Genomic DNA, 57,671 nt, shown 5'->3' with positions numbered 1-57,671 from the left:
GTGCGCGCGGTGGCGGTCAGCAACGAGGTCGGCAGCGGGGTGGTGCCGCCCACCCCGGCCGGGCGGCTGTTCCGCGACCTGCTCGGCGTGCTGAACGCGCGGATCGCCGCCGAGTCCGACGACGTGGTGCTGATGGTGGCCGGCCGGCCGCTCAGGCTTCCCGCTAGCTGACCTTCAGGTCGACACAGTCGCTGTAACAAGGGGTTTCGCCCGGTGACTCCGGGGTAGCGACCCGGATCAGCACCGCGCGGCTGGGGGAGATCGCTACGCGGGCCAGCTCCCCGGTGTCGGAGACGTCGGCGGTGCCGTCGACGATGACGGTGTAGCCGCCCGGGACCGGCGGCGGCCACATCAGCGTGACGTCGCTGCTGCGCGCCAGGTTCGCTCGGCTGCGCCGGCCGCCGAGCGCGCCGATGTGAACGGTGTCGCCCTTGAGGATCGGCATGACCGGCACTGGGTGCGGCCGGTTCTCGGCGTCGACGGTGATCAGGTAGGCGTAGTCGTAACCCACGAGCTTCTCGGCGAGTTGGTCGAAATCCACGTTGGAAGCCATGTGGGCCAGCTTAGTTGTCCGCCTTGAGCTGCACGCAGTCATGCATGGTGCCCAGCGCTCGCCCGTCTTCGAACATCGGCCGGTGCAGCAGGGCTTTGGTCGGGGTGATCAGGATGGGGGCGGCCGGGTTGTCGGCAAGTTCGGCGTGGCCGTCGACGAACAGTGAATACTCGCTGACCTCGCGCGCCGGCCAGACCAGGGTGACGCTCGGGTGGGCCGCCATGTTCTCCCGGCCGTGGCTGCCGACCGGACCGACATCGACCCGGGCGCCGTCGAATGTCGGGGTGATCGCGGTGGTGCGCACCCGATAGTCGTCGCCAACGGTCACCAGGAACGCGAAGCCGTAGCCAGGCAACAATTCGCCTAGACGGGCGAGGTCGACGGACTTGGCCATGGTGTCGAGGATAACGGCGGTCGGCAGACATCTGGCCCGCTCTCGGCCAAGATGGTCCTCATGGAATTTCGCTACCTGGGCAACTCCGGCCTGCAGATCTCCGAGATCACCTACGGCAACTGGCTCACCCACGGATCGCAGGTCGAGAACGATGTCGCCACCGCGTGCGTGCATGCCGCGCTCGATGCCGGCATCACCACCTTCGACACCGCCGATGTCTACGCCAACGGTGCCGCCGAGGAAGTGCTTGGCACCGCGCTGAAAGGCCACCGACGGGACTCGCTGGAGATCTTCACCAAGGTCTATTGGCCGGTTGGGCCGGCTCCGTTGGGCCGCAACGACACCGGACTGTCCCGCAAACACATGATGGCTGCCATCGACGGGTCGCTGCGCCGGCTGGGCATGGACTACGTCGACCTGTATCAGGCGCACCGCTATGACTCCTTTACCCCGCTGGAGGAGACCATGCAGGCGTTCGCCGACATCGTCCGGGCGGGCAAGGCGCTCTACATCGGCGTCAGCGAGTGGTCGGTCGAGCAGATCCGCCAAGCCCACGAACTGGCCCGCCAGCTGGGCATTTCGCTGATCTCCAGCCAGCCGCAGTACTCGATGCTGTGGCGGATCATCGAGCCCGAGGTGGTTCCCACCTGCCGGGAACTGGGCCTGGGCCAGATCGTCTGGTCGCCGATGGCCCAGGGTGTGCTGTCCGGCAAGTATCTGCCCGGTCAGCCGCCGCCGGCCGGCTCACGCGCCACCGACGAGAAGGGCGGAGCGAACTTCGTCAAACGGTTCATGACCGACGACGTGCTGACCCGGGTGCAGCAGCTGCGCCCGATCGCCGACGAGCTGGGGCTCACGACGGCGCAGCTGGCGATCGCCTGGGTGCTGCAGAACGACAACGTCGCCGCCGCTCTGGTCGGGGCGTCGCGCCCGGAGCAGGTGGCCGAGAACGTCAAGGCGTCCGGGGTGCGCATCCCTGACGAACTGATGACCCGCATCGATCAGGTCCTGGGCGATGCCGTCACCGCCGACCCGGCGCTGGTGGCCAAATCCACCCCGACGCAGCGACTGCTGTAGGAATCAGGCCGGCGCGGGCCGGCGGCCGCGCACCAGCTTTCCGGGGCGCGCCGCGGTGGGTTTGCCGTTCTCGGAGATGATCTCACCGGCGACGATCGTCGCCACGTAGCCGTCGGCGGTCTGGTCGAGCCGGCGCCCCCCGGCGGGCAGGTCATAGGTGACCACCGGCTTGTGCAGCTGCAGGCGCTGGTGATCGATGACGTTGAGGTCCGCCTTGTAGCCGACCGCGATCCGGCCCCGGTCGTCGAGTCCGGCGGTTCGGGCGGGCACGGACGTCAGCTCGCGGACCGCCTCGGCAACGCTGAGCCGACCGGCGGCGCGGTCACGCGCCCAGTGCGTCAGCACATAGGTGGGGAAGCTTGAGTCGCAGATCATTCCGTAGTGGGCACCGCCGTCGCCCAGGCCCAGCACCACGTCCTCGCGGCGCATCAGCGCACCGACGGTGTCCAGCGAGTTGTTCTCGAAGTTGGCCAGCGCGTCCAGCAGGATCGCGTGCCCGTCGTCGTCGAGTAGGCGGTCGTAGGCTTCCTCGACCGGGGAGACGCCACGCGCCCTGGCGCGGGCCGCAATGCTGTTCGACGGATCCGGTTCGTAGTCGGCGTCATCGCCCAGCGGGTACGTCCAGTCCCAGGACTGCGCCAGATACGCGATCGGATTGGCCGGAACGATAGCGGGCGCATCAGCCAGAATCCGTTGCCGCACTTCTGGTTTACGCATTTCTGCGACCCGTTCTGCGAGCGGCAGGCCGGCGATCTCCTGGTAGCGCGGGTACAGCACGAAGGGGTTGAAGCTCAGGTCCAAACCGATCATGAGCCCGACCGGGCGGGGGAAGACCTGGGCGGTGATCGCGGCGCCGGAGCCGTTCGCCTTCTCCACCATGGTGATCGCCTCGCGCCACAGCGGCTTGCCGGCGTTGCCGATCAGCAAGGTGAAGGTGACCGGAAGGCCCGCGTCGGTGGCCGCGTCGAAAACCTGCTGCAGGACCGGCTGATACGCCCCATTGGGCAGGTCGGGGACGAACTGGATCAGCCCCCCGCCGCCGTCGGCGATGCCGCGGCCGATCTCGCGGATCTCGGTGTAGGCGGCGTTGTAGCTGGGGATCTGGGCTCCGGCCCGAGTGCGGTGGGTGATCAGCCGTGACGACGAAAAGCCCAGTGCCCCAGCCTCGGTGGCTTCGCGGGCCAGCTCGCGCATCCTGGCCAGATCCGCCGGTGTGGCCGGCTCGCGGTCGACCCCGCGTTGTCCCATCACGTAGACCCGCAGCGGCGAATGCGGCAGGAACGCCGCCACGTCAATATCGCGTTGCCGCGCGTCGAGGGCATCCATGAACTCCGGGAAGGTCTCCCATGTCCACGGCAGGCCGTCTGTCATCACCACGCCGGGAATGTCCTCGACGCCGGCCATCAGGTCGACCAGCACGTCGTGATCGGCGATGCGGCACGGCGCGAACCCCACCCCGCAGTTGCCCATCAACGCGGTTGTCACCCCGTGTGCCGAAGAGGGATTGAGTCGATCCGACCAGATCGACTGCCCGTCGTAGTGGGTGTGCAGGTCGACGAAACCCGGTGTGATCAGCAGTCCGTGCGCATCGATAACCTGCCGCGCGTCGCCGGTCGCGGTACCAACCTCGACGATGATGCCCTCGCGCACGGCCACATCGCCGACGTACGGGTCGCCGCCCAGCCCATCGACGATCGTGCCGTTGCGGACCACGAGGTCGAAGCTCATCTAGTTAATCTACGACCGCGCGTTAACTCATGGAAGGATGTCTTGCGTGATCGACCACGTGGGCATCAACTGCACCGACTACGCCAGATCGCAGCAGTTCTACGACGCGGTGCTCGCCGTCCTGGGCTACACCCGCCAATTGGATGTCGGCGTCGCGATCGGATATGGCCGAGACGGGCATCCCACCTTCTGGATCGCCGATGCCGCCGCCGGGGACGCTTCCGGCCCGAACCGTGAGGTCCACGTCGCGTTCAGCGCCGCGGACCACGCGAAGGTGCAGGCGTTCTACGACACCGCCGTGCAACTCGGTGCGGAGTCGCTGCACGCGCCGCGGCTGTGGCCCGAGTACCACCCCGGCTACTTCGGCGCCTTCGTCCGTGATCCGGACGGCAACAATGTCGAGGCGGTCTGTCACCAGGCGTAGCGTCGGGCGGTATGACTGGTACCGACACGGCCGCCGCTCTGCGGGACCTGCTCCGCGACGCGTTCACCCGGTTGCTCGAACACGTCGACGAAGTCACCGACGGGCTCACCGACGGGGTGGCCACCTATCGGCCGACGCCGGAGGCCAACAGCATCGCCTGGCTGCTCTGGCACAGCGCCCGGGTGCAAGACATCCAAGTCGCCCAGGTCGCCGGGGTCGAGCAGGCCTGGACCCGCGACGGCTGGGTCGACCGGTTCGGCCTGGACCTGCCGCGCGACGACAGCGGGTACGGCCACAGCGCGGCCGACGTCGCCAAGGTCCGCGTCCCGGCTCAGCTGCTGGCCGGCTACTACCGCGGTGTGCACCAGCTGACCTTGGACTATGTCGACGGCATCACCGCCGAGGAACTGGCCCGGGTGGTCGACAAGCACTGGAATCCGCCGGTGACGGCCGGCGTCCGACTGGTCAGCGTCATCGATGACTGCGCCCAGCACCTGGGGCAGGCCGCGTACCTGCGGGGGATCGCGCCCAGCAAAACTTGACACCTGTCGAGGGGGGTGCGACCGGGGTCACAACCGGGACTAATATGGCGCCATGACCACCACCGCGCCCGCTCCCGCCCTGTCCGGCACCGACACCGTGCTCAGCCCCGCCACCGGGGCGGTCGCCGGTGAGGTGCACTGGACCGATCCGTCCGACGTCGAAGCGATCGCCGCCGGCCTGCGCACCGCCCAGCGGGAATGGGAGCGCCGCGGCGCCAAGGGGCGGGCCAAGGCGTTGGCCCGCTTCGCGGTGTGGCTCGGCGAGCACCGGGACGAGATCGAGCGGCTGCTGATCGCCGAGACCGGCAAGTCCAGCACCGACGCGGCCCAAGAGGTGCCGCTGCTGATCATGATCCTGTCGTACGTGATCAAGGTGATGGACAAGGCGGTGGCCCCCGAGACCCGGCCGGCGTCGCTACCGCTGATGGCGATCAAGAAGATCAGCGTGCACTATCGGCCGCGTCCGGTGGTCGGCGTGATCGCGCCCTGGAACTACCCGGTGGCCAACGCGTTGATGGACGCGATCGGCGCCTTGGCGGCCGGCTGCGCGGTGCTGCTCAAGCCCTCCGAGCAGACCCCGCTGACCGCGGAACTGCTGCGCGAGGGCTGGCAGGCCGCCGGTGGTCCGGACGTGTTCGCGGTGGTGCAGGGCGCCCGCGAGGTGGCCGAAGCGGTGATCGACAACTCTGATTACGTGCAGTTCACCGGGTCCACCGGCACCGGACGCAAGGTGGCCGAGCGGGCCGCGCGGCGGCTGGTGCCGGTCAGCCTCGAACTGGGCGGCAAGGACCCGATGATCGTGTGCGAGGACGCCGACATCGACCTGGCCGCGCACGCCGCGGTGTGGGGAGCGATGTTCAACGCTGGGCAGACCTGTGTCTCGGTCGAGCGGGTGTATGTGCTCGAACCGGTCTACGACAAGTTCGTGGCCGCGGTCGTCCGCGACGTGCAGGCGCTGCAGATGGGTACCGGCGAGGGCACGCATTTCGGGTCGCTGATCAGCGACCAGCAACTGGCCATCGCCGAACGCCACGTCAAAGAGGCGGTGGCCGCCGGAGCCCGCGCGCTGACCGGCGGCGAACGCACCACCGGCCCAGGCAGTTTCTACCCGCCCACTGTGCTCGTCGACGTCGACCACTCGATGGCCTGCATGACCGAGGAGACCTTTGGTCCGACCCTGCCGATCATGAAGGTCGCCAGCATGGACGAGGCGATCCGCCTTGCCAACGACAGCCCTTACGGGCTGAGTGCCTCGGTGTTCTCCCGCGACGTCGCACGCGCCAAAGACATTGCCGTCCAACTGGATTGCGGTGCGGTGAACATCAACGACGTGATCTCGAACCTGATGTGCACGACGGCCCCGATGGGCGGCTGGAAGACCTCGGGTATCGGCGCGCGGTTCGGCGGCGTCGACGGGATCCGCAAGTTCTGCCGGCAGGAAGTCGTCGTGGCGCCGCGCACCAACGTCGGTGCGGGCGGTAACTACTACCACAATTCGCTCAAAGCGCTGGCCCGGATGAACGGGCTGATGACCCGGATGGCGCTGGCGCGGCCGCGCCGCACGGCGAAGTAGTGCGCTTCCTCACCGCGGCGCTGTTCTGGTTGCTGACCACCGCCGCGCTTGCGGTGACCCTGCCGACGGCATGGGCGCAGTGCAACCTGATCGACGCCGACGGGTACGCGCGTCTGGCGCAGCGGGCAGCCGCCCAACCTGCGCTGCAGGACGCGGTTGCCGCCGAACTGACCTCCCAGACGGTGCGGCTGATCCGTGCGCAGGGGTTCCCCCTCGATCCCTCCCCGGTACGCGAGGCCGCCGCCGAATACACCGCCGGGCCGTCGTTTCCCCGGCAGTTCGTGCAGGTGAACTCCGACGGTCACGACTGGCTGCTCAGCGGCGCCGACACCGGGCCGTGGGAGATCGATGTGGTACCGATGTTGCGGGACAAGGCGTTTGCGCAGCTGCTGTCCGACTACCACATTGCCCTACCGGCGTCGATGTCCATTCCGCTGACGCCGACGTCCACCGAGGTGGCGCGTCCCGGCGGATTGCACCGCCTGGCGGTGTGGGGGCCGTGGCTGAGCCTGGTGCTTGTCGCACTGACCGGTTTGTGCGCGGTCTTGACGCTGGCCGCGGCACGTCATCGCGGCCGGGCCTTGGCGAGCCTCGGTGTGTCGGGGCTGTTGGTGGGTGCGGCGGGCTGGTCGGGGATCGAGGTGGCGCGGCGCTATCTGAACCAGGTGCTCAACCAGGCGACCGGCGACATCCGCCGGATCGCCGATGTCGTCGTGGATCTGGCCGAAGACAGCCTGCACCTCTGGCTCAATCTGACCCTGGCGGCCGGGGCGGTGCTGGTACTGCTCGGGGTGGCCGTCGCGCTGGTGGGCGGATTGCGCAAGGCCTGACCCGTTTTCAGGCCGATCCGCCCAGCATCCGCCACAGGAACGAGAAACTCAGCGCGGACTTGAACGCCGCCTGCGCGTTGTCGGCGGCCCCGCCGTGGCCGCCCTCGATGTTCTCGTAGTAGGCGACCCGGTGCCCGGCGTCCTGCAGCGCCGCGGCCATCTTGCGGGCATGGCCCGGGTGCACCCGGTCGTCGCGGGTCGAGGTGGTGATAAGTACCGGGGGATACGTCGCGTCGGCCGAAATATTCTGGTACGGCGAGTATTTGCTGATGAACTCCCAGTCGTCAGGGTTGTCCGGATCGCCGTACTCGGCGACCCAGGACGCGCCGGCCAACAGCAGGTGGTATCGGCGCATGTCCAGCAGCGGCACCTGGCAGACCAGCGCGCCGAATAGCTGCGGGTAGGCGGTGAGCATGATGCCCATCAGCAGCCCGCCGTTGCTGCCCCCGACCGCGCCGAGCTGCTCGACCGTGGTGATCTTACGGTCCACGAGATCGGTTGCCACCGCGGCGAAATCCTCGGCCACCAGGTGCCGGCCCGCCCGCATCGCCTGGGTGTGCCAGCCCGGACCGTATTCGCCGCCGCCGCGAATGTTGGCCAGCACGTACGTTCCGCCGCGCTCCAGCCACAGCCGGCCCAGAACGCCGTCGTAGCCGGGGGTGCGCGCCACCTCGAATCCGCCGTAGCCGCCCAGCAGGGTCGGGCCGGTGGCGCCGTCGGGGCGCACCACGAAGTACGGGATAGCGGTGCCGTCCTTGGACGTGGCGAAGTGCTGAGTGACGGTCAGGCCGTCGGCGTCGAAAAAGGAGGGGGCGGACTTGATCTCGGTGAGCTCACCGTCGACCGGGCCGTGCAGCAGCCGCGAGGGGTGAGCGAATCCGCTGGAATCAAGGAAGATCTCGTCGCCGGTGTCGTCGATGGCCGCGATCACGATGTTGGTGTTGGCCGGCACTGCGGTGACCGGGCGCCGCTGCCAGTCGTCGGGCGTGATCACCTCCACGTGGCTGGCCACATCGCGCAAAGTGACCAGTACCAGTCGATCGCGGGTCCAGGCGTAGTGATGCAGCGCGGTGTGTGCGTCGGGTTCGAAGATGACACTGCACTGCGCTGTGCCGGAAAGGAATTCGTCATAGTTGGCGGCCAACAGCGAACCCGCTCGATAGGACGCGGTGCCGGTGTCCCAGTCGGTGCGCAGCTCGATCAGGATCCACTGCCGGTGTACTGACACCGTCGCGTCGGTAGGCGCGTCGATGCGGATCAGCTCGTCTTCGCCGGGCTGGCCGCGCAGCTCGTAGATCTCGTCGTTGAAGAAGTCGACGGCCCGCGAGACCAAGGTGCGCTCGAAACCCGGGGTGCGGTCGCGGCCGGCGCCCACCACCACGTCGGTCGCCTCGCCGGCGAACAGCGTCTCGGCGTCGGCGAGCACCTGCCCGCGCCGCCACCGCTTGACGATCCGGGGATAGCCGGATTCGGTGAGCGAATCGGGCCCGAAGTCGGTGCCCACCAGCACCGTGTCCTCGTCCTCCCAGCCGATGCGGGTCTTGGCCTCGGCAAGCTGGAAACCCCCAGAAGCAGGGGGGACGAATTCGCGGGTGGTCATGTCGAATTCGCGCACCACCACAGCGTCCGAGCCGCCCCGGGACAGCGACACCAGTGCCCGGGTGAGCTCGGGTTCGATCACGTTGGCGCCGGCCCACACCCAGTTGGTGTTGTCGGCGCGGCCCAGCGCGTCGACGTCGAGGATCACGTCCCAGTCCGGGGCGTCGCTGCGGTAGCTGTCCAGCGTGGTGCGCCGCCACAGCCCGCGCGGGTTGGCGGCGTCGCGCCAGAAGTTGTAGAGGAACTCCCCGCGGCGCCGCACGTAGGGCACCCGGGCATCGGTGTCGAGCACCTCCAAGGCCGCGGTGCGCATCGCCTCGAAGTCATCCCCGCCGAATTCATCGACGGTCGGGGCGTTGCGGGCGCGCACCCAGTCCAGCGACCGATCGCCGGTGACGTCTTCCAGCCAGAGATAGGGGTCAGCAGCAGGTTCAGCAGGCATGGGAGCCATTGTGACGTCGGCGGTAGTGTGAGTTGTGCAACACCCGAAAGGAGCAGCACCGATGACCGTTTTCGCACGCCCGGGGTCCGCGGGGGCACTGATGAGTTACGAGTCCCGCTACGGGAACTTCATCGGCGGGCAGTGGGAGGCGCCGGCCTCCGGTGAGTACTTCGAGGACATCACCCCGGTCACCGGTGAGCCGTTCTGCGAGATCCCGCGTTCGACGGCCGCCGATATCGACAAGGCGCTGGACGCCGCGCAGGCGGCGGCGCCGGCCTGGGGCAAGACGTCGCCGGCCGATCGCGCGGCGATCCTCAATAAGATCGCCGACCGCATCGACGAGCACCGCGAAGAGTTGGCGGTGGCCGAGGTGTGGGACAACGGCAAGCCGATCCGGGAGTGCCTGGTCGCCGACATTCCGCTGGCCGCCGATCATTTCCGATACTTCGCGTCGGCGATCCGGGCCCAGGAGGGCGCGCTGAGCCAGATCGACGACGACACCGTCGCCTATCACTTCCAGGAGCCGCTGGGCGTCGTCGGCCAGATCATCCCGTGGAACTTTCCGCTGCTGATGGCGGCCTGGAAGCTGGCGCCGGCGCTGGCCGCCGGTAACGCGGTGGTGCTCAAGCCCGCCGAGCAGACCCCGGCGTCGATCCTGTTCTTGATGACTCTGATCGGTGACCTGCTACCCGACGGAGTCGTCAACGTGGTCAACGGATTCGGGGTGGAGGCCGGCAAGCCCCTGGCGTCCAGTAACCGGATCGCCAAGATCGGCTTCACCGGCGAGACCACCACCGGGCGGCTGATCATGCAGTACGCCAGTCACAACATCATCCCGGTCACCCTGGAGCTGGGCGGCAAGAGTCCCAACATCTTCTTCTCCGACGTGCTGGCGGCCGGCGACGACTTCTGCGACAAGGCTCTGGAAGGCTTCGCGGGCTTTGCCCTCAATCAGGGTGAGGTGTGCACCTGCCCGTCGCGGTCGCTGATCCAGGCCGACATCTACGACGAGTTTTTGGAGCTGGCCGCGATCCGCACCAAGGCGATCCGCCAAGGTGACCCGCTGGATGCGGCCACCATGATCGGCGCGCAGGCCTCCAACGACCAGCTGGAAAAGATCTTGTCCTACATCGAGATCGGCAAGGGGGAGGGCGCCAAGGTCATCACCGGCGGCGAGCGCGCCGAACTCGGCGGCGATCTGTCCGGCGGCTTCTACGTGCAGCCGACGATCTTTGGCGGGCACAACAAGATGCGGATCTTCCAGGAGGAGATCTTCGGCCCGGTGGTCTCGGTGACGTCGTTCAGCGACTACGACGACGCGATCGGCATCGCCAACGACACCCTCTACGGGCTGGCCGCCGGAGTGTGGAGCCGCGACGGCAACACCGCCTACCGGGCCGGCCGCGACATCCAGGCCGGCCGGGTGTGGATCAACTGCTACCACGCCTATCCGGCGCATGCTGCGTTCGGCGGCTACAAGCAGTCCGGCATCGGCCGGGAGAACCACAAGATGGCGCTCGCCCACTACCAGCAGACCAAGAACCTGCTGGTGTCCTACTCCCAGACGGCACAGGGTCTTTTTTGATGGGCATGTTCTGATGGCTGCGCCGGACCGGGTGCTGATCACCGATGCGGCGGCCGAGCTGGTGGCTCGCCTGGTGGCCCGGCACGGCCCGGTGATGTTTCACCAGTCCGGCGGCTGCTGCGACGGCTCGGCGCCGATGTGCTACCCCGACGGCGACTTCATCGTCGGGGATCACGACGTGCTGCTCGGGGTGCTCCGCCCGAACGACCGAGCCGGGGACATTCCGGTGTGGATCTCCGGCCCGCAGTTCGGGGCGTGGAAACACACCCAGCTGATCATCGACGTGGTACCTGGACGCGGCGCCGGGTTCAGCCTGGAGGCGCCGGAGGGCATGCGGTTCCTGTCCCGCAGTCGGGCCTTCACCGACGACGAGAACGCGCTGCTCGACGAAGTCCCGGTGATCACCGGGTCGCTCCCGCACTGAGCGGGGCCGCGGTCGTAAAATCTGCTGGTGTGATTCCGCTGCCGCGCCCCTGGCTGTTGAGCAGCACCATGCTGGTCGGCACCGCCGTCGGCATCCTCATCGGGATCGGGACGACGCTGCTGGTCACCGTCTCCGTGCGCCCGGATGTGGCGATCGCGCTGGTGCTCGGCGTGCCCAGCGTCGCGGGGCTGATGCTGGTGTTCGTCTCCTCGCGCCGCTGGGTAACCGCAGTGGGTGCGTTTCTGCTCGCGCTGGCGGTCGGCTGGTTCGGGGCGCTGGCGGCGATTCAGGCGGTCTCCGGTGTCTGAGACCACCGACACCGGGGCGCTGCCCCTGACCGAGCCGCACTGGCCGCCGAGCTTCGACACCGGCCCGCATCCGACCCCGCTGCCGGCACCGGCCGACGAGCCCGAACCGGAATCGCAGCCCGGGCCGGCCCTGATCTCACCTCCGACGCCGGTCAAGCCCCCCAAGCCCGTTGCCGTCGCCGGCCAATTCCGGTTCCTGAAGTGGTGGCACCTGGCGCTGGTGCTTCTCGCGGTGTGGATCCCCGCGGCCGGGATCGGGCTGGGCCTGTTCTCCTGGTGGTATTCGCTGGCCGACAAGACCCCGGCCGTCTTCGTGGTGGTGCTCTACGCGGCCGGGTGCATCGTCGCCGGGCTGATCGTGGCGATGGTGGGCGAGAAACCGCTGCTGGCCGCGGTGGCGATCGCGTTGATGTCGGCGGTCTTCGCCTCGGCCGTCGCCGCGGCGCCGCTGTACGGCCACTACTTCTGCCAGCACGTGGAGCGCTGCGTCGGGGGAGTCATCCCGTACTGAACGGATTGGCCAGCCGCACCCCCTCGATCACCTGCCCATCGCTGAGATCTTCGGTCCACAAAGTGTCACAACGCAATTCGGCGGCGCTGCGGACGATCATGGCGTCCCAGAAGGACAGTTGGTGCCGAACCGACCACGTGGCCGCGGCGATGACGTCGTCCGCCAGCGGAGAGTGGACTCGCCATCGAGACAGGCTTTTGAGCCGGTCAGCTGCCGACGCCGGGTCGATCGGTTTGATCGCCTTGCGCGTCACGTTGACGTAGAACTCCTGCAAAACCTGCACGCTCAAGGCGCCGCGGCGTTCACGCCAGAGCCGTTCAACCAATGCGCGGGCGGTCTCATGTCGATCACCAGCGGCCGTGTCGTAGGCATAGAGCAGGACATTGGTGTCGACGAACTCCATGGTCAGCGCTGGTGAAGTTCGTCCCGGGACCAGGTGATCGACCCGATCTGAAGGCCGGTACCCCCGCTCATCATTCGTCGCTCGAGATCGGCCACGTCGTCATAGTCCTGCACCTGACCGACAAGTTGCTCGAGTAGCCGCGCGACCAGGCTCGACACGGACATGTCGCGCTGCGCTGCAAACACTTTCGCGCGACGAACCAACTCCGCCGGCATGGTCAACGTGATGTTCTTCGAGGCCATGTGTTTCAGTGTAGCGCCGAAACACGGTCGACATCACTCCAGCGGCAGCGCCACGAACGGCTGGCTGGTCGGCTGCTCGGAGCCCCCGCTCGGTTCGACGGTGAAGGCCAGCGTTGCGGCGCGGCCGAGGTCGCGGATGACCTCCGTGGTCGACGGATGCACGGCCTGCGGACCGATGATGCCCGCGGACCGCGGCTGCTGGTCCTCGATCAGCCACATCTGGTAGACGGTGCCGGCCGCCGGCGGCCCCATGTTGTTCATCACCAGGACGGCGGCGTCCCTGTCGCGTGAGTAGACGACGGTGGCCGTTCCGCCGGTGGGGATCGCGCCGCTGGCCGTACGCACATCGGACGCGGTGAACACCTGCTCGGCCGCCGGCGGCGTCGCCGCGGGCCGCAGCGCCAATCCCGCGCCGAACGCGATCGCCACAACTGCGGCGGCGGCCGCGGCGAATCCGGCTGCCCGCCAGCCGAACCGCGGCCCTGGTCGCACCGCCGCCAGCACCCGATCGCGCAGGCCCGCCGGCGGGTCGAGTGCGGTGCCGGCCGAGATCACCGCCATCGTCTCGCGCACCGCGCCGACCTCATCACGAAACGCGCGGGCCTGATCGGCGGGGGCTGCGGCGAGGCGCCGTTCGATGTCCGCGCGCTCACTGGCCGAAACGGCGTCCAGGGCGTAGGGCGTGGCCAGCGTCGACAGCTCGTCATCGGTCGGAGTCGTCATCGCACCCCCAGGCAATTACGCAAGGCGCGCAATCCATCTCGCATTCGGGACTTGACGGTGGCTAGGTTGGCCGCCAGCCGGGTCGACACTTCGGCATAGGTCAGGCCCGCGTAGTACGCCAGCTCGATGCAGCGGCGCTGGATGTCGGTGAGGGAGTCGAGACACTCGGCCACGCGACGACTTTCTTCACGAAGAATCGCTGATTCGGAGACCACGTCGGCCGGGCGGTCCGTGGTGGCGGCCGCGTACCGCGCTTCGTGCCTGCCGGCCGCTTCCTCGGTACGCACCCGGTCCACGGCGCGCCGGTGCGCGATCGTCAACAGCCACGCCAGCGCCGACCCAGATGCCGGATCGAATTGCGTGGCCTTGCGCCATACGTGCAAGTAGACCTCCTGGGTGGTCTCCTCGCTGTAGCCGGGATCGCGGACCATCCGGGTCACCAGACCGAACACCCGCGGACTGGTGCGGTCGTAGAACTCAGCGAATGCGTCGACGTCGCGGCGGGCGACTTGCCCTAACAGGACGTTCAGGTCGTCGCGCTGCCGGGGCCCGCTCATGGGGTGGTCGGTTTGAGGTAAGTGAGCAGGCTGCAGTCCAGGCTCTCGTCGCCAAGGTAATACGCGCAGCCGCGCAGATACTTCATGTACCTTTCATACACGGCGACGGAGGTGATCTCCAGAGCTTCGTCCAGGTGTGCGGCCAGGGCATCACCCCAGGTCTTGAGGGTCCTGATGTAGTGCGGCCGCAGTGAGAGCACCTCGGGCAGCGCGAATCCCGCCTCCACGCCGCGGATCATGATCATCTCCGTGGTGGGCAGCCGTCCGCCCGGGAAGATCTCGGTGATCATGAACCGGATGAACTTGGCCGTATCGAAGGTCTGCTTCTTTCCGCGGGCGTGAAGGTCATACGGGTGGTAGCCGACGTTGCTCTGAATTGTCATCCGGCCGCCCGGCGGCAGGACCGCAAAGCAGTTCTCGAAGAATGTGCGGTAACGGTCGTAACGGAAGTACGGGATGGCCTCAATCGAGATGATCCGATCGACCGGTAGTCGGAAGTCCTCCCAACCGTGCAATAGCACCTGACGGCTGCGATCGCTGTCGATGTCGTCGAGCAACCGCTGGGCGTAGGCCCGCTGATTCCGCGACAGGGTCAGGCCGATGACGTTGACGTCGTAGCGCTCGACCGCCCGCTTGAGGGCCGACCCCCAGCCGCAGCCGATATCGAGCAGCGTCATGCCGGGGCGTAGATCCAGGGTGTCCAGGTGCAGGTCCAGCTTGGCGATCTGCGCCTGTTCCAAGGTGGTGTCAGGCGCAGCGAAGTAGGCGCTGCTGTAGGTCCGCGTCGGATCCAGGAAGAGGGCGAAAAAGTCGTCAGACAGGTCGTAATGAGCCTGGACCTCTGTGAAGGGAGGCGGCATGCCGGGTCCGGGAATCGGTGTCGGGATCATGCGCTCACCCCGTCTTCCAGCTTCTTCAGCGTGAACTGAACGACATCCGCCTGGCGCCGGCGGAACATCTGCGCGCAGCCGGTCAGGTACTTCATGTAGCGGTCGTAAACCTCCTGCGACTGCGTCGCGATGGCCTCATCGCGGTGTGCCTCCAGCCCCGCGGCCCAGCAGTCCAATGTTCTGGCGTAGTGCGGCTGCAACGATTGCTCTCGGGTCAGGGTGAAGCCGGCTGCGGCGGAACGTTCGCCGACCATCGGGATCGAGGGGAGTCGCCCGCCGGGGAAGATCTCGGTCAGGATGAACTTGATGAACCGGGCCGCCTCGAAAGTGAACGGAATACCCAGCTGTTGGGCCTCGCCGGGTCGCAGGCCGCAGATGGTGTGCAGCAGCATCACTCCGTCGGCGGGCAGCACGGCATGAGCCATCTCGAAGAACGCCCGGTAGCGCTCGTGGCCGAAGTGTTCGAACGCGCCGATGGACACGATCCGGTCGACCGGTTCGTCGAACCCTTCCCAGCCTTCCAGTAACACCCGTCTACTCCGCGAGCTGTCCATCGCATCGAACGTCCGCTGAACGTGGGCGGCCTGGTTATACGAGAGGGTCAAGCCGACCACATTGACGTCGAATCGTTCGATCGCGCGGCACATGGTGGCGCCCCAGCCGCAGCCGATGTCGAGCAGCGTCATGCCTGGCCGCAGGCCCAGCTTGCCCAGGGCCAGATCGATCTTGGCGATCTGCGCCTGCTCCAATGTCATGTCCTCGCGTTCGAAGTAGGCACAGCTGTAGGTCTCGGTTGGGTCCAGGAACAGGCGGAAGAAGTCGTCGGACAAGTCATAGTGAGCCTGGACATCGGCAAAGTGTGGTGCGAGACGCTCGGTCATCGTCATGGGCCTTTCGTATCCCCGTGTCGGTCGCGAAGTGCGGAGCGAATCAGGAACCCCCGAAGCACCCCCATGAGGTATTCGGAGCGTCCGGGCTCGTGGATTGGTCCACGGCGGATGTTTTTTGGCAGGCGTCGCATAACCGCCGGGTGGGGCGGTTGAACCGAGACCGGAGACCGCAGGCTGCACCGGATAGGGTGAATCCGTGACCCACTATGACGTCGTAGTCCTCGGAGCCGGCCCCGGTGGTTATGTCGCGGCCATTCGTGCCGCCCAGTTGGGCCTCAACACCGCCATCGTCGAGCCCAAATACTGGGGTGGCGTCTGTCTCAACGTCGGCTGCATCCCGTCCAAGGCGCTGCTGCGCAACGCGGAGCTGGCGCACATCTTCACCAAGGAAGCCAAAGTCTTCGGGATAACCGGTGAGGCCACCTTCGACTACGGGGCGGCCTTCGACCGCAGCCGCAAGGTCGCCGAGGGCCGGGTGGCCGGGGTGCACTTCTTGATGAAGAAGAACAAGATCACCGAGATCCACGGCTACGGCACCTTCACCGACGCCCACACCCTGTCGGTGGCCCTCAACGAGGGTGGCACCGAATCGGTGACCTTCGACCACGCCATCATCGCCACCGGCTCCAGCACCCGGCTGGTGCCCGGCACCTCGCTGTCGGACAACGTCGTCACCTATGAGCAGCTGATCCTCACCCGGGAACTACCCAAATCGATCGTCATCGCCGGCGCCGGCGCGATCGGCATGGAGTTCGGTTACGTGCTCGCCAACTACGGCGTCGAGGTCACCATCGTCGAGTTCCTGCCGCGGGCGCTGCCCAACGAGGACGCCGAGGTGTCCAAGGAGATCGAGAAGCAGTTCAAGAAACTCGGTGTCACCATCCGCACCGGAACCAAGGTGGAAAGCATCGAAGACGACGGGTCGACGGTCGCCGTCGTCGTCAGCAAGGACGGCAACAGCGAGACGCTGAAGGCCGAGAAAGTGCTGCAGGCCATCGGTTTTGCGCCCAACGTGCAGGGCTACGGGCTGGAGGCGGCCGGTGTTGCGCTCACCGACCGGGGCGCGATCGGCGTCGGTGAGTACATGCAGACCTCGGTGCCGCACATCTACGCGATCGGCGACGTCACCGGTCTGCTGCAGCTCGCCCACGTCGCCGAGGCTCAGGCCGTGGTGGCCGCCGAGACCATCGCCGGTGCGGAGACGATGCCGCTGGGCGACTACCGGATGATGCCGCGGGCCACGTTCTGCCAGCCGCAGGTGGCCAGTTTCGGGCTCACCGAGCAGCAGGCCCGCGACGAGGGCTACGACGTCAAGGTGGCCAAGTTTCCGTTCACCGCCAACGGCAAAGCCCACGGAGCCGGGGATCCCAGCGGGTTCGTCAAGCTGATCGCCGACGCCCGCTACGGCGAACTGCTCGGTGGACACCTGATCGGCCACGACGTCTCCGAGCTGCTGCCCGAGCTGACTCTGGCGCAGAAATGGGACCTGACCGCAGGCGAGTTGGCCCGCAATGTGCACACCCACCCGACCATGTCCGAGGCGCTGCAGGAGTGCTTCCACGGGCTGACCGGTCACATGATCAACTTCTGACGTTCGATCAGCCCTTGACCAGGGTGAACTGGGCGACATAGCTGACATTGCGTTGGAAGAAGTCGGCGCAGCCCAGTAGGTACTTCACATACCGGTCGTAGATCTCCTGGGAGGTCACGGCGATCGCCTGGTCCCGCGCGGCCTGCAGCCGGGTCGCCCAGGTGTCCAGGGTCCGCACGTAGTCCGGTGTCAGGTCGTGGCGCTCGGCCAGCGAAAACCCTGCCGCCGCAGAATATTCGAGGACGTCCTCGTCGCACGGCACCGAGCCGCCGGGGAAAATCTCCTTGGCGATGAAGCGCATGAACCGCAGGTCGGTCATCGTGATCGGGATGCCCATCTCCGGCCAGCGCTTCAGCGGGTGACCCATGATGGTCTGCAGCACCATCCGCCCGTCGTCGGGCATGAGCCGGTGGCACAGCTCGAAGAACGCGGCGTAGCGCTCCTTGGGGAAGGCTTCGAACGCCTCGATGGAAACGATGCGGTCGACGGGTTGGTCGAACTCCTCCCAGCCGCGCAGCAGAATCTGGCGGGAGCGGCCGGTGTCGACGTCGTCCAGCACCTGCTGGCCGAGGCTGCACTGGTTCCTGCTCAGCGTCAGACCCACCACGTTGACGTCGTAGGTTTCGATCGCCCGCCGCATCGCCGAACCCCATCCGCAGCCGACGTCGAGCAGCGTCATCCCGGGGACGAGGTCCAACTTGCCCAGCGCGAGATCGATTTTGGCGATCTGCGCCTCCTGCAGCGACATGTCCTCGCGCTCGAAATAGGCGCAGCTATAGGTCCGGGTAGGGTCCTGGAACAAGCCGAAGAAATCGTTCGAGATGTCGTAGTGGGCTTGCACATCCTCATACGCCACCGGCATCTTCGGTGCACCCGACGTGGTATCGGCCATCTGTCTGAGCTCCTGCCTGCCTGGTGAATCCGGACGCCGCCCAAGCCCGTCAGGCGGCCGCTTTCTCGCAGGTGAACTGGGCGACGTCGGTGTAGCCGACGCGGAACAGCTCGGCGCACCCGGTCAAGTACTTGTGGAACCGCTCGTAGATGGCCTCGGAGGTGATGGCGACGGCCTCGTCCTTGCGGGCTTCCAGATTGTCCGCCCAGGTGTCCAGGGTCCGAACGTAGTGCGGCTGCAGGTGCTGCTCGCGGGTGATGGTGTAGCCGGCGTTGCCGGCGTGGTCGGTGATCTGCGCGGCCAGCGGGAGCCGCCCGCCGGGGTAGATCTCGTCCATGATGAATTTGATGAACCGCACCCGCGACATCGTCAGCGGCAGCTGTTTGGCCTTGATCTCCTCATCGCTGGGAATGATGATGCTGTGCAGCAGCATCACCCCGTCGTCGGGCATCCAGCTGAACGTCTTTTTGAAGTAGTCGTCGTACTTGTTGAAGCCGAAGTGCTCGAACGCGCCGATCGACACGATCCGGTCGACCTGCCCGTCGAACTCCTCCCAGGGCTGTAGCCGCACTTCCATGCGGCGGGTGCTGGTGGAGGTCGCGAACACGTTGTCCTCGATGTGCTGCTTCTGGTTCTCCGAGAGCGTCAGGCCGATGACGTTGACGTCATAGCGCTCGGCGGCCCGCCGGATCGTCGAGCCCCACCCGCAGCCGATGTCGAGCAACGTCATCCCGGGCTGTAGGCCCAGTTTGCCCAGCGACAAATCGACTTTGGCCAGCTGCGCTTCCTGCAGCGTCATATCGTCGCGCTCGAAATAGGCGCAGCTGTAGGTCTGGGATGGGTCCTGCCACAGCTTGAAGAAGTCGTTGGAGATGTCGTAGTGGAACTGCACTTCGCCTTTGTCTGACCCGCGCGTCTGCGCAGCGGATTTAGAGAGCCACTGGGACTCGGCTTTGGATCGTGCGCTTGTTGATTTTGCCACGGCGGGTCCTGTCCGGAAGGAAGCGAAGTCGGGGGACGACGTGCTGGTGGCTCAACACTGCGGTTGACAGTACGCCCCGAAGGGCCGCGGTGCGCCGTGAGTTTTCGGCGCGGCGTGCCCCGGCCGCCCAGTCAGCCTGCTCAGCCTCCGACCAGTACGAAAACTGCGAATCCGGTGAGCATGCCGGTCGCGTTGGCGCAGGCGTTGACCACGTCATTGCCCACCCATCGCCACCCCGACGACGGCTGCGTCGGTGCCCCGCAGTGCAGCCGGTCCTCCACGGTGGCCTGACAGGCCGCGCAGACGAACCGGGCTTGCACACTGGCACCGATCGCGGTGTCCACCAGCGAGCCGACCACGCCGGCGGCCAGCCCGACCGGCAGCATCGTCCACCCGCCGAACACGGCACCGAATGCGCCCACCGCCAGCGCTCCCAGCACGGTGGCGGCCGAGCCCAGCGGTGACACCGCCCCGGAGCTGCCCTTGGGGACCCGGCGGAAGCTCCGCAGCGATAGCGGCTCCCGGTGGGAGAAGCGGCCGATCTCCGACGCCCACGAGTCGGCGATGCCGGCGGCGATCCCGCCGATGGAGACGGCGTACCAGGCCGGATCGCGGGTGAAGGCAAACCCGATCACCGGCACCAGCACCGGAAGGCCGGCGTTGACCGCGACCTGGCTCATGGTGCGCATACCTGCCGACCGGCCGGGCCGGCGATAGGCGGTGAGCAGGCTGGTCAGCGAGAAGAACACCGCGGCCGGGATGATCCACGCCCACCCGCCGAGACCGACGGCGACCCCGGCGATCAGACCGCCGCACAGCGCGCCGGGCAGATCCAGCCAGCGCATCCGGAGCATGAAGGGCACGATGGCGCAGCTGAACACGGCCGCCGCCAACCAGCGCAGGGCGTCGTCGGTCGACAGCTCACGCGCGACGTGCAACAGCAGCGCTACCCACGGCGTGATCAGCAGGTTGTCCGCCGCCGGCCATACCAGCAGCTCGACCGCCGCCGTCGTCACCGCGACGAATACCGAAACCGCTACTGCCAGGAACGAATTCAGTTCGAGACCGGCTAGGCAGAACACCAGCGACACCGCGAAGGCGATCGCCACGAAGGCCACCGAACCCTCCAGGGTGCGCACCCCGCCGCCGGCCTCCACCCGGTGCCGGCCGAAGCGGTCCCCGATCAGCGCCGCACCCGCGTCGGCCAGGCCCAGCACCACCACACCCGCGGCGATCGCCACCCGATCCGGCCAGAACGCCAGCACCGCGACCAGTGCCCCGGCGGCGAACCCGACCAGCCCGTAGTCGCGGGAGCGGGTCCCGTCGAAAACCCCCGGCACCGGAATCATGCCCCGCTCCACGATGACCGCCAACGCCACCGTCGCGACGGCCAGCACGCCCGCCACCACCGCCTGGTGCGAGAGCTGGAAGGCGGCCAGGGCGGCGAACAGCCCGCACAGGGCATGGGGAATCTTGCGGGTGACCAGCGGGCCGGCGCCTCGGCGCACCAGCGCTCGCCCGACGACGATCAGCACGGCTGCGATCAGCAGGATCCCGCCCCCGGCGACGGCCAGGTCGTGGCCAACGGTAGCTGTCACGCAGCGCTACTCGTCGAAGTCCAGCGGCACCCGCAGTGCGCTCAGCGTGGCGGCCAGCGCGTCGTATTGCGATGTCAGCATGACGAATTCGATCAGCCGAGGACGATCCAGGTGCTTCGACAACTCCGCCCAGGTGGCATCCGAAAGGGTGCGGGTCTCCACCAGTTCGTCGATCGCGGTCAGCATGGCGCGCTGACGATCGTCGAGTTCCCCGAAACGGGGACCGCCGGGGCCTTCGAAGATGCGGGCCTGGGTGGCGTCGTCCAGGCCGGCGGCCCGGCCCATCCGCTTGTGGTGCTGCAGTTCGTACTGGCTGTCGCGCAGGTGCCCCACCCGCAGGATCACCATCTCGGTGTCGCGGGTGGACAGCTTGCCGCCGCGCATCAGCACGCCGCCGAACGGCAACCAGGACCACATCAACCGCTTGTGCTGGCCGAGCGTGGTGAACAGATGCGCCCGGGGCACGCGCTGGCGGGCCGCGACGACTTTGCAGACCAGCCAGTTGGCGAGACCGAGGTCGCGCAGGCCGGGGGCTTGGGGGATACGAGCTGTCACCGCTGTTGCTTTACCAGATACGGCGACACCGTGCTGCGGTGTTCGTTGAGATCGAGGTCGCGGCCCAGCGCCGGGAACGCCCGCTGGGGACAGTTGTCGCGTTCGCAGACCCGGCAACCCGCACCGATCGGGGTGGCCGGCACGTCCTGGCCACCGTGCAGGTCGAGCCCCTCGGAGTAGACCAGCCGGTGGGCGTGCCGCAGTTCGCAGCCCAGCCCGATGGCGAACATCTTGTCCGGCTGGCCCCACCGCGCGGCGCGGCGTTCGACGGTGCGCGCCACCCACAGGTATTTGCGGCCATCGGGCATCTCGGCGATCTGCACGCCGATCTTGCCCGGGTTGCCGAACGTCTCGTAGACGTTCCACAGCGGGCAGGTGCCGCCGCTGGAGGAGAAGTGAAAGCCGGTGGCCGACTGACGTTTTGACATGTTTCCCGCGCGATCGACGCGGACGAAGGAGAACGGCACGCCGCGCATCGACGGCCGCTGCAGGGTGGAAAGGCGGTGGGCGATGGTCTCGTAGCTGACCCGGTAGAACGCCGACAGTCGCTCGATGTCGTAGCGGAACGTCTCGGCACTGTCGTGGAACTGCCCGTAGGGCAACACGATCGCCGCGGCGAAGTAATTGGCCAGCCCCAGCCTGGCCAGAGTCCGCGAGTCCTTCGAGGTGAACTTGCCCTCGTCGACCATCGCCGAGATCTGGTCGTCGAATTCCAGGTAGGCCAGCTCCGCGGCCATCTTGAAAACCCGCTGGCCCCAGGACAGGTGGGTGGAGATGTCCAGGGTCTTGGTCGTCGCGTCGTAGCGGTGCAGCACCGTGTCGCCCAGATCGATCCGGCGGTTGATGTGCACGCCGTGTACCTCGGTGAGCCGGTTGGCCAACTCGACGGCCAGCTCGCCCTGGTGCCGGCGCATCCGGGTGGCCAGCTGCTCGGCGGCGGTGTCGAGTTCGTGTAGGTAGTTCTGTCGCTGATAGAAGTAGTCGCGGACCTCTTCGTGCGGCATGGTGATTGCGCCGGTGCCGCTGCCGTCGGTGTAGCGCTCTTCGGTGGCCGCGGCGAGTTGGGCGGTGGTGATCCGGTAGCGGCGGTGCAGGTTGACCATCGCGCGGGCCAATTTGGGGTGGGCGCTGACCAATTCGGCCACCTCGGTCAGTGCGACGTCGATGTCCAGGTCGCGGTCCATCGTGACCTCGCGCAACTCGGCGACCAGCCGGGTGTCGTCCTGGGAGGCGAAGAAGGTGGCGTCGACCCCGAAGACCTCGGTGATGCGCAGCAGCACGGCCACCGTCAGCGGCCGGACGTCGTGCTCGATCTGGTTGAGGTAACTCGGTGAGATCTCCAACATCTGCGCCAGTGCGGCCTGACTGAACCCGCGCTCGCTGCGCAGCTGGCGCACCCGGGAACCGACGTAGGTCTTGGCCACTTCACCGACCCTACCTGTTGCGAAGGCGGCATTCGCATCATTGGCATGGCATGATCACTCAGGGAAAACGACGGGGAGCTTCGATGCAGCCGACAGATGAGCCGACCGGTCTGGCGAAGGTGTTGATGCCGGTGCCCGACCCCCACCCGGACGTTTTCGACCGGCAGTGGCCGCTGCGGGTCGCCGACGTCGACCGGCGCGGCCGGCTGCGGATGGACGCGGCTGCCCGCCACATCCAGGACATCGGCCAGGACCAGCTCCGGGAGATGGGGTACGAGGCCACTCACCCGCTCTGGATCGTTCGGCGCACCATGATGGACCTGATCGCACCCGTCGAGTTCCAGGACGTGCTGCGGGTGCGGCGCTGGTGCTCGGGCACCTCCAACCGCTGGTGCGAGATGCGGGTCCGCATCGACGGTAAGCGCAGCGGCGGCCTCATCGAATCCGAGGCGTTCTGGATCAACATCAACCGCGAGACCCAGGGCCCGGCGCGCATCTCCGAAGATTTCCTGGCTGGGCTCAAACGCACCACCGGTGTCGACCGGCTGCGCTGGAAGGCCTACTTGAAATCCGGTGGCCGCGAGGACGCGGCCGAGATCCACGAGTACCCGATCCGGTTCACCGACATCGACATCTTCGATCACATGAACAACTCGGTGTACTGGACTGTCGTCGAGGACTACCTGTCGAGCTACCCGGAGCTGCTCGCGGCGCCGCTGCGGGTCACCCTGGAGCATGAAGCCGCCGTCGCGCTCGGCGACAAACTAGAGATTGTCTCGCACATCCACCCGGCCGGATCGACCGATCGGTTCGGGCCCGAACTGGCCGATCGCGCTGTTAGAACGCTCACATACCTGGTGGGCGAAGAGGTCAAAGCGCTCGCCGCGATCTTCCCGCTGTAACACGTTCTAGTCAGTACGGGCGTACTGCTAAAACCCGCGTTGAGCTGTGTAGATAAGTTACCGACCGGTAGCTTTTGCGGCACGGACCACAAGAGGGCCTCCGCATGATTCTTCGCAAACTTCGCATAACGGTCGTACTGTTTTGCCAAACTTGGCAACAAAAACCAGTGGACCTGGGCTGATGTGGTGTGTCAAGGTCGCATTAACACACCAGTGAATCCGTCGGGGTGTTGGCAAGTCCGAGAAGCGCCCGGCGGTCGCGACCATGAAGGAGCAGCCATGTCGACCGTCGGCACGCCGAAGAGCCCCGAGCAGATCCAGCACGACTGGGACCACAACCCGCGCTGGAAGGGCGTCACCCGCACCTACTCGGCCGAGGACGTCGTCGCGCTGCAGGGCCACGTCGTCGAGGAGCACACCCTGGCCCGCCGCGGCGCCGAGGTGCTCTGGGAGCAGCTGCACGACCTGGACTACATCAACGCCCTGGGCGCACTGACCGGCAACATGGCCGTCCAGCAGGTCCGGGCCGGCCTGAAGGCCATCTACCTGTCCGGCTGGCAGGTCGCCGGTGACGCGAACCTGTCCGGACACACCTACCCCGACCAGAGCCTCTACCCGGCCAACTCGGTGCCGCAGGTCGTGCGCCGGATCAACAACGCGCTGCTGCGCGCCGACGAGATCGCCAAGGTCGAGGGTGACACCTCGGTGGAGAACTGGCTGGCCCCGATCGTGGCCGACGGTGAAGCCGGCTTCGGTGGCGCGCTCAACGTCTACGAGCTGCAGAAGGCGATGATCGCCGCCGGCGTCGCAGGTTCGCACTGGGAGGACCAGCTGGCCTCGGAGAAGAAGTGCGGCCACCTGGGCGGCAAGGTGCTGATCCCCACCCAGCAGCACATCCGCACGCTGACCTCCGCCCGTCTGGCCGCCGACGTGGCCGGCGTGCCGACCGTGGTGATCGCCCGCACTGACGCCGAGGCGGCCACCCTGATCACCTCGGATGTCGACGAGCGCGACCAGCCGTTCATCACCGGTGACCGCACCGCCGAGGGCTTCTACCGGGTCAAGAACGGCTTGGAGCCGTGCATCGCCCGCGCCAAGGCCTACGCTCCCTACGCCGACCTCATCTGGATGGAGACCGGCACGCCGGACCTGGAGCTGGCCCGCAAGTTCGCCGAGGGCGTCAAGGCCGAGTTCCCCGACCAGATGCTGGCTTACAACTGCTCGCCGTCGTTCAACTGGAAGCAGCACCTGGATGACGCGACCATCGCCAAGTTCCAGAACGAGCTGGGCGCGATGGGCTTCAAGTTCCAGTTCATCACGCTGGCCGGCTTCCACGCCCTGAACTACTCGATGTTCGACCTGGCGCACGGCTACGCCCGCAACCAGATGAGCGCCTACGTCGAGCTGCAGGAGCGCGAGTTCGCCGCCGAGGAGCGGGGTTACACCGCGACCAAGCACCAGCGCGAGGTCGGTGCCGGCTACTTCGACCGGATCGCCACCACCGTCGACCCGACGTCGTCGACGACCGCGCTGGCCGGCTCGACCGAAGAGGGCCAGTTCCACTGAGTCACTGACTTTCCGCCGAGCAGTCGCGAAAGCCCCGTCCTGTAGAGCTTTTTAGGGGCTTTCGTGTCTGCTCGCCGGTGAATGGCTTCCGCGGTGCTTGTCGGATTGTGCCGCGGGGGAGTTGACAGCGCAGGCCCCGCCCAGCCAGCCTGGGCGGGGCCTGTTGCTGCCGTGAGACTGACCAGGAAATTGCCGCCGTGAGACTGACCAGGAAATTGCCGCCGAGACTGACCAGGAAATTGCCGCCGAGACTGACCAGGAAATTGCCGCCAGGCTGAAAGGAATGAAGTGTCGATCCAACGAGTAGGTGTCATCGGAGCCGGGCAGATGGGCGCCGGAATCGCCGAGGTGTCCGCGCGCGCCGGCGTGCAGGTGAAGGTCTTCGAGACCACCGACGCCCTGGTCACCGCGGGACGCAACCGGATCGTCAAGTCGCTGGAGCGCGGAGTGAGCGCCGGCAAGATCACCGAACGCGAGCGCGACGACGCCGTGGCAAACCTGACCTTTACCACCGACCTGGGCGAGCTGGCCGACCGGCAGCTGGTCATCGAGGCCGTCATCGAAGACGACGCCGTCAAGGCCAAGATCTTCGCCGAACTGGACCGGGTGATCACCGACCCCGACGCGGTGCTCGCCTCGAACACCTCGTCGATCCCGATCATGAAGATCGCCGCCGCCACCGCCAACCCGCAGCGGGTGCTGGGTCTGCACTTCTTCAATCCGGTGCCGGTGTTGCCGCTGGTCGAGCTGGTCAGCACGCTGGTCACCGACGAAGCCGCCGCCGCGCGCACCGAGGAGTTCGCCAGCGCGGTGCTGGGCAAGCAGGTGGTGCGCTGCTCGGACCGCTCCGGTTTCGTGGTCAACGCCCTGCTGGTGCCCTACCTGCTGTCGGCGGTGCGCATGCTGGAGTCGGGGTTCGCCACCGTCGAGGACATCGACCGGGCGATCGTCGCCGGGCTCTCGCATCCGATGGGCCCGCTGCGGCTGTCCGACCTCGTCGGCTTGGACACGCTCAAGCTGATCGCCGACAAGATGTACGAGGAGTTCAAGGAGCCGCTCTACGCCGCGCCGCCGCTGCTGCTGCGCATGGTCGAGGCCGGCCAGCTCGGCAAGAAGTCCGGACGGGGCTTCTACACCTACTGAGCTTGCGCCGCCCGCCGCCAGGGCAGCATCGGCGACGGGTGCGGGCCGGCGTTGAACTTCTCCAGCGACCCGCCCACCTCGACGATGCCGCACAACGCGTTCCAGCTCAGCATCGTCAGGTAGTCGATCAGGTCATCGGCGCTCATCCGCGGGTCCAGCAGCCACGAGTGGGTGGCCAGCTGCACCCCGCCGACGATCATGTACGCCCACGGCTCGATCCCCTGGGTGTCCATGCCGACCGCGTTCATCCGGCGGCGCAGCATCACCGCGAGCATCCGGGCGATGATGCGCTCGGAGTCGGCGATCACCTTGCTCTTGGACGCCGAGCTGTTGGCCATCACGAACCGGTACGGCTCGGGCTCGTTGGCCACCGTCTGCACGTACACCCGGATGATCTCGCGGACCAGGTCGAAGCCGTCCAGGTTCGCCGACAGCGCAGCCGCCATATTGGGGATCAGCGTGGTCTGGGCGAAGCGCATCATCACCGCGGTGGTCAGGTCGTTCTTGTCGACGAAGTAGCGGTACAGCACCGTCTTGGATACGCCGATCTCGGCGGCGATCTCGTCCATGCTCACGTAGCGTCCGCGGCGCCGGATCGCCTCGATCGTCCCGTCGATCAGGTCATTTCGGCGGTCGACCTTGTGTTGGTGCCAGCGCCGCTTGCGACCATCGGTCTTGGCGACCCCGGCTCGAAGCTGCTCTGCCACTATCACGGGTTCCCATTCACTAGACGTATAGATAATACGGCCTGGTCCAGCAAACTCTGTGGTCCGGTAACAGTTACCGGTGACTTATCGACGAGGAGAGGCGAAGCGCCCGCGATGGCGGATGATGGTGTGGTGGTGCATCGAGAAAACCGCCCGGCGTGGCCGGGTGCGGCGCGGACCGTGCAGTCGCTGGCGGAGTCGTTCGCCGACGCCGATCCGGCCGCCGATGCCGTCCGGCTGCGCGATCTGCGCCGGATGAAGGTCGTCGCACTGAGCTTCCTGCTCGGTGCGACCGTCGTCTTCCTACTGTGCCGGTGGGTCGCGGCCCACGGCGTGGAAGGCGCAGCCCCGACCTGGGTGGGTTACGTCGGTGCCGCCGCCGAGGCCGGCATGGTCGGCGCCCTGGCGGACTGGTTCGCGGTCACCGCGCTGTTCAAGCACCCGCTGGGCATCCCGATCCCGCACACCGCGATCATCAAACGCAAGAAGGACCAGCTCGGCGAGGGCCTGGGCACGTTCGTGCGGGAGAACTTCCTGTCGCCGCCGGTGGTGGAGACCAAGCTGCGCGACGCGCAGATCGCCGGACGGCTGGGCAAGTGGCTCTCCGATCAGGACCATGCCGAGCGGGTGGCCGCCGAGACCGCGACCGTGCTGCGGGTGTTGATCGAGATGCTGCGCGACGACGATGTGCAGGACGTGATCGATCGGATGATCGTGCAGCGCGTCGCCGAGCCGCACTGGGGACCGCCGGTCGGCCGGGTGTTGGGCACCCTGCTGGCCGAGAACCGGCAGGAGGCGCTGATCCAGTTGCTGGCCGACCGGGCGTTCCAGTGGTCGCTGAATGCCGGTGAAGTCATTCAGCGGGTGGTGGAGCGGGATTCGCCGACCTGGTCGCCGCGGTTCGTCGACCACCTGGTCGGCGACCGGATCCACCGCGAGCTGATGGACTTCACCGACAAGGTGCGCCGCAACCCCGATCACGAGTTGCGGCGCAGCGCGACCCGGTTCCTGTTCGAGTTCGCCGACGACCTGCAGAACGACCCGGCGACCATCGCCAAAGCCGATGCGGTCAAGGAGCAGCTGATGGCCCGCGAGGAGGTCGCCCACGCCGCGGCGACGGCCTGGCGGACGCTGAAGCGGTTGGTGCTCGAAGGTGTTGACGACCCCTCGGGGGCGCTGCGCACACGGGTGGCCGCAACCGTCGTCCAGATCGGTGAGTCGTTGCGCGACAAGGCCGACCTGCGCGACAAGGTGGACAACTGGATCGTGCGCGGCGCACAGCATCTGGTGGCCCATTACGGGGTGGAGATCACCGCGATCATCACCGAGACCATCGAGCGCTGGGACGCCGCGGAGGCGAGCCGGCGAATCGAATTGCATGTCGGACGCGATCTGCAGTTCATCCGGATCAATGGCACCGTGGTGGGTGCGCTTGCCGGGCTGGTGATCTACGCCATAGCTCAACTTATGTTCTGACCTGCGCTAGCAAGTGCTTGCAAAAGTTAGCACTGGGTCGTATCGTGGATTTCGTCAGCAGTCGTAAGTCCACGAAAGGGGCCACCGGTGTCGCAGGACGACAAGCTCACCGCAGCGGTCTCCACGGCTGCGGCGGACATCGGCAGCTTCATCCGGGCGCAGCGCGAAGCCGCACAGGTTTCCATGCGGCAGCTGGCCGACAAGGCCGGCGTCAGCAATCCGTACCTCAGCCAGATCGAGCGCGGATTGCGCAAGCCCTCCGCTGACGTCCTCAATCAGATCGCCAAGGCCCTGCGGGTCTCCGCCGAGGTGCTTTATGTGCGTGCGGGAATCCTGGAGCCCAGCGAGAAGAGCGAGGTCCGCGACGCCGTCATTGCCGATGCGGCGATCACGGAACGACAGAAGCAGGTTCTGCTCGACATCTACACCTCCTTCGTCCAGCAGAACGAAGCCGACGGTGAGGAGACGACACCTGCCTGATCCTCATTCGTCCTCAACCACACAAGAAGAAACCAACCTGAAAGGAATCCCTGACATGGCCGAGAACCCCAGCATCGAAGAACTGAAGGCCCCGCTGCTCGCCGCGATCGGCGCTGCCGACCTGGCCCTGGCCACCATGACCGACCTCGTCGCCAACCTGCGCGAGCGCGCCGGTGAGGCCCGCGAGGACGCCAGCAGCCGGGTCGAGGAGAGCCGTGCGCGCCTGAACAAGCTGCAGGAGGAGCTGCCCGAGCAGTTCGCCGAGCTTCGGGAGCGTTTCACCGCTGACGAGCTGCGCAAGGCCGCCGAGGGCTACGTGGAGGCCGCCAGCGGCCGCTACAGCGACCTGGTCGCCCGTGGCGAGGCTGCCCTGGAGCGGCTGCGCAACCAGTCCGGTCTCGATGACGCCTCGACGCAGGTGGAGGGTTACGTCGACCAGGCCGTCGAGCTGACCCAGGAGGTGCTGGGCAACGTCGCGTCGCAGACCCGCGAGGTCGGCGAGCGCGCCGCCAAGCTGGTCGGCATCGAGCTGCCCAAGAAGGAGCAGGCCAAGAAGGCTGCTCCGGCTGGTGGGGCCGCCAAGAAGGCTCCGGCGCCCGCCGCGGCCAAGAAGACCCCGGCCAAGAAGGCGGCTGCCAAGCCCGCCGCCAAGAAGGCTCCGGCCAAGAAGGTCACCCAGAAGTAACCGCAGTTCGACGCCCGGGACGGTACCCGCTTAGGCTTGCAGCGTGTTCGCTATGAGCCTGGTGGGTATCGTCCTCGGCGTTTTGCAGCTCGCCGTCTTCGCGACGTCGGTGTATGCGTTCGTCCACGCTGCGATGCAGCGGTCCGACGCATACACCGCTGCCGACAAGTTGTCCAAGCCGGTTTGGCTGGTGATCCTCGGCGTGGGCGGGCTGCTGGCCCTGGTGCTGCAGGTGATGGGGATGGCGATCGCCGCCTGTGCCGCCGGGGTTTACCTGGTCGACGTGCGGCCCAGACTGCTCGAGGTTCAGGGCAAGTCCCATTAGCCGCATGGTCGGTTCTGTCGGGGCGGCCGCAGTGCTGACGGCGGCCCTGTTCACGGCCGCCGCGCCGGCCGCAGCCGAGGCCGGGCTCTCGCGTCTCGTCGACTACACCGAGTGGGTCAGCTACGGCGACCTGTCCAGCCTGCGGGTGTATCCGAGCCTGGCCGGCCGGGCCGCGGCCGCCCGGTTGGATGCCGCCGCCGAGGGTGAGCAGGCCTGGCGAGAAGTGCTCGCCGCTGCTCCGGAAGCAGACGCCCCGGGCATGAAAGACCAGTTTCTGTGCCACTGGAACTATGCCGAGTTCGCCCGGCCCGGCAAGACCAGCTGGAACCTGGAACCGTGGCGGCCCGTCGTCGACGGTGTGACGATGCTGGAATCCGGATGTAATCCCGGTGCCGCCGAGGAGGCCTTCTGATGCCCGGATGGGACCGCGACCAGGTGGCCAAACTGGTCGACCACACCCTGCTCAAACCCGAAGCGACCACTGAGCAGGTCGTCGCCGTCGTCGCCGAAGCAGCCGAACTCGGCGTCGCCGCCGTGTGCGTGTCACCGTCGGTGGTGGCCGTCGCCGCGGCGGCCAACCCGGCCGGGGTCCGGATCGCAGCAGTCGCGGGCTTTCCGTCCGGCAAACACCTGCCGGTGGTCAAAGCGCAGGAGGCGGCGCTGGCGGTGGCGGCCGGGGCCGCCGAAATCGACATGGTCATCGACGTCGGCGCCGCACTGGCCGGTGATTTCGCCGCGGTGGGCGCCGACATCGGCACCGTGCGCGCCGCCGCCCCCGACGCCGTGCTCAAGGTGATCCTGGAATCCGCCGCGCTGCTGGACTCGGGCGGCGACGCGACCCTGGTCGCGGCCTGTCGCGCCGCCGAAGACGCCGGCGCGGATTTCGTCAAGACCTCCACCGGATTTCACCCCTCCGGCGGCGCGTCGGTGCGCGCGGTGACGCTGATGGCCGACACCGTCGGCGACCGGCTGGGCATCAAGGCCAGCGGCGGTATCCGCACTGCCGACGATGCGCTGGCGATGCTCGAAGCCGGGGCGACCCGACTGGGACTGTCGGGCACCCGCGCGGTGCTCGACGGGCTGGGCTAGCGCTTACAGTCTCGCGAAGCACTGACTCGACGACGACGCCGGGATGGTGGCGTTCTGCGTCGAAAACTTCACCACCACACCGGAATCGGTGACCTGCGAGCTGTCGATGTGGATCCCCAGCGGAAGGTCGCCGGTCACTTTGCCGGTGAGGTCATCGAGGTTGCGCTGCACGGTCTCGGTGTCCAAGTCCTTGCCCAGCGCCTCCAGATCCACCACCTCCAGATGCAGCCCGTTGTCGACGATCTGCGGCTTGACGGTGGCGCGGTTGAGCAGGCCTTTGAGCTCGACGGTGCCGGCGCCGGGGTCGGTGGTGACCTTGCCGGTGACAATGCTGCCGATCACCGGGACCACATCCTGAATCGACTGCTTGATGCCGTCGGTAGGCCAGGTGATGGTGCCGTCCAGCGACCCGATGGTGCCTTTGGAGTCAGCGGTCTTCTCTACGTGGATGTCGCGGATGTCCAGGTCGAGCTGCATGCCCTTGGCCTTGCGGATCTGGTTGCCGGCGGTCTGCACCGAGATGTGCGGGTAGTCGCCCCGCAGGTACTGAGCCAGCACCGGTGGATCGGAGGCGAACGACACCGTGGCGCTGTCTTCCGCCTCGCATTGGACCGCGTCGGCGACCAGGCTCTTGGCCCGGTGCGTGGCATAGAGCTGTCCGCCGAACAACGCGACCACCGCCAGTACCAGCAGCACTGTCAGTGCCAGCAGCACCGCCGGCAGGCCGGTGAACCGATGCGAGGGCTGCGCTGATCCGAGTGTGCTCATCACTGCAGGTTACAGGTGGGCGAAACAGGGGTCGTCGGACTTGGGGATCGCGGCGTTGCGGGTCGAAAACCGCGCCACCACACCGCTATCGGTGACCTGGATGCTGTCGGCGTGCACGCCGAGCGGGTAACGCTTGGTCAGCTCCTTGGCGAATCGGTCCAGCTCCGGCTGAATCGATTCGCGCGGCAGGGTCAGTGCACCCAGGCCGGTGAGTTTCTGCACCTGCAGTGAGAGTCCGCCGTCGACCACCTCCGGCTTGACCACCACGCTGGCCAGGCCGAACGCGCCCTTGAGTTCGACGGTGCCGTCCTTGGCATTGGTCTTCAAATCCGAGACCAGGTTGCCCAGGATCGGCACCATCGACTGGACGGTCTCCTTGATCCCGGCCGACGGCCAGGTCAGGGTGGCGTCCAGGGCGCCGATGGTGCCCTTGGAGTCTCCGGTGCCGTGCAGATCGACGTCGAAGATGTTGAGGTCGGCCGTCATCTGCTGGGCGTCTTTGACCTGGTTGCCCGCGGTGTGGATGGAGATGTTGGTGTAGTTGCCGGTGACGTGCTGCCACAGGAACGGCGGCGTCACCCCGAACGACACCTTGGCCTTGTCGTGGACCACGCACTCGGTGGCCGCGGCCACCTTATTGTCGGCGATCCGGCGGGCGATCAGCTCGGCGCCGATCAAGCCGGCCAGCGCCAGCGCGATCACCGTGACAATGATCAGCACCAGCGCCAATGGGTCCCGCAGTATGCTGGCCGGCCGTTGCCGGGTGGCGGCGGTGTCGATGACGGTGGTGGGCGCCTCGCCGGCCGGTTCCGGTGCCGGTGGCGGCGCGGCCGGGGGAGGCGGGGCGGACGGTGGGGGCGCAAAGGCCCCGGGCGCGCTGGGAATCCGGGTGGTCGGCTCGTCGCGGTGCGGATCGCCGACCGGCATCTGTCGGGTCGGCGATGCCGACGGCTCGGGTCGAGGCGGAGCTATGCCCTCGGTGGGCTGATCGGGCTCGCCGGCGGGGCGCGCCCAAGGTGACTGGTCGCCGTGGGGAGGTCCGGGCGGATTGCTCACCCGCGCGATTCTGCCTTACCGACCTGAACAAAGTCCGCACGGTTGCTCAACACGGCCAGCGTCTGGCGGGCGGTGGCGACCGCCTCGAGGTCGATGTCGCAGACCAGCAGCGCCGGTTCCGGGCCGGCCGATGCCACCGGCTCGCCCCACGGCGAGGCGATCAGGCTGTGGCCCACCCCGGTCGGTGCGCCGGAAGAGTTCGCGGGCCCACCGTCGGCCTGCCCGGCGGCGACGACATAGCTTGTCGAGTCCAGCGCCCGCGCGCAGGCCAGCAGTTTCCACTGCCGCAACTTGCCCGGCCCGGCGCCCCACGAGGCGCAGACCGCGATCAGCTGAGCGCCGCGGTCGGCCAGCTCGGTGTACAGCGCCGGGAACCGGATGTCATAGCAGGTGGACAGCCCCACCCCGACGCCGTCGACATCGATCACCACCGGATCGAAACCCGGTGCCACCGTGCGTGATTCGGTGAAACCGAACGCGTCGTAGAGGTGCACCTTGTGATAGTGCGCGTCGGTTGCCGGTCCGGTGGCCAGCAGAGTGTTTCGAACGCGCCCGTCGTCGGCCGGGGTGAACATGCCCGCGATGACGGTGATCCCGGCGCGGTCGGCGATCTCGCGCACCCGGGTGGCCCACGGCCCGTCGAGCGGTTCGGCGACCGGGCCCAGCGGCACCCCGAACCGGCACATGGTGGCCTCGGGGAACACCACCAGGCGGGCGTCCTGCGCAGCGGCGCGCTCGGTGTAATCGGCCACCAGGTCCAGGTTGGCGGCCGGGTCGGCGCCGCTAAGGACCTGCGCACACGCAATCCGCATGAGTTCAGCCTAATCCGGCGCCGGTTAACCGCCTCGCTGCAGCCACATCGAGGTGAACCGTTGCTCGGCGGTCATCAGCTCGGTCAGCTGGGTGCCGATGAAGTTCTCGATCTTGCCGCCCACCAGCGGTATGTCGACCTGCACCGTGGCGGTCAGCCGCAGCGCACAACCGCCGGCCGCCGGTTCCAGCACCGCATCGCCGGACAGCTTCGCCGGTGCGCCGACGATCTTGCCGGTGACGTCGGCCTCAGCCCGCCCGTCGCGGACCGGGCTCCACTTCTCGTGGCGCGCCACCTCCAGGTCACCGGGATGGAACTGGGCGGCCAGCGCCGGCAGCTTGCCGCGGTGAATGCCCTGAGTGGTGACGACGTCGACACTGCCGTCGGCACCGACGGTCATCGAGTCCAGGGTCACGGTGTCGGCGCCCGAATCGGCCAGCCGGGCCAGCCAGTACTGCTCGTCGGCGAATGCGGCGTACACCTGTTCGACGCTTGCCGGATAGTGCTCGGACAGCGTGAATGTACGCGGCATAGCTGGCCAGGCTACCGTTACCGGCCGTGGCGGGTTCCCAGTTCGCGGGCGCGCGTGTCGCCGAAGCGGTGCCGCTCGCACCGTTGACCACGCTGCGGGTCGGGCCGGTCGCGCAACGGGTCATCACCTGCGTCGACACCGAGCAGGTCGTGGCCACCCTGGGCGAACTCGACCGGGACGGGGTCCGCCCGTTGGTGCTGGCCGGTGGCTCCAACGTGGTGATCGCCGACGACCTGGCCGACCTGACCGTCGTGCTGCTGGCAGCAGAGCGCATCGAGATCGACGGCAACCTGCTGCGGGCCCAGGCCGGCGCGGTCTGGGACGACGTGGTCGCCCGCGCGGTCGCTGCGGGGCTGGGCGGGCTGGAGTGCCTGTCGGGGATTCCCGGCTCGGCCGGCGCGACCCCGGTACAGAACGTCGGGGCTTACGGCGCGGAGGTCGCCGACACGCTGACCCGAGTGCGGCTGTTGGACCGTCGCACCGGCACCGTGCGCTGGACCCCGGGTGCGGAGTTGGGCTTCGGCTATCGCACCAGCGTGCTCAAGCACTCGGATGCGGCGGTGGTGTTGGAGGTGGAATTCGCCCTGGACGCCGCCGGGCGCAGCGCGCCGCTGCGCTACGGCGAGCTGGCCACCGCGTTACAGGCCGCCGACGGCGACCGCGCCGACCCGGCAACCGTGCGTGCCGCGGTGCTGCGGCTGCGGGCGGCCAAGGGCATGGTGCTCGACGGGAGCGATCACGACACCTGGAGTGTGGGCTCGTTTTTCACCAATCCGGTGGTGCCACAAGATATTTACCAGAATATTGCGGATCGGGAGGGCGGTCCGGTCCCGCACTGGGATACCGCCGGCGGCGTGAAGCTGGCGGCCGGCTGGCTGGTGGAGCGGTCCGGCTTCGGCAAGGGTTATCCGGCCGATCGAGACGCCCGCTGCCGGTTATCGACCAAGCATGCGCTGGCGTTGACCAACCGGGGCGGCGCCAGCACCGCCGATGTGCTGGCCCTGGCGCGCACCGTGCGCGACGGGGTGCACGCGGCGTTCGGCATCACTTTGCACCCCGAGCCGGTGCTGGTCGGCTGCGCCCTGTAGCGCACCCGCGTAACCGGCATCACAGGTGGTCAGGCGGCCTGGCCGGTATCTTGGAATGCCGTGAACCTGAACCGGCGGAGGGCTCTGGCCGCGCTGGCGGCCGGGGCGCTGGCGCCGCAGGCGCTGGCCGGCTGTCTCAGCCGCGCCGGCACCAGTGCTGAGCAGGCATCGCCGGCCGCGCCCGCCCTGGACTTCCAGCCCCCGGCCGGCCAAACCGATGTGCTGCCCACCGCCGAAATCGGTGTGACGGTTTCCGACGGCTGGTTCCAGCGGGTGGCGCTGACCAGCCCGTCCGGCAAGGTGCTCAGCGGGACGTTCAACCGGGACCGCACCCGCTACACCGTCACCGAGCCGCTGGGCTACGACGCCGTCTACACCTGGAGCGGGTCGGTGGTGGGCCACGACGGCAACGCCGTCCCGGTCGCCGGCACCGTCACCACGGTGACGCCCAGCACCGTCATCGACGGTGGTTTTCAACTGGCCGATGGGCAGACGGTCGGTGTCGCCGCGCCGGTGATCCTGCAGTTCGACGCCCCGATCGCCGACAAGGCGGCCGTCGAGCGGGCCCTGACCGTCACCACCGAACCGCATGTGGAGGGCAGTTGGGCGTGGCTGCCCGACGAGGTGCAGGGCGCCCGGGTGCACTGGCGCAGCCGCGACTACTTCCCGGCCGGAACCACCGTCAGCATCGACGCCAAGCTGTACGGGCTGGCCTTCGGTGACGGCGCCTACGGAGCCCAGGACATGTCGCTGCAGTTCTCGATCGGGCGGCGCCAGGTGGTGAAGGCCGAGGTCTCCTCGCACCGCATCCAGGTGGTGCGCGACGAAGGCGTGATCATGGACTTTCCGTGCAGCTACGGCCAGGCCGACAAGGCGCGCAACATCACCCGCAACGGCGTCCACGTGGTCAGCGAGAAATACGCCGACTTCTACATGTCCAACCCGGCGGCGGGCTACAGCAACATCCACGAGCGCTGGGCGGTGCGCATCTCCAACAACGGCGAGTTCATCCACGCCAACCCGGCCAGCTCCGGCGCCCAGGGCAACACCAACGTCACCAACGGCTGCATCAACTTGTCCACCGACGACGCCGAGCAGTACTTCCACAGCGCGATCTACGGCGACCCGGTCGAGGTCACCGGCAGCTCGATCGAGCTGTCCTACGCCGACGGCGACATCTGGGACTGGGCGGTGGACTGGGACACCTGGCGGTCGATGTCGGCGCTGCAGGCGGATTCGTCGGGTCCCCCGTCACCGCGGACCTCGCTGCCCAGCACCGCGCCGGCCACCCCGACCGACGCACCGACCCTGTCGGGCACTCCCGAGACGCCGTCGCCGACCCCTAGTCGACCCGGCGGTTAGCGAGGCTCGACGAAGGAGAGACGAAGCTGGACCGCCGCATCAAACCCGGCGGTTAGCCCGCGTCGCAGAGGCCTGGTCGCGGGGGCGGATCACGATCTGGTCGAGGTCGACGTGCGGGGGCCGGGAGGCCACGAAGCCGATCACCTCGGCGATGTCGGTCGCGGTCAGCGGAGTCAGTCCGGCATAGACCGCGTCGGAGCGCTCGCGGTCACCGTCGAAGCGCACCAGTGAGAACTCGGTGTCCACCATGCCGGGGGCGATCTCGGTGAGCCGCACCGGTTTTCCCAACAGCTCACCGCGCAGCGTGCGGTGCAGCGCGCTCTGGGCGTGCTTGGCCGAGGTGTAACCGGCTCCGCCGTCATAGATTTCGAACGCCGCGATCGAGGTCACGGTGACGACCAGGCCGTCGCCGGAGGCGATCAGCTTCGGCAGCAGTGCACGGGTCACCTGCAGGGTGCCCAGCACATTGGTCTCCCACATCCACCGCCAGTGCTCGAGGTCGGCATCGCCGACCGGGGCCAGCCCCTTGGCGCCGCCGGCATTGTTGACCAGCACATTGATCGAGCCCGAGACCTGGTCGCAGGCGTCGGCCAGCGCGGCGACCGCGGACGCCTCTGTGACGTCCGCCACTACCGCGGTGCCACCGATCTCTTGTGCCAGTGCGGCGATGCGGTCGGCGCGGCGGGCCACGGCGATCACGTGGAAGCCTTGCCCGGCAAGGGTTCTCGCGGTCGCCTCGCCGATACCCGAGCTGGCGCCGGTGACCACCGCGACCCGCTTTTGTCCTGCAGGTGTCGTCATCGCCCCAACCTTAGTGACCGTGATACATTTCTCCGTTATGTACCGCAGTCCCCGCTACCTGTCAGCGGTGTGTCTTGTCGCCACCGGCGCGTGTTGTTGCGCCTGTTGTCGCGCCTGACCTGCTGCGAGTAGCGCTCCTTTGAAAGAGCCCGCCGGGTCGCAGGTGTAGCCAGCCCCCTTTCGGACTCTTCCTAGACAGGACCCAGCGTGACCACCACCTCTCTCCCCACCCACATCGCCACCCGCCGAACCGCCCGGACCCGCTCACATCCGCGCGTGGTGCCGCCGGCCCTGCAGCTGCCCGACACCGCCGGCGCCGCGGTTTTCTCCGCCATTCGCCAGCACGGCCCGATCGCTCGCGAGACCATCGCCGGCGCCACCTCGCTGAGCGTCGCCACGGTCAACCGGCAGGTCAGCGCGCTGCTGCAAGCCGGATTGCTGCTGGAGCGCGCCGACCTGGCGACCTCCGGCGCGATCGGACGGCCGCGCCGGCCGGTGGTGGTCAACCACGAGCCGTTTCTGGCGCTGGGCCTGCACATCGGGGCGAAGACCACCAGCATCGTGGCCACCGATCTGCTCGGCCGCACCCTCGACGTCGTCGAGACTCCGACCCCGGCCAACGGGGCCGCACCGGCGCTGGCGTCGCTGGCCGCCAGCGCGCGCCGCTACCTGACCCGCTGGCAGAAACGCCGGGCGCTGTGGGTCGGGGTGGCGACCGGTGGGGCGGTGGACGGCACCACCGGCTACGTCGACCACCCCCGGCTGGGCTGGACGGCCGCTCCGGTCGGGCCGGTGCTGGCCGAGGAGCTGCGCCTGCCGGTGTCGGTGGCCTCCCACGTCGACGCGATGGCCGGCGCCGAACTGTTGCTGGGGGTGCGGCGGCCGACGGCGACCAGCTCCACCAGCCTCTACATCTACGCCCGGGAGACCGTCGGCTACGCCCTGGTGATCGGCGGCCGGGTGCACAGCCCCGCCAGCGGTCCCGGCACCATCGCCGGCCTGCCGGTGTCCTCGGAGCTGCTCGGTGGCTCCGGACAGCTGGAATCCACCGTCAGCGACGAGGCGGTGCTGGCCGCGGCACGCCGGCTGCGGATCCTGCCCGACGGCAACAGTGCGGCCTCGGCCGCGGTGACCGGCCTGGTGCTCAAGGCCCGGGCCGGTGACCTGCGGGCGGCGGCGCTGCTGACCGAGCGAGCCCGGGCCCTCGGCGAAGCCGTGGCGCTGCTGCGCGACGTGCTCAACCCCGACGACCTGGTGGTCGGCGGCCAGGGGTTCACCGAATACCCGGAGGGCATGGTCGAGGTGGAGCGGGCATTCACGGAACGCTCGGTGCTGGCCGGCCGCAGCCTGCGGGTCACCACGTTCGGTAACCGGGTCCAGGAAGCCGGCGCCGGAACGGTGTCACTCGGCGGGCTCTACGCGGATCCCGTCGGAGCGATGCGCCGCTCCCGCGGGTCGGTCGCCCGGGCGGTCCCGGAAGCGTCGGCCTGACCGGAGCTGTAAAGATGACGGGGTGGGGAGTGGCGTCGGATCCGGTGTGCGCCGGGTAGCGGTGCTGTCGGTTCACACCTCGCCGCTGGCGCAACCCGGCACCGGCGATGCCGGCGGAATGAACGTCTACGTGCTGCAGAGCGCGCTGCACCTGGCCCGCCGCGGGGTGGCCGTGGAGGTCTTCACCCGCGCCACCTCGTCGGCCGATCCGCCGGTGGCCCACGTCGCACCCGGCGTGCTGGTGCGCAACGTGGTGGCCGGCCCGTTCGAAGGCCTGGACAAGAACGATCTGCCCACCCAGCTATGTGCCTTCGCCGCCGGGGTGCTGCGCGCCGAGGCGGCCCACGAACCGGGCTATTACGACGTCGTGCATTCGCACTACTGGCTCTCCGGCCAGGTCGGCTGGCTGGCCGCGGACCGCTGGGCGGTGCCGCTGGTGCACACCGCGCACACCTTGGCCGGGGTCAAGAACGCCGCCCTGGCCGCCGGTGACGCCCCGGAACCGCCGCTGCGCACGGTCGGCGAGCAACAGGTCGTCGACGAGGCGGACCGATTGATCGTCAACACCGACGACGAGGCGCAGCAACTCGTCGCGCTGCACGGGGCCGACCCGGCTCGCATCGACGTGGCGCATCCGGGCGTCGACCTGGAGGTCTTCCGCCCAGGCGACAAGCAGCAGGCGCGGGCCGCGCTGGGGTTGTCGCCCGACGAGCCGGTCGTGGCCTTCGTCGGCCGCATTCAGCCGCTCAAGGCACCCGACATCCTGCTGCGCGCGGTGGCCAAGCTTCCCGGGGTGCGGGTGGTCGTGGCCGGTGGGCCGTCGGGCAGCAGCGGGCTGGCCGCGCCGGGCGGCCTGGTTCGGCTGGCCGGCGAACTGGGTATCAGCGACCGGGTGACGTTCTTGCCGCCGCAGTCCCGCGAGGATCTGGCCACCCTGTTCCGGGCCGCCGATCTGGTGGCGGTGCCCAGCTACTCCGAATCGTTCGGACTGGTGGCCCTGGAGGCGCAGGCCTGCGGCACGCCGGTGGTCGCCGCGGCCGTCGGCGGGCTGCCGGTGGCGGTGCGGGACGGGGTGACCGGGGGACTGGTTGCCGGGCACGGCATCGAGGCGTGGGCGACCGCGATCGACGACTTGCTGCGGCTGGGGTCCGGGCCTCGCGGCTGGGCGATGCGCCGGGACGCCGCCGCCCACGCGGCGACGTTCTCCTGGGAGCGCACCGTGGATGCCCAGCTGGCCAGCTACACCAGCGCCATCGACGACTTCGCCGCGGCGCGCGGTGAGCGGATGCGGGTGGTCGGGTCGCCGCGGCGGCCCCGGCGCTGGCCGGCGCGACGGGGGGCGCGGGCGTGAACCCCGACGATGTCCGTCAGCTCATCGAGGACACCCTCAAGGCGGCCGAGCTGACCTACTCGGAGTTCCCGGGCGCGCATGGCGGGCTGCCGGGACTGGTCGTCGAACTGCCCGGCGAGCGCAAGCTCAAGACCAACACCATGCTCAGCGTCGGGGAGCACTCGGTGCGCGTCGAGGCGTTCGTCTGCCGCAAGCCCGACGAGAACCACGCCGGCGTTTACCGGTTTCTGCTCAAACGCAACCGCCGGCTCTACGGGGTGGCCTACACCCTCGACAATGTCGGCGACATCTACCTCATCGGCCGGATGGCGCTGGCCTCGGTGACCGCCGAGGAGATCGACCGGGTGCTCGGGCAGGTGCTCGAAGCCGTCGACTTCGACTTCAACACGTTGCTGGAGTTGGGATTTGCCTCCTCCATTCAGAAGGAATGGGAGTGGCGGGTGTCCACCGGGCAGTCGCTGAAGAACCTGCAGGCGTTCGAGCATTTGATTGACAAGGACGACGACTGAGACACTGACGCCCATGTCTGAGACTGCCACGCTGGTGCTGTTGCGCCACGGAGAGAGCGAATGGAACGCCAGCAACCAGTTCACCGGCTGGATGGACGTCAACCTGACCGACAAGGGCCGCACCGAGGCAATCCGCTCCGGCCAGCTGCTCGTCGAGCACGGCCTGCTGCCGGACGTGGCCTACACCTCGCTGCTGCGCCGGGCGATCACCACCGCGAACCTGGCCTTGGACGCCGCCGACCGGCACTGGATCCCGGTGCACCGCACCTGGCGGCTCAACGAACGCCACTACGGCGCCCTGCAGGGCCTGGACAAGGCCGCCACCAAGGCCCGCTACGGCGACGACCAGTTCATGACGTGGCGGCGTAGCTACGACACCCCGCCGCCGCCGATCGAGGCCGGCAGTCGCTACAGTCAGGACACCGACGCCCGCTACGCCGACATCGGCGGCGGCCCGCTGACCGAGTGCCTGGCCGACGTGGTGGCGCGCTTCCTGCCGTACTACACCGACGTTGTCATCCCGGACCTGCGGTGCGGCAAGACGGTGCTGATCGCTGCGCACGGCAACTCCTTGCGGGCGCTGGTGAAGTACCTGGACGGGATGTCCGATGACGAGGTCGTCGGGTTGAACATCCCCACCGGTATCCCGCTGCGCTACGACCTGGACGCCGATCTGCGTCCGACGGTCGCCGGCGGCATTTACCTGGACCCCGATGCGGCCGCCGCCGGGGCCGCCGCGGTGGCCAGTCAGGGCGCCAAGTAGCCGCAGTGCGCCGCCAGTGTGAATGACCGGTAGAAATCGGGTGAAATCTTCCCCCTGAATTCACATTCGGCGCACGTCGTGGTCGACCGCTGGTCGGATACGGCGCTCGAACTGCGTACGATTTTGCCGTGGCTGCGACTTCGGCGCTGACGCTCGCTGCGGTGTCGGCACTGCCGGCCCTGGCGGCGGGGGTGGCGGCCGGTATCTGGCTCTCGCCCCGGCTGGCCGAGCGGCGCCGGCGGGTGGTCACCGAACGCGCCGGCATCACCGTCTCCCAGATGCTGCAGCGGATCGTGGCGCACGCATCGCTGGGGATCGCCGTCGTCGACACCCACCGCGACGTGGTCTACCTCAACGATCGCGCCTCCGAGTTGGGGTTGGTGCACGGCCGGCTGCTCGACGACGGCGCCTGGGCGGCCGCGCAGCGGGCACTGGCCGGTGAAGAGGAGGTCGTGTTCGACCTCTCGGCGGCCAAGCGCGCTACCGGGGCGATCCGGTCGGACTTGTCGGCGGTGCGCGGGTACGCCCGGTTGCTGTCGGAAGAGGATCGCCGGTTCGCGGTGGTGATCGTCGACGACCAGTCCGAACAGGCCCGGATGGAGGCCAGCCGGCGCGACTTCGTGGCCAATGTCAGCCACGAGCTCAAAACTCCGGTCGGGGCGATGGGACTGCTCGCCGAGGCGCTGCTGGCCTCCGCCGACGACCCCGAGGCGGTACGCCCGTTCGCCGAGAAGGTACTGGTCGAGGCGAATCGGCTGGCCAGCATGATCGGGGAGCTGATCGAGCTGTCCCGGCTGCAGGGCGCCGATCCGCTGCCGGATTTGGGCGCCGTCGATGTCGACAGTGTGGTCAACGAGGCGATCTCCCGGCACAAGGTGGCCGCCGACAACGCGGAGATCACCATCACCACCGACGCCCCCAGTGGCTTTCGGGTGCTCGGCGACGAGCCGCTGCTGGTCACCGCGCTGGCTAACCTGGTGTCGAACGCGATCGCCTACTCGCCGCACGGCTCACCGGTGTCGATCAGCCGGCGCAGCCGGGACGGCTTCATCGAGATCGCCGTCACCGACCGCGGCATCGGAATCGCACGCAAGGACCAGCAGCGGGTCTTCGAGCGGTTCTTCCGCAGCGACAAGGCGCGCTCGCGGGCCACCGGCGGCAGCGGGCTCGGGTTGGCGATCGTCAAGCATGTGGCGGCCAACCACAACGGCACCATCACGCTGTGGAGCCAGCCGGGCACCGGTTCGACGTTCACCTTGGCTATTCCCGCCTACGGCAGTGTGGACCACGAGAAGGAGGAGCGTTGACACACGTGTTGATCGTTGAGGACGAGGAGTCGTTGGCCGACCCGCTGGCGTTTTTGCTGCGCAAGGAGGGGTTCGAGGCGACCGTGGTCACCGACGGAAGCGCGGCGCTGGCCGAGTTCGACCGGGCGGGCGCCGACATCGTGCTGCTGGACCTGATGCTTCCGGGAATGTCGGGCACCGACGTCTGCAAGGCGCTGCGGGCCCGCTCCAGCGTGCCGGTGATTATGGTCACTGCTCGCGACAGCGAGATCGACAAGGTGGTCGGCCTGGAACTGGGGGCCGACGACTATGTGACCAAGCCCTACTCGGCCCGCGAACTGATCGCCCGGATCCGCGCGGTGCTGCGCCGTGGCGGTGACGACGAGGGCGGCGTCGGGGAGGGCGTACTGGAATCCGGCCCGGTGCGCATGGACGTCGAACGGCACGTCGTCATGGTCAACGGCGAGCAGATCACCCTGCCGCTCAAGGAATTCGACCTGCTCGAATACCTGATGCGCAACACCGGCCGGGTGCTCACCCGCGGTCAGTTGATCGACCGGGTCTGGGGCGCGGATTACGTCGGCGACACCAAGACGTTGGATGTCCACGTAAAACGACTGCGGTCCAAGATCGAGGCCGACCCCGCCAACCCTGTGCACCTGGTTACCGTGCGCGGTCTCGGATACAAGCTGGAGGGCTGAACCCGCTCCCGCTGCTTGATTGGGTGACCTAACTTGCCCGTGCGGTCGTCGTCGCCGAAAATCACGGAATTGACGTCCGCGTTCTTAAGGTAACCTTAATGAAGGCTACCTGCAGAATGCTGGGCCCAATCTAAAGCCAATTTTCGTTAGTCATACGGGAGACGCGATCGATGAGCGGGCCGGACCACACGGTGCACACCCTACGCACGCTGGTGGACCTGCTGATCCAGCGTGCCGGGCAGCGTGGCGACCAGCCGGCGTTCACCTTCTCCCGGGACGGCGACGAGCGCGAGACCAGCCGGGTGACCTACCGGGAGCTGGACCTGCGCGCCCGCCAGATTGCCGCCGAACTGCAGAGCCAGGGCGCCGGCGGCGAACGGGTGCTGGTGTTGTGCCCGCCCGGGCTGGACTTCATCGCCAGCTTCTTCGGCTGCGTCTACGCCGGCGCCATCGCGATCCCGGTGCACCCACCGATGCGCGAGCACCTGGTCGGCCGCGTCGAGTCGATCATCGCCGATGTCGACCCCGGCTTCGCACTCACCACCGCCGAGATCGAGCCCAGGATCAAGCCCGCGATCGATGCGCTGCCGGGCGGTCAGGCGCTGCGGTGGTCCCTCACCGACATCAACGAGGCCGCTGGCCGCGAGGCGGCCTGGGTGCCGCCGCAGATCGACGGCGACACCGTCGCGATGCTGCAGTACACCTCCGGGTCGACCAGCGCGCCGAAGGGCGTCGTGCTGACCCACGGAAACCTGGTGCACAACCTGGACACCATCTTGCAGGCCTGGGGCGATCGGATCGATGGGCCGGTGCGAGGTGTGTTCTGGCTGCCGCCCTATCACGACATGGGGCTGATCGGCGGCCTGCTCTCGACGCTCAACGCCAGCGGCCATTCGCTGCTGATGCCGCCGAGCGCATTCATCAAACGGCCGATGCGGTGGCTGGAGGCGATCACCCGGCACCGCGGCACGATCACCGCGGCCCCCAATTTCGCCTACGACATGTGCATCGAGCTCAGCAGTCCGCAGGAGCGCGCGGCCCTGGACCTGTCCCATTGGGCGACGGCCATGTGCGGCGCCGAACCGGTGCGCGCCGCGACGTTGGACAGTTTCGTCGAGGCGTTCGCTCCGGCCGGCTTCCGGCGCGAGGCGTTCCTGCCGGTGTACGGCTTGGCCGAGGGCACCTTGCTGGTCTCCGGCGGGTCGGACTCGGCGGTGCCGGTCGCCCGCCAGATCGACCGCATCGCGCTGGGCGACAGCAGGGTCGTCGACGTCGCCGCAGGCGACCCCAACGCGGCGACACTGATCGGCTGTGGCAAACCGCCGGGCGGCCAGCGGGTGGTGATCGTTGACCCCGAGACCCGTCGTGAATGCGCGGGCGACCGGGTCGGCGAGATCTGGGTGGCCGGCGGCAGCGTCGCGCACGGCTATTGGAGAGCACCTCAGCTGTCCGCCGAGACGTTCGCCGCGACCCTGTCCAACAGCGGTGAGGGCCCGTTCCTGCGCACCGGAGACCTGGGCTTCCTGCATTCCGGGGAGCTGTTCGTCACCGGCCGCCGCAAAGACCTGATCATCATCCGGGGCACCAACCATTACCCCAACGACATCGAGCTGACCGTTCAGAACACCAACCCGGCGCTGCTGCGCGGCCGCGGCGCGGTGTTCTCGATCGCCCCCGAACCGGGCGCGGCCGAGCAACTCGTCGTGGTGCAGGAGGTCGACCCGAGCCGATTGAGCGGGGACGCGGCCGACGAGGCGATGCAGGTCATCCGCACCGCGGTCACCGAGAACCACACGGTTCGCACCCACGCCGTCGTGCTGGTGCAGCCCCTGCAGCTGCCGACGACCTCCAGCGGCAAGATTCAGCGCAGCGCCTGCAAGCAGCGCTACCTGGACGGCGCGCTGCCGGTGGTCGCGCAGTGGCCGGCCGCCGCTGCCGAACCGCCGGCGCCGGCCGAGCCCGAACCTGCCCCCGCGGCCAGGGCCGAGGGCGGGGAGCGCGGCGCGGCCGAGATCAGCGCGTGGCTCGTCGACCGGTTGTCCCAGGAGCTCGAGCTGCCCGCCGCCGAGGTCGACCCGGCCAAGCCGTTCGCCTTCTACGGCCTGGACTCCATCCACGCCGTGCGCCTGTCGACCGCCCTGGAGCAGTTCCTGGGCTGCGAGCTGGCCCCGACCATCGCCTACGAATACCCGTCGATCGACATCCTGTCGCAGCACCTGGCGCGGGTCGCGACGGAGGCCCCGGCCGATCAGGCCGCCGAAAACACAGCACGGCCCGCCGCCGACGAGCCGATCGCGATCGTCGGCATCGGCTGCCGCTTCCCGGGCGCCGACGGCCCCGACGACTTCTGGCGGCTGCTGTCCGGCGGGGTCGACGCCACCAGCGAGGTCCCCGCCGACCGCTGGGATGTCGACGCGTTCTACAGCCCCGACCCGTCGGTGCCGGGCACTGCGGTCACCCGCCGCGGCGGCTTCCTGGGCCAGGTCGACCAGTTCGACTTCCAGTTCTTCGGCATCTCGCCGCGCGAGTCGGCGCAGATGGATCCCCAGCAGCGGCTGCTGCTCGAGGTGGCGTGGGAGGCCCTCGAAGACGCCGGTCAGGTGCCGGACGCCCTGGTCGGCAGCCGCACCGGGGTGTTCGTCGGCATCTCCACCAACGACTATGGCTTCCTGCGGCTGGGCCAGCCCCAGCTCGTCGACGCCTACACCGGCACCGGCAACGCGCTGAGCATCGCCGCCAACCGGCTGTCCTACACCTTCGACTTCCACGGGCCGAGCCTGTCGGTCGACACCGCCTGCTCGTCGTCGTTGGTCGCCGTCGACCTGGCGTGCCGCAGCCTGCGCGCCGGTGAGTGCTCCATGGCGCTGGCCGCCGGGGTGAACGTGATCTTGTCGCCGGCCCTGGCGATCAACTTTTCCAAGGCCCGGGTGATGGCGCCGGACGGCCGGTGCAAGACGTTCGACGCCGACGCCGACGGTTACGTGCGCGGCGAGGGCGCCGGCGTGGTGGTGCTCAAGCCGCTGAGTAAGGCGCTGGAGGACAACGACCCGATCTCCGCGGTGATCCGCGGCAGCGCCACCAACTCCGACGGCCGCACCAACGGCCTGATCGCGCCCAGCGGACGGGCCCAGGAGCGTGTGGTCACCGAGGCGTTCCGCCGGGCCGGTCTGCCGGCCGGTGCGGTCCAGTACATCGAGGCGCACGGCACCGGAACGTCGATCGGCGATGCCATCGAGGCCAACGCGCTGGGCACGGTGCTGGCCGAGGGCCGTCCGCAGGGCAGTCGCTGCCTGGTGGGCTCGGTCAAGACCAACATCGGCCACCTGGAGGCGGCCGCCGGCATCGCCGGCCTGATCAAGGTGGCGCTGTCGCTGCAGCACCGGGCCATCCCGGCCAGCCTGAACTACACCGCGCCCAACCCGCACATCGGCTTCGACCGGCTGCCGCTGGAGGTGGTGCAGACCTTGACGCCGTGGCCGGCGGGCAGCCGCGCCGTCGCCGGGGTCAGCTCGTTCGGCTTCGGCGGCACCAACGCCCACGTCGTGCTCACCGAGGCCCCGCAGGTCCGTAGCAGCCATCACGACGACTTCGCGCCGGGGCGCGCCGAGCTGCTGGCGCTCTCGGCCCGGTCGCCGGAGGCCTTGGCCGCGCTGGTCGGCGAGTACGAGATGGCGCTGTTCTCTAGCGGTCTCGCGACCGCAGGCTCACTGTCCGACCTCTGCTACACCGCCGGTGCGCGCCGCGGCCACCACGACTACCGGCTCGCGGTCGTCGGTAACTCCCCGGCGGCGCTGTTCGAGTCGTTGTCGGCCTACCGCCTGGGCGAATCACGGCCGGGATTGTCGGTCGGGCATTGCGCCCCCAGCCGGCCCGGGCCGGGCGTGACGTTCGTCTTCTCCGGTCAGGGCTCGCAGTGGCACGGCATGGCCCAGCGGTTGCAGGCCGACGAGCCGGTCTTCGCCGACGCCCTGGCCGCCTGCGACAACGCGCTGCACCCGCACCTGGGGCACTCGATCCTCAAGGAACTGGCCAAGCCGCAGGAGCAGTCCACGCTCACCGACATCGGCATCCTGCAGCCCACGATCTTCGCGATTCAGGTGGCCCTGGCGGCGCTGTGGCGGTCCTGGGGCGTCGAGCCGGCCGCGGTGGTCGGCCACAGCCTCGGCGAGGCCGCCGCCGCCCACGTCGCCGGAGCGCTCAGCCTGGAGGACGCCGCGCGGGTGATCTGCGCCCGGGCCCGCATGCTGCGCGGAGTGCGCGGCCGCGGGGCGATGATGGTCACCGAGACCACCATGGCCGAAGCGCAGGAACTCATCGCCGGTCACGAGCGCCAGGTCGCCATCGCCGCCAGCAACAGCCACCGGTCGACGGTGCTGGCCGGTGAGCGCACGGTGCTCGAAGAGCTCATGGCCACGCTGACGCAGCGCGACCGGTTCTGCCGCTGGATCGAGGTCGACGTCGCCTCGCACAGCCCGCAGATGGAGGCCCTCGGCGCGGGACTGCGCGGCAGTCTGGTCAAGCTGAAGCCGACCGCGCCGACGGTGCCGCTGTACTCCACGGTCACCGGGGAGCTGGTGGGCGACAAGCCGCTCGACGCCGACTACTGGGTGGCCAACCTGTGCTCGCCGGTGCGGTTCTCGGCCGCGCTGCGACGGCTGCTGGAGACCGGGCACGACACCTTCGTTGAGCTCAGCCCGCACCCGATCCTGCTGACGGCGGCCCGCGAAGACGTTGAAGACATGAGGCGCACCTGCACCCTATTGCCGTCGATGCGCCGCGACGACGAGGGCCGCTCGACCATGCTCGGCTCGCTGGGCACCCTCTACACCCTCGGACACCCGGTGGCCTGGGAGCAGATCTACCCCGAGGGCAGTCGCTGTGTGCCCGCCCCCACTTACCCCTGGCAGCGGGTGCACTCCTGGTTGGACGCCGGCTCCATCGCGGCGCCCCGCAGCGCAGGTGCGCCCGGCGGCTGGCGCGGGCCGATCCGGTCGGCCACCCAGAACGCGGTGCTGGCCGAGATCGACGTGACCACCGGGGCACTGTCTGCCGAGCAGCTCGGTGAGCTGGCCAGCCAGGCGGTCGAGGTGGCCTTCGGCCCGGGTAGCCGGTCGATCGGTGCGCTGAACTTGCGCGGCGCTCCGGCCGAGGCGCGCACCGTGCAGTTCGCCCTGACCGACGACACGTTCGAGTGCTACGGCAGCGCGGCCGGCGGGGAGTGGACACTGCTGGCCACCGGCAGCCTCGTCGCCGGACAATCCGGCGCGCCGGCCATCACCACCGCCCCCGCGGACCCGGCCGACCGCAGCTACCAGGTGCGCTGGCAACCCGCGTCGATCGCCGCCGACGGCGAGGGCCGCTCCGGCGAACCCGGCAGCTGGCTCATCCTGGCCGACGGCCCGGTGGCCGACACGCTGCGCGATCACCTCGAGGCGCAGGCCCAATCCTGTGTGCTGGTGGAACCGGTCGTCGGGCTCACCGCGATCGAACGGGTGACCGCCGACAGCTACCGCATCGACCCGGGCCGGCCCGAACACTTCGGCGAGTTGCTGCGCGCGGCGTTCGGCGGCGACCGGCCGCCGTGCCGCGGGGTGCTGCACCTGTGGAACCTGCTGGACGCAGCGCCGGCCGACACCACCCTGGAATCGCTGGAGACGGCGACGACGGTCGGGACCCTGAGCGTCGTTCATCTGATTCAGGCGCTGACGCTGGCCGACTGGCCGGAATCGCCGCGGCTGTGGCTGGTGACCCGCGGGGCGCAGCCGGCCGGTGACAACGATTCCGCCGCGCTGTCGATCGGGCAGGCCCCGGTCTGGGGGCTGGGCCGCAGCATCGACCACGAGCACCCGGAGCTGCGCGTCACTGGCGTCGACCTGTCCGCCGGCGGCGGCCCCGAAGAGTTGCGGGCGCTGTTCACCGAGGTTTGGTCGGACGATCGCGAGGCCGATGTGGCGCTGCGCGGCCACCGGCGCTATGTGGCACGGCTGGAGCCTTATCAGCAGGCCTACGAGCAGCCGGGTGAGTTTGCGCTTCGCGAGGACGCCAGCTACCTGGTCACCGGCGGCCTCGGCGCGGTCGGCGGCGAGGTGGCCGGCTGGCTGGTCGAGCGCGGGGCGCGGCATCTGGTGCTGATGGGCCGCCGCGCGCCGTCAGCTGCGACGGAGGCGACGCTGGATGCGCTGCGTGCGGCCGGTGCCGAGGTGACGGTCGCCCAGGGCGACGTCACCAAGGCCGAGGACGTCGCCGCGGTGCTCGCCGGCGTCGGCGCGTCAATGCCGCCGCTGCGCGGTGTGGTGCATGCCGCCGGCACCGTCGACGACGCGATCCTGGCCCGCCTGGACGCCGCCCAGCTGCGCGAGGTGATGGCGCCGAAGGTGCAGGGCGCCTGGAACCTGCACACGCTGACCGCCGATGCGCCGCTGGATTTCTTCGTGCTGTTCTCCTCGGCCGCCTCCGTACTGGGTTCGCCCGGAGCCGCCAACTACGGTGCCGCCAACGCCTTCCTGGACGCCCTGGCCTGGCACCGCCGCGCCGCCGGGCGGCCCGCGCTCAGCGTCAACTTCGGCCCGTGGGCCGGGCTGGGCATGTTCACCAACTCCGAGCTGCACCGCCACTTCTCGCACTACGGCGTCGAAGGCATGTCGGCGCAGGACTACTTCACCGCGCTGGCCGGCCTGCTGGGCGGCACAGTCGCGCCGCAGGCCATGGTGCTCGACATCGACTGGGCGCGGTGGCGTCCCAGCGCGCAGTCACCGTTGCTGGGGGACCTGCAGGTCTCCGGCGAGGCGGCGATCGGAAGCGGTCTGTTCGAGGCGGTGCAAGCCGCGGATGCCCAGGAACGCCAGCGGCTGCTGGAGACCTACCTGCGCGATCTGGTCGCCGGCAAGCTGGGCCTGGCCCCGGCCGGCCTAAACATGGCGGCGCCGCTGAACAGCCTTGGGGTGGACTCGCTGATCACCCTGGAACTTCGCATTCAGGTGGAGCGCGAACTCGGAATCGTCGTTCCGGTGGCCCGGCTGCTGGATGGGCCGAGTGTAGTCAGCCTGTCGGGCTGGCTCAATGAGCAGTTGGCGGCCGCCGGCGAGGCCCGGCCGGAGCAGGCCGCAGCGCCCAGCGCCGCCGAGCCCGCGCCGGAGATGGACCTGCTGTCGCAGGTGTCCGACCTCTCCGACGACGCGGTGGATGCGCTGCTGGCGAAGATGCTCGCCGACGGCGAGCATGCCAAGGATGGGGGTAGCCCATGACGGACCAACCCGAGGCGCCCATCGACATCGCCAGCCTGTCACCGGAGGAAAAACGCGAACTGCTGGCGCAGTTGCTGGCCGCCAAAGCCCGGAACGCGGCGTCTGAACACGAGTTGTCCTACGGACAGCGCTCAATGTGGTTCGTGCACCGGCTGTCTCCCGACAGTGCCGCCTACACCGTCGCCTACGCGGGACGCATCCGCGCCGGGCTCGACGTGCCGGCCCTCGAGCGGGCCGCCCAAGCCCTGGTGGACCGGCACCCGATGCTGCGCACCACCTACACCGAGCGGGACGGCCAGCCGGTCGGGCTGGTCCACCCGCACTGGCCGATGCGGATCGCCACCCATCGCATCGGTACGGACGCGGCCGAGCTCGAGGAGTGGATCCAGACCGAGACCGACCGGCCGTTCGACTTGAGCACCGGCCCGGTAATACGGCTGACCCTGCTGCAGCGTCCCGACGATTACGTGCTGTTGCTGACCGTGCACCACATCGCCGTCGACTTCTGGTCCATCGACGTCATCCTCGACGAACTGCCTGCGTTGTACGCCGCCGAGCACGGCGCCGGGCTGCCCGAGGGGCCGCCCGCCGACCGGTATGTCGACTACGCCGCGAAACAGAACCGGATGCTGGCCGGGCCCGACGGCGAGCGGCTCTGGGAGTACTGGCGCGACGCGCTGGGCGGTGAGCTGCCGACGTTGGCGTTGCCCACCGACCGGCCACGGCCGGCCGTGCAGACCTACGCCGGTGCGCTGCACCGGTTCAGCGTCGACGCGCAGGTCACCGCCGGGTTGAAGCAGGTGGCGCGGACCGTCGGGGCGACGCCCTACATGACCCTGCTGGCCGCCTACGCGGTGCTGCTGCACCGCTACAGCGGCCAGGACGACCTGATCATCGGCTCGCCGTTCGCCTGCCGTGACCGGTCCGGCCTGATGGGCATGGTCGGCTACGTCACCAACCCGCTGCCGCTGCGCGTCGACGTGAGCGAAGACCCGAGTTTCGTTGCGCTGCTGGGCCGGATCAAAAACACCGTGCTGGGCGCCATCGGCCACCAGGAATACCCGCTGCCGCTGCTGGTCGAGCGTCTGCGGCCGGTCCGCGACGCCGGACGCACCCCACTGTTCCAGGTGTCGTTCGCCTGGCAGCAGGTCCGGCTGTTTGAGGAAGCGGAGGCCAGTGCCGGCTCCGCCGGATCGGAGTCTGACGGCACGCTGCCCCTGGAAACCCTGCACATCGGCCAGGGCGGCTCGCCGTTCGACATCACCATGCAGGTCGGCGAGCACGACGACCAGCTGCAGCTCGCGCTGCAGTACAACACCGATCTGTTCGACGCCGACACCATGACCGCGATGGCGCAGCACTTCGCCATGCTGCTGGCCGGGCTGGTGGAGCCGGGCGCCGCCGACGCTCCGGTGTCGCAGCTGCCGATGCTCACCGACGTCGAACGGGCAAAGCTACAGTCCTGGAACGAAACCCAGGTCGACTACCCGGATGCCCCGGCCCTCCTGCACGAGATGGTCGCCGCCGCCGCTGCGCGCACACCCGACGCCGTCGCGGTGAGCTACGACGGCCGCGAGCTCAGCTACGGCGAGCTCGACCGGCGGGCCAACGGCCTGGCGCACCGGCTGCGTCAGCTCGGCGTCGGCGCCGGCAACGGGACCGACGTGGTGCCGGTGCTGCTGGAGCGTTCCGAAGACCTGGTGATCGCACTGCTCGGTGTGCTCAAGGCCGGCGGTGTCTTCCTGCCGCTGGATCCGGCCCAGCCCGCCCGGCGCATGGAGGCGATGCTGGCCGACGTTCCGGACGCGCCGGTCTGCGTCACCCACCGCCAGCACCTGGCCGGTGTGCCAACGGATTTCACCGGCGCCCGGCTGTGTCTGGACCAGTCTTCGGCGTTGCCCGCAGAGCAGGAGTCGGCTCCCGAAGTGAGCGGCGTCGACCTGGCCTACCTGATGTACACCTCCGGTTCCACCGGTGCGCCCAAGGGGGCACTGAACAGCCACGCCGGCATCCGCAACCGGCTGCTGTGGATGCAGGACGCCTACCGGCTGACCGCCGACGACCGAGTGCTGCACAAGACTCCGATCAACTTCGACCCCTTCGTCTGGGAGATCTTCTGGCCGCTGATCGTTGGCGCCCGGGTCGTGATCGCCAAACCGGAGGGTCACAAGGACGCCGGCTACCTGGCCCGTACCATCGTCGACGAGCGCGTAACCACAATGCATTTCGTGCCGTCGATGCTCCGCCGTTTCTTAGCTGAACCCGGGGCGGCGTCCTGCACCGAGCTGCGCCGGGTGTTCTGCAGCGGGGAGGCGCTCACCGGCGACCTGCGCGACGCGTTCTTCGAGACGCTGCCCGCCGAACTCTACAACCTTTACGGCCCGACCGAGGCCGCCATCGACGTCACCCATTTCCACTGCCGGCGTGGGGTAACCGAACCGATCATCCCGATCGGGCGACCGATCGCCAACATCGCGATCCACCTGTTGGACGCCGCGGGAACCCCGGTTCCGGTGGGGGTGCCCGGCGAGCTGTACATCGGCGGGGTCGGCGTGGCCCGCGGCTACCTGAACCGGCCAGAGGCCACCGCCGCCGCGTTCGGCGCCGACCCGTTTAGCTCTGAACCTGGCGCTCTGCTCTACCGCACCGGCGACCTGGCCCGCTACCGCCCGGACGGCAACATCGAGTACCTGGGCCGCCGCGACGACCAGGTGAAGATCAACGGTTTCCGCATCGAGCTCGGCGAGGTGGAGGCCGCGCTGGCCAAGCACCCCGGCATCGCCGAATGCGCTGTGGTGGCCCGTAAAGACGCCGCCGGCAACACCGCGCTGATCGCGCATATCGTGCCGGTCGCCGCAGCGCCCGGCACCGCGGAGCTGCGCCGCTTCCTGCTGGAACTGGTGCCGGCGGCGATGGTGCCCGCGGTGTTCCGCAGCACGGACCTGCTTCCGCTGTCGCCCAGTGGCAAGGTGGACCGCCGGGCGTTGCTGGCCATCGATGCGGATCTCGACGCCGCGCCGAAAGAGTTCGTGGCACCGCGCAACCGCACCGAAGAGACGCTGGCCGGGATCTGGCGCGAGGTGCTCGACGTGGAGCGCGTCGGCGTCACCGACGACTTCTTCGCGCTCGGCGGGGCTTCCACCCAGGCCCTGGAGGTCGCGGTGCGGGTCGGCGAGCTCGGCATGGAGCTGCGCCCGGAGTCGCTGTTCGTCTACGGCACCATCGCCGAGCTGGCCGAAGAATTCGGCCCGATCGGTTACGACACCACCGCCGCAGCGCCGCAAGCCCCCGCTGTTGAGCAGCCGGCACCGCCGAAACCCGTTGCGGCGCTGGTGATCAAGCCGGTGCAGGCCGGCCCGGCTCGCAACGTCGTGATCGAAAGCCTCGGGGTGTACCTGCCGCCGCGGGCGGTCTCCACTGAGCAGGTGCTGGCCGACTGCGTCAACGAGGTGAAGATCCCGCTGGAGCGCCTCACCGGTATCAAGAACCGGCGGATGGCCGGCGTCGACGAGTTCTCGATCGACTTGGGCCGCAAGGCGATCGGCGACTGCCTGTCCCGGTCGAGCTACGCCCCCGAAGAGATCGACCTGGTCATCGCGTGCAACATCTCCCGGTGCGACGGCCCGGAGCACATGTTCACCTTCGAACCCAGCACCGCCTCCCAGTTGCGGGATCAGCTGGGCCTGACCAACGCGGTGTGTTTCGACATCAACAACGCCTGCGCGGGCATGTTCACCGGCGTCAGCGTGGCCCAGGACTTCCTCAAGACTCACCTGGTGCGCAACGCCCTGGTGGTCAGCGGCGAGTACATCAGCCACATCACCGAAACCGCGCAACAGGAGATCGAGAACGCGATGGATCCGCGGCTGGCCTGCCTGACCGTTGGTGATGCCGGCGCGGCGGTGGTGCTCGAACTCGGACCCAATGACCGGGTCGGCTTCCACGACCTCGATCTGGCCACCTACAGCGAATTCGCCAAGTTGTGCATCGCCAAGGCCACCGAGGGCCCGCACGGAGGCGCCATCATGGTCACCGACTCGGTCACCCAGACCGCGATCGCGGTGAAGCACTCGGTGCCCTACGTCGCGGCGGTGATGCAGCGCCACGGCTGGCGGCCCGAGACGGCCGATCAGCTGCTGATGCACCAGACCTCCGAGGCGTCGATCAACGACGCCATCTTGACCATCAACCGGGTGTTCGGGGCGGGCGCGGCCAGCCGGGCCAACACGATCTGCAACCTGGCCGAACGCGGTAACACCGCCACCACAACGCATTTCGTCGCGCTGTATGACTACATCAACGCGGGCCGGATCAACTCCGGCGACAACGTGGTGTTGTCGATCACCGGCTCCGGGCAGACCATCGGCACCGCGCTGTACACCTTCGACGACCTGCCCGACCGGATGCGACGGGCCGCCAACGGTCAGCCCGCCCGTGCCGGGCGGTCCGCCCCCGGCCGCCGGGAGTTGCCGGCGACACCGCGGGTGCGGATCGACGGTGTCGGTATCGCCTCGGATGGCCAGGACCCGCCGAGTTCTATCGCGTTCGCGGTGGACGCCGCTCGGGCTTGCCTGGACGACAGCGGTGTCGACGGGTCCCAGGTCGGCCTGGTGATCCACACCGGCATCTACCGTGACGACTTCCTCAGCGAACCGGCGGTCGCCACCCTGGTGGCCGGCGAGGTCGGGATCAACGCCGAGCCGGAGTCCGCGGACGCTCCCAAGACTTTCGCGTTCGACATCCTCAACGGCGCGGTTGGTTTCCTCAACGGCTGCCACGTCGCCGCCGGCATGATCGGCGCCGGCCGCACCGGCCACGCCATGGTGCTGGCCTCCGAGGTGGAGAACAACACTCCGGACAGTGGCTACCCGCGCACCGGCATCGCCGAGACCGGGTCGGCGATTATGCTGAGCCCCAGCCACGGCCCGGAAGGCTTCGGCCGCTTCGTCTTCGAACACCACCCGGAGTACCGCGGGGCGCTGGCGACCCACACCCAGGAGCGCGACGGCCGGATGTGGCTGCGGGTGGACCGCGACCCGAACCTGGCGGCGATCTATGTGAGCTGCCTGCCGTCGGCGGTCAAGCAGCTGCTGGCCCTGGAGACCCTGGGGCCCGAAGACATCGCGCTGGTGTTGCCGCCGCAGCTGCCCGGTGCCGCTCTCGACGAGCTGGCCGCGGGCATCGGCGTGCACCGGTCGCGGTTCGTCGACCCGGATGCGCAGGGCTGGACCACTGACCCGTTCACCTCGACCCTGCCCTATCAGATCGCCGACGTTCGGCGGCGCGGGCTGGTCAAGCCGGGTGAGGTCGCGCTGATCATGGCCGTCGGTTCCGGCGTCGAAGTCGGCTGCACCACCTACCGGTTCTGAACTCGATGCGCGCATTGGTCACCGGGGGAACCGGATTCGTCGGCTCGAACCTGGTATCCGCATTGCTCGACCGCGGCATCGAGGTGCGGGTGCTGCGGCGCTCGACGTCGCCGATGGCCGCACTCGAAGGTTTGGACTGCGAGACCCGGGTCGGCGACGTGCTCGACGGTGTCGAGGTGCTCACCGCGGCGATGGCCGGCTGCGACTGGGTGTTCCACACCGCGGCGGTGTCGGACTACTGGCGTCACCGGACCCAGACCCGGCTGTACCGCACCAACGTCGACGGCACCCGCGACATGGCGGAGGCCGCCCGGCGGGCCGGCGTCAAGCGGTTCGTCTACACCAGTTCGATTGCTGCCCTGGGTATTCCACCGCGCGGGCATGAGCTGGTGGAGACCGACGAGTTCAACATCCGCCCCCGCCGGTTCCCCTACGGCCACAGCAAGCACCTGGCCGAGGCCGCACTGCGCGACGCTGTCGCGGCGGGCCTGCCGGCGGTGATCGTCAACCCGTCGGTGGTCATCGGCCCGCGTGACGTCAACCGCATCGCCAGCGCGATGATCGTCGAGGCGCAGCGCGGCCGGTTGCGGGTCGCCGCGCCGGGTGGCACCAACTTCGTCTCGGTCGAGGACGTGGTGGCCGGCCACGTCGCCGCCGCCGAGCGAGGCCGGGTCGGCGAGCGCTACATCCTCGGCGGGGAGAACCTATTGTTCGGTGAGGCGTTCGCCATCGCCAACGAGGTCACCGGCCAGCGGGGCCCCTCGATCGTGTTGCCGCGCTGGACGATACCGGTGGCGGCGGCCGGCATCAGCGTTGCCCGTGCGGTGGTGGGGCCGCGACTGCCGATCGGCGCCCACCAGATGCGACTCTCGGCGGCGGAGATCTTCGCCAACTCCACCAAGGCCCGCGAGGAACTGCGCCTGCCGTTCACCTCGTTCCGCACCGCACTGCGCGACGCCTACCACTGGTACCGCGACAACGGCTACCTCGCCCGCTGACCAACCGGCGGCAGCGTCGTCATCCGGCTTCCGCCCAGTCGTCGTCGAAGAGGTGTCGTTGGGCGAGGCCTTCGACGGCCACGGCTTCGTAGGCGGCCTCGTCGAACAATGGGTCGTCGAATACCGGGTCATCGCGCGGTGGCCATTCGTCGTCGGGTGGTGGTTGCTCATCGGGCGGATCACCGGGTGACCGGCGGCGGTGGTAGTCGATGACGGCTTCGATGAAGTGGAAGGGATTCACCCGGGGCTGGCCGTGGTCGAGTTTCGGTGGGGGAATCCATTCGACCCGGCCGGTCTCACCGAGCCGGGTGACCCAGCCCTGCTCGCTGGCCATCCGATTATCCGGCGCACACGCCAGCGCGAGGGAGTCGATATCGGTTTGGCCGTTGTTCGCCCAATCGTGTTCCAGATGGTGCGCCTGGGACAGATAG

At 68.7% G+C, this 57,671-nt stretch carries 51 protein-coding genes and 2 pseudogenes (1 of these 53 running past the window's edge); 31 read left to right on the top strand and 22 right to left on the bottom strand.

Features of this window, described 5'->3' with window-relative positions:
* Positions 1-171, top strand: partial view of a bifunctional adenosylcobinamide kinase/adenosylcobinamide-phosphate guanylyltransferase gene (locus AC5Y31_RS19580; protein WP_499982308.1) — the final stretch only. It extends 1,146 nt beyond the left edge of the window; the window shows 171 of its 1,317 coding nt (coding positions 1,147-1,317); its start codon lies beyond the left edge, outside the window; the stop codon is at positions 169-171.
* Here the strand turns inward: AC5Y31_RS19580 and AC5Y31_RS19575 are convergent.
* Positions 164-553: a pyridoxamine 5'-phosphate oxidase family protein gene (locus tag AC5Y31_RS19575; RefSeq protein WP_499982307.1), complete on the bottom strand. Its 390-nt coding sequence runs from the start codon at positions 551-553 to the stop codon at positions 164-166. The genes AC5Y31_RS19580 and AC5Y31_RS19575 overlap by 8 nt on opposite strands.
* Before the next feature lie 10 nt (positions 554-563).
* Entirely contained in the window at positions 564-947 is a 384-nt protein-coding gene (locus AC5Y31_RS19570; RefSeq protein ID WP_499982306.1) for a pyridoxamine 5'-phosphate oxidase family protein, read from the bottom strand.
* 60 nt (positions 948-1,007) lie between these two features.
* Here AC5Y31_RS19570 and AC5Y31_RS19565 point away from each other — a divergent pair, with 60 nt between their 5' ends.
* On the top strand, positions 1,008-2,024 hold the full coding sequence (locus AC5Y31_RS19565; RefSeq protein WP_499982304.1) for an aldo/keto reductase family protein: 1,017 nt from the start codon (positions 1,008-1,010) through the stop codon (positions 2,022-2,024).
* A gap of 3 nt (positions 2,025-2,027) precedes the next feature.
* Here AC5Y31_RS19565 and AC5Y31_RS19560 read toward each other — a convergent pair whose 3' ends face one another.
* Positions 2,028-3,752 carry an N-acyl-D-amino-acid deacylase family protein gene (locus tag AC5Y31_RS19560; protein ID WP_499982301.1) on the bottom strand — a complete coding sequence of 575 codons (1,725 nt, stop codon included), beginning with the start codon at positions 3,750-3,752 and terminating at the stop codon, positions 2,028-2,030.
* 46 nt (positions 3,753-3,798) lie between these two features.
* Here AC5Y31_RS19560 and AC5Y31_RS19555 point away from each other — a divergent pair, with 46 nt between their 5' ends.
* The 4 genes from AC5Y31_RS19555 to AC5Y31_RS19540 are packed head-to-tail and all read left to right on the top strand — an operon-like array spanning position 3,799 to position 7,121.
* Positions 3,799-4,176 (top strand): VOC family protein, encoded by a 378-nt coding sequence (locus tag AC5Y31_RS19555; protein ID WP_499982299.1) that lies wholly within the window; start codon positions 3,799-3,801, stop codon positions 4,174-4,176.
* A gap of 11 nt (positions 4,177-4,187) precedes the next feature.
* On the top strand, positions 4,188-4,718 hold the full coding sequence (locus AC5Y31_RS19550; protein WP_499982297.1) for a mycothiol transferase: 531 nt from the start codon (positions 4,188-4,190) through the stop codon (positions 4,716-4,718).
* A 52-nt stretch (positions 4,719-4,770) separates the two neighbouring features.
* Positions 4,771-6,291 carry an aldehyde dehydrogenase family protein gene (locus tag AC5Y31_RS19545; RefSeq protein ID WP_499982294.1) on the top strand — a complete coding sequence of 507 codons (1,521 nt, stop codon included), beginning with the start codon at positions 4,771-4,773 and terminating at the stop codon, positions 6,289-6,291.
* On the top strand, positions 6,291-7,121 hold the full coding sequence (locus tag AC5Y31_RS19540) for a hypothetical protein (protein WP_499982293.1): 831 nt from the start codon (positions 6,291-6,293) through the stop codon (positions 7,119-7,121). The genes AC5Y31_RS19545 and AC5Y31_RS19540 overlap by 1 nt, the downstream gene beginning before the upstream one ends.
* A gap of 7 nt (positions 7,122-7,128) precedes the next feature.
* Here AC5Y31_RS19540 and AC5Y31_RS19535 read toward each other — a convergent pair whose 3' ends face one another.
* On the bottom strand, positions 7,129-9,162 hold the full coding sequence (locus AC5Y31_RS19535; protein WP_499982289.1) for a prolyl oligopeptidase family serine peptidase: 2,034 nt from the start codon (positions 9,160-9,162) through the stop codon (positions 7,129-7,131).
* Positions 9,163-9,223: 61 nt separating this feature from the next.
* Between AC5Y31_RS19535 and exaC the strand changes: the two genes are divergently transcribed.
* The 4 genes and pseudogenes from exaC (at position 9,224) to AC5Y31_RS19515 (ending at position 11,990) form a co-directional block, all read left to right on the top strand.
* Positions 9,224-10,747, top strand: coding sequence for an acetaldehyde dehydrogenase ExaC (exaC, locus tag AC5Y31_RS19530; protein WP_499982288.1), 1,524 nt, complete (start codon positions 9,224-9,226; stop codon positions 10,745-10,747).
* 13 nt (positions 10,748-10,760) lie between these two features.
* A pseudogene (locus AC5Y31_RS19525) lies at positions 10,761-11,159 on the top strand (DUF779 domain-containing protein); the annotation flags it as partial.
* A gap of 41 nt (positions 11,160-11,200) precedes the next feature.
* Complete coding sequence (locus tag AC5Y31_RS19520) at positions 11,201-11,479, top strand: putative holin (protein ID WP_301631780.1); 279 nt, start codon at positions 11,201-11,203, stop codon at positions 11,477-11,479.
* A complete protein-coding gene (locus tag AC5Y31_RS19515; protein WP_499982285.1) occupies positions 11,472-11,990 on the top strand; it encodes a hypothetical protein in 519 nt (172 codons plus the stop codon). The genes AC5Y31_RS19520 and AC5Y31_RS19515 overlap by 8 nt, the downstream gene beginning before the upstream one ends.
* On the opposite strand, the gene AC5Y31_RS19510 is transcribed toward AC5Y31_RS19515, so the two are convergent.
* The 6 genes from AC5Y31_RS19510 to AC5Y31_RS19485 are packed head-to-tail and all read right to left on the bottom strand — an operon-like array spanning position 11,977 to position 15,686.
* Complete coding sequence (locus tag AC5Y31_RS19510; protein WP_065026308.1) at positions 11,977-12,393, bottom strand: PIN domain-containing protein; 417 nt, start codon at positions 12,391-12,393, stop codon at positions 11,977-11,979. The two genes, AC5Y31_RS19515 and AC5Y31_RS19510, sit on opposite strands and share 14 nt — an antisense overlap.
* 2 nt (positions 12,394-12,395) lie before the next feature.
* On the bottom strand, positions 12,396-12,635 hold the full coding sequence (locus AC5Y31_RS19505; RefSeq protein ID WP_065026307.1) for a DUF6364 family protein: 240 nt from the start codon (positions 12,633-12,635) through the stop codon (positions 12,396-12,398).
* A 33-nt stretch (positions 12,636-12,668) separates the two neighbouring features.
* A complete protein-coding gene (locus tag AC5Y31_RS19500) occupies positions 12,669-13,358 on the bottom strand; it encodes an anti-sigma factor (protein ID WP_499982283.1) in 690 nt (229 codons plus the stop codon).
* Positions 13,355-13,915, bottom strand: coding sequence for an ECF RNA polymerase sigma factor SigK (sigK, locus tag AC5Y31_RS19495; protein ID WP_499982282.1), 561 nt, complete (start codon positions 13,913-13,915; stop codon positions 13,355-13,357). Before sigK ends, AC5Y31_RS19500 begins: the two co-directional genes overlap by 4 nt.
* Entirely contained in the window at positions 13,912-14,805 is an 894-nt protein-coding gene (locus AC5Y31_RS19490; RefSeq protein WP_499982280.1) for a cyclopropane mycolic acid synthase family methyltransferase, read from the bottom strand. The genes sigK and AC5Y31_RS19490 overlap by 4 nt, the downstream gene beginning before the upstream one ends.
* Entirely contained in the window at positions 14,802-15,686 is an 885-nt protein-coding gene (locus tag AC5Y31_RS19485) for a cyclopropane mycolic acid synthase family methyltransferase (RefSeq protein ID WP_499982277.1), read from the bottom strand. The genes AC5Y31_RS19490 and AC5Y31_RS19485 overlap by 4 nt, the downstream gene beginning before the upstream one ends.
* Before the next feature lie 205 nt (positions 15,687-15,891).
* On the opposite strand from AC5Y31_RS19485, the gene lpdA reads away from it, so the two are divergent.
* Entirely contained in the window at positions 15,892-17,286 is a 1,395-nt protein-coding gene (gene lpdA / locus AC5Y31_RS19480) for a dihydrolipoyl dehydrogenase (protein WP_499982276.1), read from the top strand.
* A gap of 7 nt (positions 17,287-17,293) precedes the next feature.
* Here lpdA and AC5Y31_RS19475 read toward each other — a convergent pair whose 3' ends face one another.
* The 5 genes from AC5Y31_RS19475 to ramB all read right to left on the bottom strand — a co-directional run bounded on the left by AC5Y31_RS19475 (position 17,294) and on the right by ramB (position 22,737).
* Positions 17,294-18,178 carry a cyclopropane mycolic acid synthase family methyltransferase gene (locus AC5Y31_RS19475; protein WP_499982273.1) on the bottom strand — a complete coding sequence of 295 codons (885 nt, stop codon included), beginning with the start codon at positions 18,176-18,178 and terminating at the stop codon, positions 17,294-17,296.
* A 49-nt stretch (positions 18,179-18,227) separates the two neighbouring features.
* Positions 18,228-19,160: a cyclopropane mycolic acid synthase family methyltransferase gene (locus AC5Y31_RS19470; protein WP_499982272.1), complete on the bottom strand. Its 933-nt coding sequence runs from the start codon at positions 19,158-19,160 to the stop codon at positions 18,228-18,230.
* A 140-nt stretch (positions 19,161-19,300) separates the two neighbouring features.
* Positions 19,301-20,758, bottom strand: coding sequence for a DUF92 domain-containing protein (locus AC5Y31_RS19465; protein WP_499982271.1), 1,458 nt, complete (start codon positions 20,756-20,758; stop codon positions 19,301-19,303).
* Between the two features lie 6 nt (positions 20,759-20,764).
* Positions 20,765-21,313 (bottom strand): carboxymuconolactone decarboxylase family protein, encoded by a 549-nt coding sequence (locus AC5Y31_RS19460; RefSeq protein ID WP_499982270.1) that lies wholly within the window; start codon positions 21,311-21,313, stop codon positions 20,765-20,767.
* Positions 21,310-22,737, bottom strand: a complete 1,428-nt coding sequence (gene ramB, locus AC5Y31_RS19455; protein WP_065026583.1) for an acetate metabolism transcriptional regulator RamB — start codon at positions 22,735-22,737, stop codon at positions 21,310-21,312. The genes AC5Y31_RS19460 and ramB overlap by 4 nt, the downstream gene beginning before the upstream one ends.
* 83 nt (positions 22,738-22,820) lie before the next feature.
* Between ramB and AC5Y31_RS19450 the strand changes: the two genes are divergently transcribed.
* From AC5Y31_RS19450 to AC5Y31_RS19440, 3 genes are all read left to right on the top strand, one after another.
* Positions 22,821-23,639, top strand: a complete 819-nt coding sequence (locus AC5Y31_RS19450; RefSeq protein ID WP_499982269.1) for an acyl-ACP thioesterase domain-containing protein — start codon at positions 22,821-22,823, stop codon at positions 23,637-23,639.
* Positions 23,640-23,918: 279 nt separating this feature from the next.
* On the top strand, positions 23,919-25,205 hold the full coding sequence (aceA, locus tag AC5Y31_RS19445) for an isocitrate lyase (RefSeq protein ID WP_064854909.1): 1,287 nt from the start codon (positions 23,919-23,921) through the stop codon (positions 25,203-25,205).
* Between the two features lie 288 nt (positions 25,206-25,493).
* Positions 25,494-26,348, top strand: coding sequence for a 3-hydroxybutyryl-CoA dehydrogenase (locus tag AC5Y31_RS19440; protein WP_082966641.1), 855 nt, complete (start codon positions 25,494-25,496; stop codon positions 26,346-26,348).
* On the opposite strand, the gene AC5Y31_RS19435 is transcribed toward AC5Y31_RS19440, so the two are convergent.
* Positions 26,342-27,055, bottom strand: a complete 714-nt coding sequence (locus tag AC5Y31_RS19435; RefSeq protein WP_499982267.1) for a TetR/AcrR family transcriptional regulator — start codon at positions 27,053-27,055, stop codon at positions 26,342-26,344. The genes AC5Y31_RS19440 and AC5Y31_RS19435 overlap by 7 nt on opposite strands.
* Before the next feature lie 114 nt (positions 27,056-27,169).
* Here AC5Y31_RS19435 and AC5Y31_RS19430 point away from each other — a divergent pair, with 114 nt between their 5' ends.
* The 6 genes from AC5Y31_RS19430 (at position 27,170) to deoC (ending at position 31,110) form a co-directional block, all read left to right on the top strand.
* Positions 27,170-28,531, top strand: a complete 1,362-nt coding sequence (locus AC5Y31_RS19430; RefSeq protein WP_499982266.1) for a DUF445 domain-containing protein — start codon at positions 27,170-27,172, stop codon at positions 28,529-28,531.
* Positions 28,532-28,618: 87 nt separating this feature from the next.
* A complete protein-coding gene (locus AC5Y31_RS19425; RefSeq protein WP_064854912.1) occupies positions 28,619-29,011 on the top strand; it encodes a helix-turn-helix domain-containing protein in 393 nt (130 codons plus the stop codon).
* Positions 29,012-29,066: 55 nt separating this feature from the next.
* Complete coding sequence (locus tag AC5Y31_RS19420) at positions 29,067-29,696, top strand: heparin-binding hemagglutinin (RefSeq protein WP_499982264.1); 630 nt, start codon at positions 29,067-29,069, stop codon at positions 29,694-29,696.
* 52 nt (positions 29,697-29,748) lie between these two features.
* Positions 29,749-30,021: a DUF2516 family protein gene (locus AC5Y31_RS19415; RefSeq protein WP_065026591.1), complete on the top strand. Its 273-nt coding sequence runs from the start codon at positions 29,749-29,751 to the stop codon at positions 30,019-30,021.
* 4 nt (positions 30,022-30,025) lie between these two features.
* The gene (locus tag AC5Y31_RS19410; protein WP_499982263.1) at positions 30,026-30,433 is read left to right on the top strand and encodes a DUF2599 domain-containing protein; all 408 of its coding nucleotides are present in this window, start codon (positions 30,026-30,028) and stop codon (positions 30,431-30,433) included.
* Positions 30,433-31,110, top strand: coding sequence for a deoxyribose-phosphate aldolase (deoC, locus tag AC5Y31_RS19405; protein ID WP_065026577.1), 678 nt, complete (start codon positions 30,433-30,435; stop codon positions 31,108-31,110). The genes AC5Y31_RS19410 and deoC overlap by 1 nt, the downstream gene beginning before the upstream one ends.
* A gap of 3 nt (positions 31,111-31,113) precedes the next feature.
* On the opposite strand, the gene AC5Y31_RS19400 is transcribed toward deoC, so the two are convergent.
* Genes AC5Y31_RS19400 through AC5Y31_RS19385 form a run of 4 tightly spaced genes read right to left on the bottom strand, consistent with a single transcriptional unit; the run spans position 31,114 to position 34,277 of the window.
* Positions 31,114-31,878 (bottom strand): LmeA family phospholipid-binding protein, encoded by a 765-nt coding sequence (locus AC5Y31_RS19400; protein WP_499982261.1) that lies wholly within the window; start codon positions 31,876-31,878, stop codon positions 31,114-31,116.
* Between the two features lie 9 nt (positions 31,879-31,887).
* Complete coding sequence (locus AC5Y31_RS19395) at positions 31,888-32,934, bottom strand: LmeA family phospholipid-binding protein (RefSeq protein WP_301631747.1); 1,047 nt, start codon at positions 32,932-32,934, stop codon at positions 31,888-31,890.
* Positions 32,931-33,746, bottom strand: a complete 816-nt coding sequence (locus AC5Y31_RS19390) for a carbon-nitrogen hydrolase family protein (RefSeq protein WP_499982258.1) — start codon at positions 33,744-33,746, stop codon at positions 32,931-32,933. The genes AC5Y31_RS19395 and AC5Y31_RS19390 overlap by 4 nt, the downstream gene beginning before the upstream one ends.
* Before the next feature lie 24 nt (positions 33,747-33,770).
* Positions 33,771-34,277 (bottom strand): DUF2505 domain-containing protein, encoded by a 507-nt coding sequence (locus tag AC5Y31_RS19385; RefSeq protein WP_499982255.1) that lies wholly within the window; start codon positions 34,275-34,277, stop codon positions 33,771-33,773.
* Between the two features lie 26 nt (positions 34,278-34,303).
* Between AC5Y31_RS19385 and AC5Y31_RS19380 the strand changes: the two genes are divergently transcribed.
* Both AC5Y31_RS19380 and AC5Y31_RS19375 read left to right on the top strand, forming a co-directional pair.
* On the top strand, positions 34,304-35,365 hold the full coding sequence (locus AC5Y31_RS19380) for a UDP-N-acetylmuramate dehydrogenase (RefSeq protein WP_499982252.1): 1,062 nt from the start codon (positions 34,304-34,306) through the stop codon (positions 35,363-35,365).
* A gap of 60 nt (positions 35,366-35,425) precedes the next feature.
* Positions 35,426-36,727, top strand: a complete 1,302-nt coding sequence (locus AC5Y31_RS19375; RefSeq protein ID WP_499982250.1) for a L,D-transpeptidase — start codon at positions 35,426-35,428, stop codon at positions 36,725-36,727.
* 39 nt (positions 36,728-36,766) lie between these two features.
* Here AC5Y31_RS19375 and AC5Y31_RS19370 read toward each other — a convergent pair whose 3' ends face one another.
* Positions 36,767-37,528: an SDR family NAD(P)-dependent oxidoreductase gene (locus AC5Y31_RS19370; RefSeq protein ID WP_065026571.1), complete on the bottom strand. Its 762-nt coding sequence runs from the start codon at positions 37,526-37,528 to the stop codon at positions 36,767-36,769.
* A gap of 207 nt (positions 37,529-37,735) precedes the next feature.
* Here AC5Y31_RS19370 and AC5Y31_RS19365 point away from each other — a divergent pair, with 207 nt between their 5' ends.
* The 9 genes from AC5Y31_RS19365 (at position 37,736) to AC5Y31_RS19325 (ending at position 57,240) form a co-directional block, all read left to right on the top strand.
* The gene (locus tag AC5Y31_RS19365) at positions 37,736-39,019 is read left to right on the top strand and encodes an ROK family protein (protein WP_499982248.1); all 1,284 of its coding nucleotides are present in this window, start codon (positions 37,736-37,738) and stop codon (positions 39,017-39,019) included.
* Positions 39,020-39,041: 22 nt separating this feature from the next.
* The gene (gene mshA, locus AC5Y31_RS19360; RefSeq protein WP_499982247.1) at positions 39,042-40,370 is read left to right on the top strand and encodes a D-inositol-3-phosphate glycosyltransferase; all 1,329 of its coding nucleotides are present in this window, start codon (positions 39,042-39,044) and stop codon (positions 40,368-40,370) included.
* Positions 40,367-40,879 carry a type III secretion system chaperone family protein gene (locus AC5Y31_RS19355; RefSeq protein WP_499982246.1) on the top strand — a complete coding sequence of 171 codons (513 nt, stop codon included), beginning with the start codon at positions 40,367-40,369 and terminating at the stop codon, positions 40,877-40,879. The genes mshA and AC5Y31_RS19355 overlap by 4 nt, the downstream gene beginning before the upstream one ends.
* A 13-nt stretch (positions 40,880-40,892) precedes the next feature.
* On the top strand, positions 40,893-41,642 hold the full coding sequence (locus tag AC5Y31_RS19350; protein WP_499982244.1) for a phosphoglyceromutase: 750 nt from the start codon (positions 40,893-40,895) through the stop codon (positions 41,640-41,642).
* Positions 41,643-41,770: 128 nt separating this feature from the next.
* Complete coding sequence (locus AC5Y31_RS19345; RefSeq protein WP_301631735.1) at positions 41,771-42,949, top strand: ATP-binding protein; 1,179 nt, start codon at positions 41,771-41,773, stop codon at positions 42,947-42,949.
* Entirely contained in the window at positions 42,946-43,629 is a 684-nt protein-coding gene (gene regX, locus AC5Y31_RS19340) for a two-component sensory transduction protein RegX (protein ID WP_064854928.1), read from the top strand. Before AC5Y31_RS19345 ends, regX begins: the two co-directional genes overlap by 4 nt.
* Before the next feature lie 170 nt (positions 43,630-43,799).
* The gene (locus AC5Y31_RS19335) at positions 43,800-50,873 is read left to right on the top strand and encodes an SDR family NAD(P)-dependent oxidoreductase (protein ID WP_499982240.1); all 7,074 of its coding nucleotides are present in this window, start codon (positions 43,800-43,802) and stop codon (positions 50,871-50,873) included.
* Positions 50,870-56,242 carry an amino acid adenylation domain-containing protein gene (locus AC5Y31_RS19330; protein WP_499982238.1) on the top strand — a complete coding sequence of 1,791 codons (5,373 nt, stop codon included), beginning with the start codon at positions 50,870-50,872 and terminating at the stop codon, positions 56,240-56,242. The genes AC5Y31_RS19335 and AC5Y31_RS19330 overlap by 4 nt, the downstream gene beginning before the upstream one ends.
* A 5-nt stretch (positions 56,243-56,247) precedes the next feature.
* Entirely contained in the window at positions 56,248-57,240 is a 993-nt protein-coding gene (locus AC5Y31_RS19325) for an NAD-dependent epimerase/dehydratase family protein (RefSeq protein WP_499982236.1), read from the top strand.
* 19 nt (positions 57,241-57,259) lie between these two features.
* On the opposite strand, the pseudogene AC5Y31_RS19320 reads toward AC5Y31_RS19325, so the two are convergent.
* Positions 57,260-57,671: pseudogene (locus AC5Y31_RS19320) on the bottom strand (HNH endonuclease); the annotation flags it as partial.

It is taken from the genome of Mycobacterium sp. NGS18 (assembly GCF_059813185.1).
This window is presented reverse-complemented; position numbering and strand designations above follow the sequence as displayed.

Bases quoted from the DNA above. Each gene is read 5' to 3' on its own strand.
- AC5Y31_RS19575 (WP_499982307.1), bottom strand. From the start codon at position 553: ATGGCTTCCAACGTGGATTTCGACCAACTCGCCGAGAAGCTCGTGGGT.
- AC5Y31_RS19570 (WP_499982306.1), bottom strand. From the start codon at position 947: ATGGCCAAGTCCGTCGACCTCGCCCGTCTAGGCGAATTGTTGCCTGGC.
- AC5Y31_RS19565 (WP_499982304.1), top strand. From the start codon at position 1,008: ATGGAATTTCGCTACCTGGGCAACTCCGGCCTGCAGATCTCCGAGATC.
- AC5Y31_RS19560 (WP_499982301.1), bottom strand. From the start codon at position 3,752: ATGAGCTTCGACCTCGTGGTCCGCAACGGCACGATCGTCGATGGGCTG.
- AC5Y31_RS19550 (WP_499982297.1), top strand. From the start codon at position 4,188: ATGACTGGTACCGACACGGCCGCCGCTCTGCGGGACCTGCTCCGCGAC.
- AC5Y31_RS19545 (WP_499982294.1), top strand. From the start codon at position 4,771: ATGACCACCACCGCGCCCGCTCCCGCCCTGTCCGGCACCGACACCGTG.
- AC5Y31_RS19535 (WP_499982289.1), bottom strand. From the start codon at position 9,162: ATGCCTGCTGAACCTGCTGCTGACCCCTATCTCTGGCTGGAAGACGTC.
- exaC (WP_499982288.1), top strand. From the start codon at position 9,224: ATGACCGTTTTCGCACGCCCGGGGTCCGCGGGGGCACTGATGAGTTAC.
- AC5Y31_RS19510 (WP_065026308.1), bottom strand. From the start codon at position 12,393: ATGGAGTTCGTCGACACCAATGTCCTGCTCTATGCCTACGACACGGCC.
- AC5Y31_RS19505 (WP_065026307.1), bottom strand. From the start codon at position 12,635: ATGGCCTCGAAGAACATCACGTTGACCATGCCGGCGGAGTTGGTTCGT.
- AC5Y31_RS19500 (WP_499982283.1), bottom strand. From the start codon at position 13,358: ATGACGACTCCGACCGATGACGAGCTGTCGACGCTGGCCACGCCCTAC.
- sigK (WP_499982282.1), bottom strand. From the start codon at position 13,915: ATGAGCGGGCCCCGGCAGCGCGACGACCTGAACGTCCTGTTAGGGCAA.
- AC5Y31_RS19490 (WP_499982280.1), bottom strand. From the start codon at position 14,805: ATGATCCCGACACCGATTCCCGGACCCGGCATGCCGCCTCCCTTCACA.
- AC5Y31_RS19485 (WP_499982277.1), bottom strand. From the start codon at position 15,686: ATGACCGAGCGTCTCGCACCACACTTTGCCGATGTCCAGGCTCACTAT.
- AC5Y31_RS19475 (WP_499982273.1), bottom strand. From the start codon at position 18,178: ATGGCCGATACCACGTCGGGTGCACCGAAGATGCCGGTGGCGTATGAG.
- AC5Y31_RS19450 (WP_499982269.1), top strand. From the start codon at position 22,821: ATGCAGCCGACAGATGAGCCGACCGGTCTGGCGAAGGTGTTGATGCCG.
- aceA (WP_064854909.1), top strand. From the start codon at position 23,919: ATGTCGACCGTCGGCACGCCGAAGAGCCCCGAGCAGATCCAGCACGAC.
- AC5Y31_RS19430 (WP_499982266.1), top strand. From the start codon at position 27,170: ATGGCGGATGATGGTGTGGTGGTGCATCGAGAAAACCGCCCGGCGTGG.
- AC5Y31_RS19420 (WP_499982264.1), top strand. From the start codon at position 29,067: ATGGCCGAGAACCCCAGCATCGAAGAACTGAAGGCCCCGCTGCTCGCC.
- AC5Y31_RS19415 (WP_065026591.1), top strand. From the start codon at position 29,749: ATGAGCCTGGTGGGTATCGTCCTCGGCGTTTTGCAGCTCGCCGTCTTC.
- AC5Y31_RS19410 (WP_499982263.1), top strand. From the start codon at position 30,026: ATGGTCGGTTCTGTCGGGGCGGCCGCAGTGCTGACGGCGGCCCTGTTC.
- deoC (WP_065026577.1), top strand. From the start codon at position 30,433: ATGCCCGGATGGGACCGCGACCAGGTGGCCAAACTGGTCGACCACACC.
- AC5Y31_RS19400 (WP_499982261.1), bottom strand. From the start codon at position 31,878: ATGAGCACACTCGGATCAGCGCAGCCCTCGCATCGGTTCACCGGCCTG.
- AC5Y31_RS19390 (WP_499982258.1), bottom strand. From the start codon at position 33,746: ATGCGGATTGCGTGTGCGCAGGTCCTTAGCGGCGCCGACCCGGCCGCC.
- AC5Y31_RS19385 (WP_499982255.1), bottom strand. From the start codon at position 34,277: ATGCCGCGTACATTCACGCTGTCCGAGCACTATCCGGCAAGCGTCGAA.
- AC5Y31_RS19370 (WP_065026571.1), bottom strand. From the start codon at position 37,528: ATGACGACACCTGCAGGACAAAAGCGGGTCGCGGTGGTCACCGGCGCC.
- AC5Y31_RS19350 (WP_499982244.1), top strand. From the start codon at position 40,893: ATGTCTGAGACTGCCACGCTGGTGCTGTTGCGCCACGGAGAGAGCGAA.
- AC5Y31_RS19335 (WP_499982240.1), top strand. From the start codon at position 43,800: ATGAGCGGGCCGGACCACACGGTGCACACCCTACGCACGCTGGTGGAC.
- AC5Y31_RS19330 (WP_499982238.1), top strand. From the start codon at position 50,870: ATGACGGACCAACCCGAGGCGCCCATCGACATCGCCAGCCTGTCACCG.
- AC5Y31_RS19325 (WP_499982236.1), top strand. From the start codon at position 56,248: ATGCGCGCATTGGTCACCGGGGGAACCGGATTCGTCGGCTCGAACCTG.